The organism is Reichenbachiella sp. MALMAid0571 (genome assembly GCF_040151475.1).
Taxonomy (GTDB): domain Bacteria; phylum Bacteroidota; class Bacteroidia; order Cytophagales; family Cyclobacteriaceae; genus CAXBNB01.
The window spans coordinates 1-42,164 of the sequence record NZ_JBDKWG010000079.1 but is presented as its reverse complement, the minus strand read 5'-3'; the positions used below and the strand labels follow the sequence as shown (position 1 = coordinate 42,164).

Annotated in this window: 32 protein-coding genes and 1 tRNA gene; 14 read left to right on the top strand and 19 right to left on the bottom strand. The window is 37.8% G+C overall.

Annotation, left to right across the window (positions count from 1 at the left end; genetic code table 11):
- Nucleotides 1–9,084, bottom strand: a 9,084-nt coding sequence (locus AAOP42_RS02000; RefSeq protein ID WP_349526779.1) for a beta strand repeat-containing protein, incomplete at its 3' end; no start/stop codon positions are given.
- A gap of 433 nt (nucleotides 9,085–9,517) precedes the next feature.
- Between AAOP42_RS02000 and AAOP42_RS01995 the strand changes: the two genes are divergently transcribed.
- Entirely contained in the window at nucleotides 9,518–11,506 is a 1,989-nt protein-coding gene (locus tag AAOP42_RS01995) for a sensor histidine kinase (RefSeq protein ID WP_349526778.1), read from the top strand.
- 5 nt (nucleotides 11,507–11,511) lie between these two features.
- On the opposite strand, the gene AAOP42_RS01990 is transcribed toward AAOP42_RS01995, so the two are convergent.
- The 3 genes from AAOP42_RS01990 to AAOP42_RS01980 all read right to left on the bottom strand — a co-directional run bounded on the left by AAOP42_RS01990 (nucleotide 11,512) and on the right by AAOP42_RS01980 (nucleotide 14,291).
- Nucleotides 11,512–12,117, bottom strand: a complete 606-nt coding sequence (locus AAOP42_RS01990) for a response regulator (protein ID WP_349526777.1) — start codon at nucleotides 12,115–12,117, stop codon at nucleotides 11,512–11,514.
- A gap of 174 nt (nucleotides 12,118–12,291) precedes the next feature.
- On the bottom strand, nucleotides 12,292–13,284 hold the full coding sequence (locus AAOP42_RS01985) for an ABC transporter ATP-binding protein (RefSeq protein WP_349526776.1): 993 nt from the start codon (nucleotides 13,282–13,284) through the stop codon (nucleotides 12,292–12,294).
- Complete coding sequence (locus AAOP42_RS01980) at nucleotides 13,284–14,291, bottom strand: iron chelate uptake ABC transporter family permease subunit (RefSeq protein WP_349526775.1); 1,008 nt, start codon at nucleotides 14,289–14,291, stop codon at nucleotides 13,284–13,286. Before AAOP42_RS01980 ends, AAOP42_RS01985 begins: the two co-directional genes overlap by 1 nt.
- Nucleotides 14,292–14,583: 292 nt before the next feature.
- On the opposite strand from AAOP42_RS01980, the gene AAOP42_RS01975 reads away from it, so the two are divergent.
- Both AAOP42_RS01975 and AAOP42_RS01970 read left to right on the top strand, forming a co-directional pair.
- Nucleotides 14,584–14,787 (top strand): fructose-6-phosphate aldolase, encoded by a 204-nt coding sequence (locus AAOP42_RS01975; protein ID WP_349526774.1) that lies wholly within the window; start codon nucleotides 14,584–14,586, stop codon nucleotides 14,785–14,787.
- 2 nt (nucleotides 14,788–14,789) lie between these two features.
- Entirely contained in the window at nucleotides 14,790–15,500 is a 711-nt protein-coding gene (locus AAOP42_RS01970; protein WP_349526773.1) for a cell division ATP-binding protein FtsE, read from the top strand.
- Nucleotides 15,501–15,516: 16 nt separating this feature from the next.
- Here AAOP42_RS01970 and AAOP42_RS01965 read toward each other — a convergent pair whose 3' ends face one another.
- The 5 genes from AAOP42_RS01965 to AAOP42_RS01945 form a co-directional block, all read right to left on the bottom strand.
- Nucleotides 15,517–15,840, bottom strand: a complete 324-nt coding sequence (locus AAOP42_RS01965) for a type II toxin-antitoxin system PemK/MazF family toxin (protein WP_349526772.1) — start codon at nucleotides 15,838–15,840, stop codon at nucleotides 15,517–15,519.
- Nucleotides 15,831–16,076, bottom strand: coding sequence for an AbrB/MazE/SpoVT family DNA-binding domain-containing protein (locus tag AAOP42_RS01960; RefSeq protein ID WP_349526771.1), 246 nt, complete (start codon nucleotides 16,074–16,076; stop codon nucleotides 15,831–15,833). Before AAOP42_RS01960 ends, AAOP42_RS01965 begins: the two co-directional genes overlap by 10 nt.
- A gap of 103 nt (nucleotides 16,077–16,179) precedes the next feature.
- Entirely contained in the window at nucleotides 16,180–16,806 is a 627-nt protein-coding gene (rsmG, locus tag AAOP42_RS01955) for a 16S rRNA (guanine(527)-N(7))-methyltransferase RsmG (protein ID WP_349526770.1), read from the bottom strand.
- Nucleotides 16,807–16,934: 128 nt separating this feature from the next.
- Complete coding sequence (locus tag AAOP42_RS01950; RefSeq protein ID WP_349526769.1) at nucleotides 16,935–17,543, bottom strand: RNA polymerase sigma factor; 609 nt, start codon at nucleotides 17,541–17,543, stop codon at nucleotides 16,935–16,937.
- Nucleotides 17,534–18,643 carry a glycosyltransferase gene (locus AAOP42_RS01945; protein ID WP_349526768.1) on the bottom strand — a complete coding sequence of 370 codons (1,110 nt, stop codon included), beginning with the start codon at nucleotides 18,641–18,643 and terminating at the stop codon, nucleotides 17,534–17,536. Before AAOP42_RS01945 ends, AAOP42_RS01950 begins: the two co-directional genes overlap by 10 nt.
- Before the next feature lie 151 nt (nucleotides 18,644–18,794).
- Between AAOP42_RS01945 and tgt the strand changes: the two genes are divergently transcribed.
- From tgt to AAOP42_RS01920, 5 genes are all read left to right on the top strand, one after another.
- Nucleotides 18,795–19,925, top strand: a complete 1,131-nt coding sequence (gene tgt, locus AAOP42_RS01940; protein WP_349526780.1) for a tRNA guanosine(34) transglycosylase Tgt — start codon at nucleotides 18,795–18,797, stop codon at nucleotides 19,923–19,925.
- Between the two features lie 31 nt (nucleotides 19,926–19,956).
- Entirely contained in the window at nucleotides 19,957–21,033 is a 1,077-nt protein-coding gene (locus tag AAOP42_RS01935; RefSeq protein ID WP_349526767.1) for an LptF/LptG family permease, read from the top strand.
- 9 nt (nucleotides 21,034–21,042) lie between these two features.
- A complete protein-coding gene (locus AAOP42_RS01930; protein ID WP_349526766.1) occupies nucleotides 21,043–21,957 on the top strand; it encodes a DMT family transporter in 915 nt (304 codons plus the stop codon).
- Between the two features lie 253 nt (nucleotides 21,958–22,210).
- The gene (locus AAOP42_RS01925) at nucleotides 22,211–23,419 is read left to right on the top strand and encodes a purple acid phosphatase family protein (RefSeq protein ID WP_349526765.1); all 1,209 of its coding nucleotides are present in this window, start codon (nucleotides 22,211–22,213) and stop codon (nucleotides 23,417–23,419) included.
- 91 nt (nucleotides 23,420–23,510) lie between these two features.
- Nucleotides 23,511–24,152: a phosphatase PAP2 family protein gene (locus AAOP42_RS01920; protein WP_349526764.1), complete on the top strand. Its 642-nt coding sequence runs from the start codon at nucleotides 23,511–23,513 to the stop codon at nucleotides 24,150–24,152.
- 45 nt (nucleotides 24,153–24,197) lie between these two features.
- Here the strand turns inward: AAOP42_RS01920 and AAOP42_RS23740 are convergent, their stop codons facing one another.
- The 7 genes from AAOP42_RS23740 to AAOP42_RS01890 form a co-directional block, all read right to left on the bottom strand.
- On the bottom strand, nucleotides 24,198–24,359 hold the full coding sequence (locus AAOP42_RS23740; protein ID WP_502947638.1) for a PLD nuclease N-terminal domain-containing protein: 162 nt from the start codon (nucleotides 24,357–24,359) through the stop codon (nucleotides 24,198–24,200).
- Nucleotides 24,360–24,588: 229 nt separating this feature from the next.
- Nucleotides 24,589–25,497 carry an alkaline phosphatase family protein gene (locus AAOP42_RS01915; RefSeq protein ID WP_349526763.1) on the bottom strand — a complete coding sequence of 303 codons (909 nt, stop codon included), beginning with the start codon at nucleotides 25,495–25,497 and terminating at the stop codon, nucleotides 24,589–24,591.
- Nucleotides 25,498–25,574: 77 nt separating this feature from the next.
- Complete coding sequence (locus tag AAOP42_RS01910) at nucleotides 25,575–27,470, bottom strand: CocE/NonD family hydrolase (protein WP_349526762.1); 1,896 nt, start codon at nucleotides 27,468–27,470, stop codon at nucleotides 25,575–25,577.
- 13 nt (nucleotides 27,471–27,483) lie between these two features.
- Nucleotides 27,484–27,855 (bottom strand): fluoride efflux transporter FluC, encoded by a 372-nt coding sequence (locus tag AAOP42_RS01905; protein WP_349526761.1) that lies wholly within the window; start codon nucleotides 27,853–27,855, stop codon nucleotides 27,484–27,486.
- Nucleotides 27,852–28,295 carry a hypothetical protein gene (locus tag AAOP42_RS01900; RefSeq protein ID WP_349526760.1) on the bottom strand — a complete coding sequence of 148 codons (444 nt, stop codon included), beginning with the start codon at nucleotides 28,293–28,295 and terminating at the stop codon, nucleotides 27,852–27,854. The genes AAOP42_RS01905 and AAOP42_RS01900 overlap by 4 nt, the downstream gene beginning before the upstream one ends.
- Before the next feature lie 107 nt (nucleotides 28,296–28,402).
- On the bottom strand, nucleotides 28,403–30,331 hold the full coding sequence (locus AAOP42_RS01895) for a M61 family metallopeptidase (protein ID WP_349526759.1): 1,929 nt from the start codon (nucleotides 30,329–30,331) through the stop codon (nucleotides 28,403–28,405).
- A 77-nt stretch (nucleotides 30,332–30,408) separates the two neighbouring features.
- Entirely contained in the window at nucleotides 30,409–30,999 is a 591-nt protein-coding gene (locus AAOP42_RS01890; RefSeq protein ID WP_349526758.1) for an acyl carrier protein phosphodiesterase, read from the bottom strand.
- A 177-nt stretch (nucleotides 31,000–31,176) separates the two neighbouring features.
- On the opposite strand from AAOP42_RS01890, the gene AAOP42_RS01885 reads away from it, so the two are divergent.
- The gene (locus AAOP42_RS01885; protein WP_349526757.1) at nucleotides 31,177–31,572 is read left to right on the top strand and encodes a tellurite resistance TerB family protein; all 396 of its coding nucleotides are present in this window, start codon (nucleotides 31,177–31,179) and stop codon (nucleotides 31,570–31,572) included.
- On the opposite strand, the gene AAOP42_RS01880 is transcribed toward AAOP42_RS01885, so the two are convergent.
- Together AAOP42_RS01880 and AAOP42_RS01875 are read right to left on the bottom strand one after the other, a co-directional pair.
- Nucleotides 31,558–33,681 carry a ComEC/Rec2 family competence protein gene (locus AAOP42_RS01880; RefSeq protein WP_349526756.1) on the bottom strand — a complete coding sequence of 708 codons (2,124 nt, stop codon included), beginning with the start codon at nucleotides 33,679–33,681 and terminating at the stop codon, nucleotides 31,558–31,560. The two genes, AAOP42_RS01885 and AAOP42_RS01880, sit on opposite strands and share 15 nt — an antisense overlap.
- Nucleotides 33,682–33,914: 233 nt before the next feature.
- Entirely contained in the window at nucleotides 33,915–34,856 is a 942-nt protein-coding gene (locus AAOP42_RS01875; protein ID WP_349526755.1) for a PhoH family protein, read from the bottom strand.
- 172 nt (nucleotides 34,857–35,028) lie between these two features.
- Between AAOP42_RS01875 and AAOP42_RS01870 the strand changes: the two genes are divergently transcribed.
- The 3 genes from AAOP42_RS01870 to AAOP42_RS01860 all read left to right on the top strand — a co-directional run bounded on the left by AAOP42_RS01870 (nucleotide 35,029) and on the right by AAOP42_RS01860 (nucleotide 36,319).
- On the top strand, nucleotides 35,029–35,820 hold the full coding sequence (locus AAOP42_RS01870; protein ID WP_349526754.1) for an SAM hydrolase/SAM-dependent halogenase family protein: 792 nt from the start codon (nucleotides 35,029–35,031) through the stop codon (nucleotides 35,818–35,820).
- Entirely contained in the window at nucleotides 35,817–36,101 is a 285-nt protein-coding gene (locus AAOP42_RS01865) for a putative quinol monooxygenase (protein ID WP_349526753.1), read from the top strand. Before AAOP42_RS01870 ends, AAOP42_RS01865 begins: the two co-directional genes overlap by 4 nt.
- A gap of 136 nt (nucleotides 36,102–36,237) precedes the next feature.
- A tRNA-Leu gene (locus tag AAOP42_RS01860) sits at nucleotides 36,238–36,319 on the top strand.
- Between the two features lie 54 nt (nucleotides 36,320–36,373).
- Here the strand turns inward: AAOP42_RS01860 and AAOP42_RS01855 are convergent.
- Complete coding sequence (locus AAOP42_RS01855; protein ID WP_349526752.1) at nucleotides 36,374–37,408, bottom strand: serine hydrolase domain-containing protein; 1,035 nt, start codon at nucleotides 37,406–37,408, stop codon at nucleotides 36,374–36,376.
- Between the two features lie 682 nt (nucleotides 37,409–38,090).
- Between AAOP42_RS01855 and AAOP42_RS01850 the strand changes: the two genes are divergently transcribed.
- Both AAOP42_RS01850 and AAOP42_RS01845 read left to right on the top strand, forming a co-directional pair.
- Nucleotides 38,091–41,192 carry a PVC-type heme-binding CxxCH protein gene (locus AAOP42_RS01850; protein WP_349526751.1) on the top strand — a complete coding sequence of 1,034 codons (3,102 nt, stop codon included), beginning with the start codon at nucleotides 38,091–38,093 and terminating at the stop codon, nucleotides 41,190–41,192.
- Nucleotides 41,193–41,709: 517 nt separating this feature from the next.
- The gene (locus AAOP42_RS01845) at nucleotides 41,710–42,045 is read left to right on the top strand and encodes a helix-turn-helix domain-containing protein (protein WP_349526750.1); all 336 of its coding nucleotides are present in this window, start codon (nucleotides 41,710–41,712) and stop codon (nucleotides 42,043–42,045) included.
- The last annotated feature ends 119 nt before the right edge of the window (nucleotides 42,046–42,164 follow it).

The window sequence follows — 42,164 nt, the reverse complement described above, 5'->3', positions numbered from 1 at the left end:
ACTTGGCAATATATCTTCTACTGTAAAACCTGTGGCATCACTTGGGCCGTTGTTGGTCACTGTCAAGGTAAAGGTTACATTATCCCCTACGTTAGGTGTAGCATCACTTGCTGTCTTAACAATCGACAGATCAGTCTGTGTATTAACCGTTACGACATGAATAGCTGATGTAGCACCACATGTTTCCGAATCTGCGATAACATAAGTGATATTTGTAGAACCAGACGCTACTCCTGTCAATACACCAGAATTGTCTATGGTAGCTACAGAAGTATTGGAACTTACCCATGTAACGTCCAACGGAACAGTACCTCCACTTTCATTAGATGTTAACGTAATATTATTACCGACAAACACCTCATTTAGCCCAGTGATTGCTCCGGCAATTGGTAACGGATATACTTCTACTCTAGCACTTTCACTAGCAATAGGATCACAAGAATCGGGATCGTCATCACCAACTAATACCCGATAATATAAAATACCGCTAGAGCTTGTAGGAGCAGTATAGCTTGCCGTTGATGAACCACTCCCCCCAATAGCATTTACCCAAGCATCAGCAGATCCATCATCATCGGATTCCTGCCATTGGTAAGTCAAATTGCCAACGGCTCCACTTGCAATTACTGAAAGTATTGCCGTTTCATTCTCACACACCGTAACATCGGATGGTTGAGAATCAATTGTTTGATCTGTAACTATTGTCACAGTTGCTGTTGCAGCATTTCCAGTCCCAGTACATCCATTTGCATCTGTAATACTTGCTATTGTATAGGATGTGGTGACTATAGGTGAAACAGGAATATTTGCATTAGTAGTATAGTTCGTTATAGGATCAGTCACACCATTTAATACTACTGTATATGGGCTTGTTCCCCCTGTAATAGCAACAGTTAGATTGGTACTTTCTCCAAGACAAATACTTGTGGCTCCACTAACCGTAGCAGCGGTTGATCCCCTATTTACGGTGATAGTTGCCGTACCAGTATTCCCAGTTCCTGAACAACCATTTGCATCAGTAACATTTAAAATAGTATAAGCAGTAGTGTTGACAGGTGTAACAGAAATTTTGTTATCATCAGAATCTCCTCCATCATATAAGCTATAAGTAATTCCATTACTTAAAGTTACTGCATAAGGCCAGGATCCTCCGGAAATTACAACTGCTAAATCTATACTTTCTCCTTTACAAATTGCAGTCGTTCCACTAATCTCAGCTGAAGTAGATCCGGTGTTTACTTCAAAAGTAACAGGTGCACTGTCACTTACCATTATACTACATGGACTAGCTGTACCTGTTACTTCAATTTCTATTGTCCCATTGGCCAAACCAGAAACCAAGAAAGTTCCTGCTCCACTTGTAATATTTACATTGGTGGCAGTAAAAGAACCAACATCTGTAACAGTATAGTCAAAATCATAAGTCCCATTAGGTAACTCTGTCGCCCCGGATATGGACACTACAGCATCATCTCCCGAACAAATATCAGAAATAGAAATGGTTGGAGAAATGTCTTCATCGTCCAAAATAGTAACAGTAGCAACAGAAGGTGAACCTATTTCAATATCAGATGTTCCTAGCAAGGTCACAATCACCGTTTCATCAGAACATTCTGCGAAGGCATCATCCAGTACATCTAAAGGAATGGTAACAGAACTGGTACCTGTTGCTATAGTTGCTGATCCTGTTAAGGCAACAAAGTCGGTTCCAGAATTTGCTGTTCCACTTACTGAGTAGTTAATATTGAGATTGCTTGGAGCATTAAGTAACGAGCCACCACCATCATATAATGATATCGTATATTCTCCATCGTTGGCACCAGGTTCTGCTCCCTGATTGTCAGTCGCAACTATCCTTACTTCAGCATTACCTCCTGTAATAGTAATTGTCAATAATCCGGTATCTGTTCCATTGGCATCAGATACAACGTATTCGAATACTTCTGTCAAAGTTTGCCCAACTCCTAAACCTGAGACACTTCCATTTCCTTCATCCAAATCATATATATAGGTGCCGTTTGTTTCCCAGTTAATAGTTCCATATTGTCCAACAACATTATTTCCCGGATCATTTTCAACAGTTCCGGCAGGAGTATTTAACCTTCGCATAGAAGCAACATTTAAACCATCACCATCAACATCTGTATCGTTGCTAATCAAAGTACCACTACCATCCGTTTCATTTACCGTATCATCATCTGTGTTGTTTATCTGATTAATATCATCTGCTGCCACAGGATTGTCATTGCTACCAGTAATGGTAATGGTCAATAAACCCTGATCCGTACCTATTCCATCAGAAACTCTATATGTAAATACCTCCTGAACGGTTTCACCTTCAGCAAGGTGATTTACTAATGAGTTGGTCAAATAGTAAGTATAAGAACCATCTGAAGCCCAATCTAAACTACCATAAGTACCTGTAACATTAATTCCAGTGTTTGTTTCTCCATCAATATCCACAATGGTTAAAACATCTCCATCTGTATCAATGTCATTGGCATCTAGTTGTCCGGAACCTACGGATTGATTGACACTAGCCGTACCTTCAGTAATAGCATTAGTGTCATTGATTGCAACCGGATCAGCATTTGTAGCCGATACATTTATACGGCCTGTACCAATATTGCTATCGCTATCTCCATCGTTGACTACTACAGTAATTACCCGTTGAGTATTGTCAGGGTTTGTTGAGGAATTGTTGTAAACAATCTGTTCAATAGCAGCCTGATAACTTGAAAGAGCAGCAGATCCAATCAACACCAACTGTCCATCAGAATTGTTATAAGGATCGATTACAGATATGCCAGGAGGTAAAGTTCCTTCAATACTTAACCCTTCATCCGGCCCATCAGGTCTATTTGTCAGTATTACAGTAACCTTTTCAATATTTACGTCATTGGCATCCAAAATAATACAATCAAAATCCGAAATTCTGATATCAATTCCCCCTTCTGTAAATGAAGTAAGGTAATCTGCTCCGTTATCTGTAGAGTTGTTGTCATCCAAATCAAGTGTTGGGACACATGCGTTAAAAGCATTGTTTTGCGCATCAAAAGTATTTGACTCTGATTCTGAAACAGTAAAATTAATTATCCCGGATTCTACTGTAATCTCAATTGAATTTGCCAGTCCATTTGCACCATAAGGCCCTGCAATGATTCCACCTGTAAGCACAGTAAGGCCATGACCAGCTTCATACGCATCAGAACAACTGTCTCCATCGGAATTCAAATCCAAATGGTTGGGAATACCATCATCATCAGTATCATATTCGTCACACAGAGGGCTATTGCCAGTAATAGTACAGCTTCCTAATCCGGTAACTTGTGGATCCAAATAGTTTGGAGTTCCATCACTATCTTCATCACCACTTGGATCGAACCCACCTGGCAAACAAGCAAAACCTCCCTGAGTACAAAATTCATATGCATCAGGAATACCATCATTATCATCATCAAGGTCATCCACATCCGGTACTCCATCCCTGTCAAAATCATCATCAGTACTTACAGTTACGTTTGCTGTTGCTGTATTGCTATCCTCATCTCCATCATTGATAACAACTGTAATATTTCTATCCGCTACATCAGGATCAACTGCTATATTTTCATACAAAATATTCCTTATGATTTCTTCGTACTTAGCCAATGTACCTGAGCCAGTAATTGTAATTTGACCTGTGCTTGGATTGTACCCTGAATTTGTAAAACCAGTTAAATCAACCGAACCATCAACTGTTAACGATTCATTCGCTCCGTCGGGTCTGTTGGTCAAAACAATAGTCACACTTTCAATATTGGTATCGTCAACATCAATAATAGAATCGTCAATATCCGCTATGGCTACAGGATCTCCCCCTTCGACAAACCCGGTATAATAATTTGATGAGACCGCTCCCGAACTATTATTTGCATCCAAATCTATAACCGGAGGATCGTTGACCGGAATAATAGTGATTGTTACAGTCGCTATGTCGGTTTCTCCATTTCCATCACTTATTTCATAATCAAAAGTATCAGTGGTAGTTTCGGTTCCGTCGTGTAGATATGAGAACGTACCATTGTTGTTTAAAACAAATTCAGCTCCATTATTAGCAGGCGTGGAAAGACCTGTAACTTCCAAAACATCTCCATCTGCATCAATATCCACTCCTTGTACCAGTACACCATCATCACTTGGATCTGAACCAGTAGCCGTTCCATCAATATCGCTTACAACCAGTAAGCCACCTTCTAAAACCGTGTAAGAATCATCTACAGCTACAGGGGCATCATTAATTGGAATTATTTTGAAGGTAATAGTATCTACCAATGCTGCAAATTCTGTATCCGGATGCTCTGAATCATCTTTTACCTGAAATATAAAGTATGTATATGGATTGCCATTTTCATCCTGATCCGGTACGAATGAAAAGCTGGTTCTGCTTCCATATTGTGTTCCATTGTTCACATTTGTTTGTGTCACAGGATTGCCGTTATACTTCAAAGTACCATCTGCTGGTCTTTCTTTAATAACAATCGCATCAAACTCGTCTCCATCTGCATCCGAAAATGAAAAATCAACATCAGAAAAATCAAATGTTTCGTCTTCATTGATCACTATGGTCTTACTTGCACTATTGGGAGTCGTTTTTGGGGTCTCATAGTTACTGAAAAAACATGTATTATACAGGTCAAATTCCACCAACCTTTCTCCATCATCATCTCCTGCCGGACTAATAGTACCCCCTCTTACTTCAAATACTGAAGTGTTTTCAAAAGTACCATATACGGTATGAAGAGGTTCATTCGGATCACCTGGTGTTACATCATTGTCATTCGAAGATTCAAATGTTGTAAAAGGGTCGGTAAAATCCCGGGTGATGTTGTTTTCTTCTTCTAAGGTAACACCCGGGCTATCCAAATAGCCAACAAAATCCCTGCATGTAGTATAGCCATCCACATCTGCGCCAATAATGGCTATATTAGAAACATTTATGGGAGTTGAGGTTCCCGCAGTAACCAGAGTTATTTTCCAGTCAACATACATAATTGTACCAGATCCACTCCAATCAATTAATGGACGGAATGACTCTACATTTCCTGAATTGTCGTCCACATCCACAAGCGTACAATTTACAATAGCAGTAAGTTCTACTAAAGCGTCTAAAGAATTAACTCCTCTGTCAATATCATGAAAACGATATACTGCTCCTACAGCACCAGCAGAGCCAGATTCCAAATTGATGGTTGTAGCTTCATCGAAAGTATATTGCGGATAAGAAGTACATCCTATTGACAAATAAGATGTTGCCAGATTACTATCAGATGTTCCGTCATTTACAGTTATTTCAATTACCCGTTCAGTAAGATCAGGAGTATTTGACACATTGGTGTAACGGATAATTTTCAAGACATTTTGATAATCATCTAATTCACCCGATCCACTCAGTACAATTTTACCATCAGAATCAGAATATGGATCTGTTACTGTAATTCCCGGTGGTAATGTACCATCTACAGCCAAACCTTCATTAATTCCATCAGGCCTATTGGTCAATACTATGGTAACACTTTCGAGATGAGTATCATCCTCATCGGTAATAATTACATCTGAATCTACTACTATATCACCAACTGAACCATCTAAGAAACTTGATTTGTAATCGGCACCAGTAAGACTCGATCCATCGTCTGCATCTATGTCAATGCCAGGAGCATCATTTGCAGATACTGTAATAGAAACTAACGCTTCATTGGAGGTATCCTGATCATTGTCTTTTACGGTATATTTGACCTGAGCAGATCCAATGAAAGAAATATCAGGCGTAAAAGTTAAATCTCCATCTTCATTTACAGAATATGTACCCTCTCCGGCAATAACCAGAGGATTGTATTTATCACCTGTATTTAAAAAATTACCAGGATCAATCAAAATAATAGTAGTTGGATCAATAGTTCCATCTTCGTCGGTATCATTATCTGTTATTTTTGAAAGGGTTATAGCTGTCGCCTCATTTGTACTACCCAAATCATCATTGGCTACAGGTAAATCATTAATTTCATTTACAATTACTGGTACTATCACTTCTCCTACAGACAAAAACCCTTCATTATCTTTAGCCAGAATGGAAAATGCAGACAATGTACCACTTGAATTTGTCGGTGGAGTCCAGAAAGCCTTTAGACCTAACTCCGAGCTAACTACGTCATTTGTACCTGTGGCATAAGCTGTGGCAGTTGCTTCGGTTGCACCTATTCTCAGAGTACCGGTAGTAACACTTTTTACGACAAAGGCCACAACCTCTCCATCAGCATCATCTTCATCAGCATTGGCACTTATTTCTAAAAAATCTATTTCCACTTCTGTTTCCTCTGTAGTAGTCTCTGCCGGCCCTGTAGTACTCAGGGTTGGAGGAAATTTGACCTTTATGGTTGCAACAGTACTATTACTATCATCATTACCATCATTTACAGTAATTGTTATTTGTCTGTCACTATTGTTTGGATTGATTGATGCATTGTTGTAAACCACTTGTTGCATTGCAGTCTGGTAATCTTCAATGGTTGCCAATCCGGAAATCACAATGGTTTTATCAGTACTGTTATAAGGATAGGTTACAGTAATTCCATTAGGAAGTGTTCCATTTATTCCCAATGTTTCATTGGAGCCATTAAATATAGCACTTGATATCACAAAAGTGGCACTTCGCATGGTCAGGTCATGTTGATCCGATATCGTTACATCTGTATCAACAACTGATATTCCTCCTTTTCCTACTTGAAAATAAGCTGTAAAATCATTTCCTGCTTCTGATAAATCCAAATCAAGGCTTGGAACAGAGGTAGAGTTTATTCTACTCGTTGCAGTAGTACCATCATTATCACCATCATTAATTACAAAAGTAATTATACGACTACTGTTGTCAGACGCAACAGAATTGTTATAGGCCACACTTTCAATAGCAGTTTCAAAATTAGAGAGTGAAGATGGTCCGGTTAAAACCAACACACCAGTTGATGACACATAAGGAGTTTCAGTAATACCAGAAGGCAGTCCCCCTACTAAACTAAGACTTTCATTGCCATTCCCATCAGGACGATTGGTTAGTGTAATGGTGACTGTCTCGATATTTGTATCATCCAGATCTGTAATAGATACATCAGTATCTGAAATAGCAATATCGTTTGTACTTAAATCAATAGTAACCGCATAATCTTGCCCCAAAGCATTAGAATCATCCGTATCCAGGTCTAAAGTGGGAATCATTCGAATGTCAATTGTAGCGGTAGCAACATTACTATCACTATTTCCATCATTAACTACCACAGTTATTGTCCTATCTGAGACATCATTGATAGAAGAATTAAAATATGCAATTTGTTGAATGGCAGTTTCATAATCCGCTATTGTTCCTACTCCTGATATTTCCAATACACCATCAGAATCGTCATATTCATTCGAAATAGAAAGTGAACCAGGCAATGAACCCAAAACGCTTAACCCTTCATTTACTCCATCAGGTCGGTTTGTCAATATTATAGTGGCACTTTGTAGGTTAAGGTCGTTAGAATCAGTAATTGTAATATCTGAATCAGCAATTGATACATTGGCATCAGTATTTAGAAAAATGGGATTATAACCAGTACCTCCTGCTGAAAGATCCAAATCAAGTGTTGGGGGAGGATTGGTGTATGAGGTAGCTATGGTAAATACATCACCATCCTGAAAATCTATTCCAGAAAAGGAAACAACTCCCGAATTGAATGAAGATGCAGCAATAGTAGTAACAGATTCAGTAGAAAAATCATCATTACCATCATTGTCACCATCTATTAATAATAAAAAATCAGAAGCCGTAGTACCTGTAATCGTAATGCCACTCAAGTCAATTTCTATATCTACATTTCCAACGGTACCATTTTCCTGGATTCTCCATTCCCTATCTATCCGGGTATCTACATTTGCTGATAATTCAGATGAAATTTCTTCTATTGTTCCATTATTGTCGTTATCATTTCCCCAAAAAATAAAAGACGAATTAGCCGTGAAATTATTAGGGCTGGCAAATGTGCCTCCATTGTCAGTAAGAGCCATAGTAACTATTGCATCCGTATTAACGCTTTGTGACTTAGTCTGATTAAATACTGAATTAGCACTACCTCCGGAATCATCGCGCCCAATGCCCGCTATATCGTTATTGAATCCTGAAGATGCTTCTGATCTGTCAAAAAATATGGTTGTACCATCACTTGCCAAATAATTGATGGAAAGCGTTATGCCATACTTTGCACCCAAATAAGACTGGACTTTTTGAAGATTTGTTCCCGTAAGCGCATCAAAATAAATGATGACTTCAGCAATCTCACCATCAAGCGGGCCAGCGGCATTTCTCCTTCTGCCCAGCTCATATCTGGCAAAAGTTTGTCCTTCTCTTGTTGAGCCTGTGTTGTTTGACCCTATAGAAGAGCCATTAATAAGAGCAGATACCAGAGGATCTGTTGCATTCGAAGAAGTCAGCCCAAGTAATTGGGGCAATCCTGTATTTGAGTTGTTTCCAAAACCTAAATTGTCATCATCCCGGTAATAATACCATTCAGTACCAAATTGATCATCATTTAAAAAATCGAAACTTGCTGTTCCAGATGTCCCATTGTTAAAGATACCATCGTTTTCTCCATCTAAAATAGGCAAATCAGCCACAATGAAAAGTGAAAATTGTGATACAGAACTTGATGCTGGTGTATATGTCAGGTAGTCATCCACATCGTCAAATGACACAACCGCATTGTAGTTTATCCGTTGGTTTCCTGTAGTAATGTATAATGGACGGTTACCTGGTGTTCCTTGAGTAAGGTTTCTGGCACCACCACTTCTATCAGCCCAAGTTTGAATCGCTCCGGAACTTAGGCCTGCTTCAGAAGAACCTTCTACTATTCCATCAGCATCCAGATCACCTGCATTCAGCCATAATTGTAAGCTGGAAGACACACCACCGGGTGATTGAGCCTTACTCTCTGTAATTAAAACCGTTCCAAGTAAAAAGAAAATCCATATAAACCGGATATACGAAATGTATTCAAAAACTTTACAGATTCTCATAGCTATATTCAAGTTCGTATTTAATAAGCAGCATTTAAAGGTGCAAAATAAACTATTCCCACAAAATTTGATAATTTCTCCTGCGAATATGCAATATTTGGCGGTGAGTGGAGTTACAAGAAACAACAGTCAAAACTCAAGTAACAACCACTCAACACGCCAAATAACCAGCTATCATCAAAAACCTTTTTCTACATTTTATATTATAGACAAAAAGAGTCAGTATTTAACACATTGTCAATAGACCCTAAGGTCTATATTTAAAACTCACAAGACATATTTTATTACACTTAATTCTTATTAAAAATTCATAGCAAGCATTATATTTTTCAGAAATGAAAAAGGGTTTTATAGACCAAATGCTTATTTTGAAATACTGTTATAGGTATGTTTGTGTTTATTGACGTTTATATTGCGATTAAATACTACACCAATGAATTGCTTTGTCAACCGTATTTCCATGTTCTTTTTATTTTTATGTGGAAACCTATATGCTCAATCTCACACTCAAAAGAAAGATTCCTTAGAAATCACAATCACTCAAATAGAGGATCATTTACTCTCATTGCGGTTTGATTCTGCACTATTGGTTGTGAAATCTGTAAATACAAGTAGTAACTACACAAATGTATTATCCAGACTGTGCCAGCCTGGTATGGCTAGCTATGCTGACTACCTTGCTTTCATAGAAGCAATAAAAGAAAGGGAGGCCAACAACTTTCGCCAACTTGACAAGTTCATCCAACATAATGTAAAAATGCCAGATAAGACTGGTGAAATCAATATGGACTTTGTTTATATCAAGTGGTTACAAATAAGAAATCTTGCCAATGAACTACTTGTTTTAAGAGAGGCAAGCATACAAAATGACTCTCTCACAAAATACATATCTCAATTCGACAAAAACGCCCCTGACACAAAAAGAGCAGAAATATTGGCAAGTACCCATGAGATAATAATGGCTGAAATACAAGGCAATATTAAAGTTGGCAAAGCCATTTGCCTTAAAAACGAAAAAACAGCCAGAGCAATGAATGATACCAGTATGATTATATTGTCTCTTTACCATCTAAGTGATTTCTTGCAGCGAGAAGGGAAACTTGACGAATACATAGCAGTAAGTGAAGAGTCTTACGAATTGGACAAGCTACAGGCAGTAAAAAGTCCATATTATACTGGTACTTTGTCTCACCTTATTAATGCACTGGTTTATAAAGGAGGATATGATGAACAAGTTATAGAACTTTTAGATGAGATGTATAATGCTCCCGGCGCAACTACATTGAGTTATAATCTTTACGCCCAGTTTTTAAGTACCCTTCCACCAGACTCTCCATACAAGGAAATCATCTATAAAAAATTTGAAGTGAATGATCTGCCTGGGTTTTGTGATAAAATAATGCTTCTGTCTGAAAATGTGTTAAACCTAAACGACTACTATCATGTACTAAGACAAAGTGCCAAAGCCTTAGCAAATGAAGGTTTATACAAAGATGCTTTGAACTATCAAAGCAGAGCAGTAGCCGTCAATAAAAAGGTCTATTCACAAGAATTATCAGAAAATCTTGCTAATTATGAAACCAAACTTGCAGTAAAAGAAAAAGAGTTGGATGTAAAGCATGAACAGGAAAGATCAAGGTTATATCTGATAATAATGAGTCTGACCGGATTCTTACTGACGGTAGCCTTATTCGCATTTATCCGATCACAAAAACAGACAAAAAATCTTAAAATCAAGAATGACTTTATCGCCCAACAACGAGATGCAATTGTCAAACGAGAGGCCGAAAAAGAATTGTTACTCCGGGAGGTCAACCACAGGGTAAAAAACAACTTTCAAATTATATTGAGCTTACTGGAAATTCAAGCCACTGATATTCAAGACCCCAAAGCATTGGCTTTGACACATGAAGGTAAAAGCAGGGTAAAATCCATGTCTCTAATCCATGACAGTTTGTATCAAAACGACGACTTAAACATCCCTTTTGATGAATACGTGAAAAAATTGATTGCAGAAATATCCAACATGTTTACAATCGAAGAGCAACCACAAATATCCATTGCCCCTTCTACGCACTCGTTTGATATTGATACAGCTATACCATTGGGCTTAATCATCAATGAACTGGTAACCAACGCTTTTAAATATGGCTTTGATGAGACGAAAAAGTTACTTAGCATATCTGTCAATCAAGGAAATGAATCAGGAAGTTACGAGTTAAAAGTAACAGATAACGGTAGAGGAATTGCTACAGACTTTGATTTGGCTACCTCTAAAAGTACCGGACTTAAACTGGTGCAAAGATTGGCAAAACAACTCCAGGGTAAAATAGAATACAGCTACGAATCAGGATGTTCTTTTCTGGTCTCATTCAAGGATACAGAAACCCGAAATAGAGAAAACGACATGGCTCTGACCTGATTGTTTTACACATCATTGCGCAACACCCAGTTGAGCAGGGAATGTGTGGTATTAGGAAGTTTAAGCTTTTTACATATATTATGCCTATGGTTTTTTACCGTACTTAAACTAATATTCAATTCAACAGCTATTTCCTTAGATGTAAGGTTTTCTTTTATTTTCTGAAGCACTAGCTTTTCAGTCGGTGTAATTTCAGAGATATACTCCTGCGATATACTAATTGTTTTCTTTTGTGACAGACGTTCATAATTATTGAAAGCCACCTCTATTGCGGTAAACACATCTTCTTTTCCGAAAGGCTTCACCAAATAAGCATAAGGCTGAGTTTGCTTAGCCAAATCAAGGGTTTGCTGATCGGAATATGAGGATAAAAAGATATGTGGCGTATCAGATTTGCTTCTGATATATTCAGCCACATCTATACCTGTTTTTTTACCACCCAGGTAGATGTCAAGAATAACCAGATCCATTTCCTCTTTGTCAAACCTTTCTATTGCTTCTTTATAAGAAAGAGCTGGTTCTAAAGATTCATACCCAAGCTGATCCAATGTTCTGCAAAGTCCATCGGCTATGAGCACCTCGTCTTCTACCACAAATATCCTTTTCTTCATTAGCTTAAATTAACCCTCCCTTTCAAGATAAAGATATTGTGAAAATAATGCAAACCTGATAATTTGTCGTTCAATTGCATCTAAATTTATAATCCACTCAACGTTCGATTCTTCTTTAGTTATTGAACTATGAATAAAACCCAGAATAAAGTCACGCTTTTTTTACAAAAAAATCTATGGCTTTTGTAATTCTTTGATAAGTGCTTCTAAAGTAAAACCACTTACAGAATGATTACTTACAGTAAACCGCCATGACAATTGCCCTGAAATGGCTTTAACTTCAACAAGTTTTTCGGAAGACTCATCTAATTCGTAACCAATCCTTTTGAGTGCATGTTTTGTCCATTCAAAAGCTGCCCCCCCTCCTATCAAATTTATTTTTCTGATTGATTGATTATGAAATTGTACATTTCCTGTCAGTAAATCAATTTCAAACTCCTGTTCATGAAACGATCTGTTAATCTGTCCCCCTAAAGCCAGGTCTTCCGGGGTTCCGGTTTCCATCGGCTGGTTAAAATTCATCAACCACAACTTATCAGCAAACTGCATAGACAATGACAATTCATGGGTAGATATAATGACACATCTGTTTTTTTTTATTTCCGAAAGCAACTTCATGATTTCGGCTCGATTGATCAAGTCCAAATGTGCTGTCGGCTCATCCAGTAAAACAATTCTGGTGTCTTGTGCCAATACTCTGGCAATCATGGCTTTTTGCCTTTGACCATCACTTAAATCACTCATTTTTTTATCGGCAATATAATCCACCTTGCAAAGTGCTATAGACTCTTCCACTTTGGCTCTATCTGTTGCACCCAGCTTTCCCAACCAATTGGTATAAGGATATCTGCCTAGTGAAACCAATTCCCTGACAGTCATATTTTGAATACCGATTTTATCTGTGGTTACTATCCCCAAAACACGTGAAAGCTCCTGATGGCTCAGGTTATTGATTTCATTGCCTTCTATTAGAACATTACCAGCCAATGGCTCTTGCAGGTTGCTCAATGTCCTCAGTAATGTCGATTTCCCCACTCCATTTTGTCCCAATAAACACACCATTTCATTCGAATGGGCTTCCAGGTTTATGTTTTCTCCTATGACCTTTTTCCCGTATCCAATACATAAGTTTTTAGTCGATAACATGGCTGTATCTGTTTGTGTCATCAAAAATTGGATTGAAGGTTTTTACGTTTCACGATCAGCCAAATCACCAATGGACCACCAAAAAGTGAAGTAACTGCATTGAGTGGCAAGGTTTGGGTAAACCCTGGCAACCTGGATACAATATCACAAACCAGTAAAATGATTGCACCTGAAAAAGCAGTCACAGGCAGTATCTTGTTGTGATCTGAGGTATCCACTACCATCCGTGCAATATGTGGCACTGCCAATCCAATAAATGCAATCGGACCACAAAACGCTGTGATCGTACCAGCCAACAATGCTGTGAGGAAAATAATGCCATATCTGGCAGATTGGATATTCAATCCTGAATTTTTAGCATAAACCTCCCCCAGTTGTAATATATTAAGAGGCTTAATCATAAATACAGACAGTAGTATTGCCACCACCATTATTGGGCTGAGAATCAGAAGCTCTTCCTTTGTGACCCCTCCCAAATCACCAAAAGTCCAGATCAGATAAGACTGAATGCTCTCAGGAGTACTGAAATATTGCAATATACTCACGAGAGAGGAAGTGGCACTGCTAAACATCAGACCAATAATAAGCAGTGACGTATTGTTGTTTACCTTCTTTGAAAAAAACAACACAACCGAAAATACCAAAAAAGCACCTACAACAGAACCAGCGGTAACACCCCAATTTCCCGTACTGAATGTAAAAAGACCAAACCCTCCCAAAACAACAACGGCTACACCCAGACTTGCACCAGAACTAATACCCAACACAAATGGGCCGGCCAGAGGATTTCTAAAATAAGTTTGCATAAACAACCCACTCAGGCTCAGTCCCATTCCTGCCAATATAGCAGCTACAGCTCTTGGCAACCTGAAGTTCAAAATAATATTTTGCCAGGAAGAATGCTCTATCTCATTGCCCACCAAAATATCCCAGACATCTCCAAGTGGTATCTTCACAGACCCGATTGACAGGTTCAGTAAGAAAACCAAAAGTAGAAGTATGGATAATAATGGAATGTGTTTTTTCAAATGGCAGTGCAATGTAAATATTCACGAAAATAATTAAACGATCATAGATATTAATCTACAATTGTCTTAATTTTGCAGAGGCAAACCGATACGACCAGCTCCTATCGAATCCCCCAGGGTTGGAAGGCAGCAAGGGTAGATGGTTGTAGCGGTGCGATATTTGGTTTGCCATTTTATTTTCTCCCCTTTCATACATCCGCTTTTTATTTTCTTCTTAGATTTGTTTTCTTCCAAAAGAAAGCTTGTAATTTTACTTTAGTATCAAAAAGAATGCTTTGCTCTACCAATTAAAATGTACATTATCAAAGTAAAAGGAAAGGCCAAAATACCAGACTATATCCAGCTTAGGGATGACAATTTTGTCCTGGTTGCTTATTTTCGGGCGGATAGGCCTTTGAAGAAATTGGAGAAGTACGGCCTTGAAGGCAAAGAAAGTGAATTGTCGGAGGTCATTGAAAGTCTATCCTACGGAAAACTTGAACCACTAAATATTTGACTATGGAATTCAGTTCGGAACCAGTTGTTTGTGTAAAAAATGCCGATATCTATCAGGAAAATCAGGTGGTATTAAACAACATTGCCTTCAATATAGACAAAGGTGAGTTTGCTTACCTGATTGGACGTACCGGGAGTGGAAAATCATCCCTGCTAAAAACCATATATGCCGATTTACCCCTCCGGTCTGGTGAAGTAGAGGTAGCAGGCATCAACATCATGGGCATCAAACGAAAGCAAGTTCCGCACTTACGACGTAAAATAGGGATCGTTTTTCAGGATTTTCAATTGTTCAATGACCGATCGGTAACCGAAAACCTGATATTCGTGATGCAGGCTACCGGCTGGAAAGAATCTTCTAAAATGAAAGCCAGACTAGCCGAAGTACTCATGCGTGTAGGGCTGGGAGCTGTTTCTTCAAAGATGCCTCACCAGCTTTCAGGAGGTGAGCAACAACGAGTGGTTATCGCCAGAGCCTTGATCAATGAACCAAGCATCCTTATAGCCGATGAGCCTACCGGCAATCTTGATCCAAAGGTATCAGATGATATTTTCAAACTATTTCTGGAAATAAACAGAAGCGGTACGGCGGTACTAATGGCCACCCATAACCATACTTTTCTTACTAATTATCCCGCCCGTGTGCTCAAATGCGAAGCAGGAAAAATACTGGATTCAGAAAAAGAGGAATTTGAATTGACCGGGTATTATTGATGGATTGAAAACAACTTTAGTCAACAAAAGTCTGTTTTATTACTTTTTTAACTGACTCTGACTCTGACAATTTTAAAACTCCCAGCTTTCGAATTATCCTTTGTTTATCTATAGTCCTGATTTGATCCAGTACAATCCAACCATCTAACTTATTGTGACGAACCAATACTCGTGTTGGATATTTTTTTGACTTAGTAGTCATAGGAGCTATAGTAATGGTTCTTATGTTAAAATTCAGTTCATTCGGAGAAATAATTACGCATGGCCTGGTTTTCTTGATTTCACTCCCTACAGTAGGATCCAAATTAACCAAAACTATGTTATATTGGTTTAACTCCATTCGTCAAAATTCTCTTCTGAAAACACATCATTGATTAACAAATAGTCATCACCTACTTCTGACATCCTTTTAAAAGCATTATCCCAACCTTTTCTAGGTTGGGCAACAGGCTTTAGGATGATTCTGTTTTTTTCTAAAATTACCTCAACCTTGTCTGTAATATTATACTGCTCAAGAATTTGTTTATTCAACCTGAGTCCCTTTGAATTGCCTATTTGAATAATTGAAGCTTCCATTGATACTAATTAATGTAATAACAAAGTTATTACAAAATAAACAAAGAAGATACAAATTGGCTTTAGAATTTATACATTACTATTTTGAGTAGTCTCCAAAAAACTACTGCACAGGCACATACACCACCTTCTTCGTTTCAAAAAATTCTTCTTCAAAATAATCTGGAAGGTTGAATAACTTATACCTGAGTTTTGATTCTGACAGTTCTTCTTTCAGGTCTCCACCTTTGAGATAGAATATCCCATTTTTCACGTCATGAATCAATTCTTTATTGAATTTCCCCTTTACCCATCCATAAAACGGCTTCAGTCTGGTGACTGCCCGGCTGACCACAAAGTCATACTTATCAGTAAGGCCTTCAGCTCTGGCTATTGTACCTTTTACATTTTTAAGGCCTAATTCCTCTGCTACCTGATTGACTACTTTTATTTTCTTTCCAATAGAATCTACCAAATGAAAACTCACATCGGGAAACAAAGTAGCCAAAGGAATTCCCGGAAAACCACCACCAGTACCCACATCCAAAACACTTGCACCTGGCTGAAATACAATCACTTTAGCAATGGCCAGAGAATGTAGAATATGGCGGGTATAAATCTCATCAATATCCTTCCTGCTCACCAGGTTTATTTTGGCATTCCATTCCGTATAAAGTGCTCCCATCCGTTCAAATTGAGAGATTTGATTGTCTGTAAGGTCAGGAAAATACTTTACGATTTGTGCTACCATGAGATTTTGAAATGTGGCGTTTAACCAATTGAGGTTAAAACATATTTACACGACCTTTTACTAAGTCATATACTGATCATATATCCATTAGATGGAGTATTATCACTGAGTCCTTTTGTCAGTCTTTATTAAATGTGCTGCTTTTTATCCTTCACCAAATCATACATCAATTCCCTTGCCCGGTGAAGTTGTGCCTTAACTGTTCCAAGTGGAGCATCCAATGTCTTGGCTATTTCATCATAAGACAATTCATCAAAATACCTCAAGCGAACCAATCGCTGGTATTTTGGTGGTAGTTTGGTCACAAACATTTGCACCAATTCTATCTTCTGATCTTTGATGGTTTCTTCCTGTGGATTCAGGTTATGGTCTTCCACATCTATATTTACAGGCTCTCCGCCATCATCTTTGAATGACGTATTAAGGCTAAACGTATCCAGCTTCTTCTTTCTGATAAAATCAATGGCATTGTTGGTGGCAATCCTGAAAAGCCAGGTACTGAACGTATAGTCTTTCTTGAATTTATGTAGGTTTTTAAAAGCCTTGGCGAAAGCTTCCATAGTCAGGTCTTCCGCATCATCTATATTTCTTACCATTTTCAGAATCATGTGATACACAGGTCTCTTGTACCTGTCCATTAATTCTGCAAATGATTGTTCGTCACCATCATTTACCGCATGGTCGATCAATTTAAAGTCCTTGAGTGCTTTTTCCGAGAATTGTTTTTTTAACTCCATGTAACCTTTTTTGTGCTGAGTGTGGCAAAACCCATTATCAATAAATAAACGCTATAAACGAAATCTATTATGGGTAACGACCAAATTACAATACGTTCTCCAAATTTTTTAGATATACTATTTACAATTAAACCATTTAAAATTAGCCTTATTGCTAACACTCCAAATACAAATTCGGGAAAATAGTTTGCTACCGCTAAAATAATAAATGCAAACCAAAACAAAAGGTGACTTAAAGAATACAACCCAAGTAACAATTTATCTTTAGTATTATAATATTTACTTACGGAAATATGTCTTAACTTTTGCTTAAAATAATCCGGGATTGTTTTCTTACTGTAAGACCAAACCAGAGCATCCTTTCCAAGACAAACCTCAGTGTTTGCCCCATTTGCGTACTGATTGACAAACAAATCATCATCGCCTCCCAATATTTTCTGAAATTGATTAAACCCGTTATTCTCAAAAAAAACGGATTTGTTGTAAGCCATATTTCTGCCCACTCCCATATATGGATTACCAGCTATGGCAAAAGAATTGTACAACATGCCAGTCATCTGAGTTTCATACCGGCTAAAAGTATTGACAAACCCCGGTTCACTTTTGAACTGTGAATACCCCAAAGCAAAATGAGTTTTATCTTCAAAACTATCGGCCATTGATTTTACCCACTGATCAGAAGCAGGAATACAATCAGCATCTGTAAACAGTAATCGTTCATACTTCGCCACTTTCACGCCGAGAGTAATCGCATATTTTTTAGAATTGATATGATCAGGTGTACGGTCAATGTCCACCATCTTCAATAGTGGATTGACTTTACTTTCCTCTAGTAAAAAATCATACGTTCCATCATTAGACTTGTCATTCACCACAATAATTTCATAGTCACTATACTCCTGCTGATACAGGTTGGGCAAGAGCTTTTTAAGATTTTCCAAGTCATTATATGCACAAATAATGATCGAAATAGCTGAAGCATTCTGAGCATTGACACCCCTATCCAACTTATGGCTCAATATGCTTACGGCAAAGAATAGCCAATAAATTGTCTGGACAGATGCTGCTATCAGAAAAAGGATGAAAATTATTTCAATCATTCTATAAAACAGGGTTAGTTTTAAAAGCGTGCAAAGATATAATTCTGCATCAATTGACCATACATAGACTTACGAATAAATAAAATAAAGCCAATTGTTCATAGCATTGATTGTGCAATTGGTTCCGATTCGACATATTTTTGCGGCGAATATGGAATTTGAATTAACAAAAACTGATGCCCAATCCAAAGCAAGAGCGGGTAAAATAACCACAGCACATGGAGAAATAGAAACTCCGATTTTTATGCCTGTAGGTACTGCAGGTACAGTAAAAGCGGTGCAACAAAGAGAACTCAAAGAAGATATAAAAGCTCAGATTATTTTGGGAAATACTTATCACTTGTATCTCAGACCAGGTTTAGACATCATCAAAGAAGCAGGAGGGCTTCATAAATTCAATGGGTGGGACAAACCAATACTGACGGACAGTGGTGGCTATCAGGTCTATTCCCTTTCTGAAAAACGAAAAATCAAAGAAGAAGGTGTTACATTTCAGTCGCACATAGATGGTTCCCGACATGTATTTAGCCCTGAAGTGGTAATGGATATCCAACGCACTATTGGAGCTGACATTATGATGGCTTTTGACGAATGTACTCCTTTTCCATGTGAAAGAAAATATGCCGAAGATTCTATGCACATGACACACCGTTGGCTGAAAAGATGCTGCGATCGATTTGATAGTACAGAGCCGCTTTATGGCTATGACCAGACTTTTTTTCCAATAGTTCAAGGGAGCACTTACAAGGATTTGCGCACGCAATCCGCTGAAGCAATTGCTTCATTTGGACGAGAAGGCAATGCCATTGGTGGATTGTCCGTAGGTGAACCTGCCGAAATGATGTATAAAATGACCGATCTGGTTTGCAACATATTGCCAAAAGACAAACCCCGATACCTCATGGGGGTTGGTACACCAGCAAACATCATTGAATGTATAGCCTTGGGGGTTGATATGTTTGATTGTGTCATGCCTACAAGAAATGCACGTAATGGTATGTTATTTACTTCAGAAGGCATTATCAATATCAAAAACGAAAAATGGAAAGATGACTTCTCTCCTATAGATGTTAATCTTGGGAGCTATGTAGATGTAAGCTATCATAAAGCATACCTTAGGCATTTGATTATTAGTAAGGAAATATTAGGTGCGCAAATAGCCAGTTTGCACAACCTTACGTTCTACCTTTGGCTGGTAAAAGAAGCAAGAAAAAATATTATAAATGGGACTTTCTCTACCTGGAAGAATGCCATTTTACCGAAGTTGGAGAGAAAATTGTAACATTCTTGAAATAGAATATTAAGAGAGAAAATTGAAATTAATTGACAAGTACATATTGAAAAAATTCCTTACCACATTTGCCTTTGTGGTCTTGGTCTTAGTCACTATCATAGTTGTTATTGATTTTACAGAAAAAAATTACAAATTCATAGATTATGAAGTACCCGGGAGAGAAATTTTAAAATACTATCTGACTTTTATCCCTTTTATTGCAGGGCTCATCACTCCTATTACTGTTTTTATTGCAGCAGTATTGGTTACAGCAAATCTGGCTGTACGTACTGAAATCATAGCCATTCTTTCAAATGGCATTAGTTTCAGGCGTATGATGTTTCCCTATTTTCTTGGGGCTTCTATGATAGCTATTGTCAGTTTTTACCTCAATGGATGGTGGCTTCCCGACCTAAATAAAATCCGGCTGGGGTTTGAAGTAGAATATCTTGAAAAACCTTTCTATTTCAATGAGAGAGATGTTCACATGCAACTCAACGAGACTGACTTTCTTTATTTCCAGCGATATAACAACCGCTCTGATATTGCATTTAAAGTAACACTGGAGAGAATAAAAGAACAGGAATTGGTTCAAAAATTGACTGCCGAAAAAATGAAATGGGATACCCTCACAAGAAAGTGGGAATTGCAAAACTGGAATAGAAGAACAATAAAAGATTTCGGAGAAGAATACGAAACCGGAGAAAAGCTGGATACTTTGTTAAATATAAAACCTGAAGACTTTGCTTACAAATACAGATTGAATGAGGCACTTACCATTGATGAACTCAATGAATACATTGCAATATTGAAGAGCCGCAGTTCGGATGAAGTAGAGGTGTATGAGATAGAAAAGTACATCAGATACATGCTGCCCTATGCTGTCATCATTCTTACACTGATAGGCATCAGTGTGTCTGCCGAAAAATCAAGAGGCGGAACCGGATTCAAAGTAGCTCTCGGCTTCCTGATCGCTTTCATCTACCTGATAATGTTCGTACTTGCAAAGGCCATAGCGGAAGCCGGATCAATCTCTAACAACATTCTGGCTATCTGGATGCCAAACATTATTGGACTTATTGCCGGATTGATTCTGTATCGATTTGTTCCCCGATAATTTTTAGAGATGACAGATTCCCATCCTTCTTTATTCAGGCCTTATCTTCACCTGCATTTCCTGGTATTTGTATGGAGTTTTACTGCCATTCTCGGAAAATTGATTTCAATTCCGTCATTAGAAATCGTGTTTTACCGTACCCTTTTCACCTGTATTTCACTCTTTGTAATTATCAAACTAAAGGGCCTTTCATTATCCATTGATAAAAAAAACTTTGCAACAATTTTTGGAACAGGGAGCATAATTGCTCTTCATTGGGTACTCTTTTTTTTATCTGCCAGAGTCTCTAATATATCCATTTGTCTTGCCGGAATGGCCACTTCCTCTCTTTGGACAAGCCTCATCGATCCTATTATGTCCAGGAGAAAAATTAAAATTTATGAAATAGTTTTAGGTATTGTAGCCATCATCGGTATTTCTGTAGTATTCGATGCTGTTATTGACCAATACATTGGCTTCCTGATAGCTGTATTATCTGGCTTTTTGGCATCCGTATTTATGATAATCAATAGTCGATTGGTTAAAAAAAGAGACCATTTTGTGATCAGCTTTTATCAAATGCTGGGTGCTTTTCTATTTGTACTATTGTTCCTGCCAATCTATGGCTTTATCATTACTGATAACTCAATACAATTGTCACTAAACCTATCAGATACCATCTGTTTGTTGATTTTATCTCTGGCTTGTACGGTTTACGCATATTCCAGTTCTATCAAACTGATGCACAAATTATCAGCTTTTGCTATGACACTTACTATCAATCTGGAGCCCGTATATGGTATCCTGCTGGCGGTAATAATATTCAAAGACGATGAAAGAATGGGAACGAGCTTTTATTGGGGTACCGCCATAATTCTCTGCTCTGTCTTGCTGTATCCTGTGCTATCTTCTTACGATAGAAGAAGATCGTTGAAAGCATTCTAAAGAAACCAATCAAATGACAGGAATTTGATAAAATTAAAATATTTCCTATCTTGTAAGCTTGAATATAAAATTCAGACTGACCTAATTTCTGAAAACCATCCCATAAGGGATGGTTTTGTTTTTCATACTCTACACAACATATAATTCGTAAAATGTTTAATTCAGATTTTGCCGATTTATACTTCTCAGGTTAGGAGGTTAGGTCTTAAAAAAGTTTTGTACTTGCTACCTACAATCAATTTAAGAAAGTGAAATGAACGAAAGCAATAATAGTAGAAGGAAATTTATAAAGAATGCGACTAAAGTAAGTGCGTTAGCTACATTTGGTGTAGCACCTATATCAGGAGTTCTGGCCAAAGAAGAGGATAGTACAACAGAGCACAGTTTTCTTACACCACCTTATTTACAGTCGCTAACACCCACTTCAGTCGATATCATGTTTGTTACCAATAAACAAGCCTACAGTTGGGTGCAATTTGGTGAGCAGAATTTGGGAAATAAGGCTCATACAATTTCAGATGGATTTGTCAAGGCTTACAATCGGGTGAATTGCATCAAACTAGCTAACCTGGAACCTAATACAGAATATAAATATAGGGTAGTTTCAAAAGAAATAACAATCTTTAAACCCTACGATCTGCAATATGGATCCACTATTGAATCTGAAGTATTTTCATTTAAAACCCGACCAGCAGAAGAACAAGAAGTCAAATGTGTCATTTTTAATGACATACATGACAGGCCATACTCATTTGGGGAATTGCTAAAAGTCAATGGAGATAAGCCTTTTGATTTTGTATTACTCAATGGTGACATGTTCGACTATGAGGAAGATGAAGCTCAGGTAATCAATAATCTTTTAACACCCTGTGCCGACTTATTTGCAAAGAGCAAACCATTTCTAATGTTGAGAGGAAATCATGAAACAAGGGGAAAGTTTAGAGCTGAATTAAAAAATTATTTTTCTTACCCAACGGATCAATATTATTTTGCTTTCAATTGGGGGCCAGTACATTTCACTTTTCTGGATACCGGAGAAGACAAGCCGGATGACGCTGAAGTATATGCCGGTATAGTCGATTTTGATTCCTTTAGAGAAAAACAAGCTGCATGGCTTGAAAAGGAAATGCAGAAACCAGAATACACCAGTGCGAAGTATAAAGTTGTATTCATGCACATTCCACCTTTTTATTCCGGAGATTGGCATGGCACCATGCACTGTAGAAAAGTATTCAGCCCATTATTTGATCAATACAAAGTGGATCTGGTTATATCAGGCCACACACATAAATACGGTGTTCATTTATCTGGCGAAGAACACTCATATCCTATAATAATAGGAGGTGGCCCCAAAACAGGCACCAGAACAATTACAAATCTCCAGGCCAACCAAGATAAACTTGAAATACAAATGATCGATGATAGTGGCAATAAAGTGGGAGAATATATTTTAAAGTCTTAATATTTAGATAAAGTGAAGGATCAACAATTCAACTAACTTTACGTCAATTGGGAAATTTACACCTCATAAAACCAAACAACCTAAGTAAAATATGAAGTATTTCTTCAAGGAATTGTCGCCTTTTATACTGACAACCCTTCTCTTTTTTTTCACCTGTTCGATTTTCATATTATCTTTCGAAAAAATAGAGCTTCATTTATTCCTCAATCAATTTCACTCTCCCTTTTTCGACTGGTTTTTTAAAACATACACCCATATTGGTGATGGCATATTTCCAGCGGTAGCCATTCCACTAGTTCTTATTTTTTATCGGAAAAATATACTCACTAATTTTTTAACCGGAGCAGTAACTTTCCTACTCGTACCAGCCAGTGTACAGTTTTTTAAGCGAATTGTATTTGCTAAATCACCACGGCCAGTAAGGGTAATAGGAGAAGATGTACTCTATTTGATTCCTGATGTAGAAATGGCGCACATTCATTCATTCCCTTCGGGTCATTCAGCTACTACATTTGCTCTTTTTATATTACTGGCCTACATTTTCCGAAACAATAAAGGACTACAGATTACTTTTGGTGTGTGTGCCATCATAGGAGCCTACTCCCGGGTTTACCTTTCTCAGCATTTTGTTCAGGATATATTTGCCGGAAGTTTTTTAGGAGTTACTTGTTTTTTCATTGCTTGTGCGTTGCTTTCATATCCTCTTTCCAAACTGGATAGTAAGCACAAATAAAATCAATTCTCTCTATGATTTATAAAGAGAATTGGAAATTGATTTCTACTTATCTCTGGCTACAAAATAGTAAAGAACAGAACCTACCAGAGGAAAAAGTATCACTACGGCAAACCAGAGCACTTTATTACTTGTCTCCATACGACTTTTAAATATATCGATCAGCGCCCATATTACAAATGCTGCTGCGATAAGAACCAAAATCATTGACATAATATTGAAAGTTTAGATTGACTTCCCTCCTGCTTAAAAAAACGTACAAACGAGCTTATCAAAGGAAGGAAGATCATCGACAAGACCCGTATTTTTTATTTCACAGAGTCAAGTTAGTCAAAAAGAAATTTTAGAAAAATGATTGTATCAACTTCATTTCATGATATAGTTCACTATTCCTCTAAAAACGGAAATTCTATAGAATTTCAATGGTCTGTTTTTTTTATTTTTCGAAAATAGATTCGGGCACATTCCCGATCCAGGACTTTGGTGTATCCTTACAACCAAACATAGATGAAATAACCATTGCAGTATTGGCATTGCTATTGGGTTCTTCTAATTTTCCTTTACGAATGCCCGGTCCGGTAATACCCCAGGGCACTTCCATTTCCCTTACACTTACCCCACCATGGCCATTCCCTATACCTCCATGATCAGTAATCAGTAAAAAATTAGTATCAACATACAAACCTTCTGTCTTCAACTTATCAATGAATTCACCAATCTTAACATCAACCTCCTCTATTGCGGTAATATACTCGGGAGACATCCACTTGTGGTTGTGCCCTGCATGATCAATATGTACAGAATACAAAAATACCAGCGTAGGGTTCGCCTGATTCTCTACAATAAAATCAAATGCTTTTCCATAATTTATAGAATATTCATCATTTTCTTCAAAATTGTGCTCATCCAAATATTCCTTGTTGATAGAATTGATCAAACTACTCCAATTGTAGTAATATGCTGTTTTCATTTCTGTAACCTGCTCTTTTAGTATTTTGAAAATAGATGGATAATACCCTGCTCCATCTTTTTCTACAGGCGGTAATTTATGATCATCAATTTTCCAACCATTATCTACAACTCCATGCTGCTCAGGCCCTCCAGAGGTTAAATGACTGGTCCAATTCGGTAAAGTCACAGACGGCATCACAGTACGGGTATTCAGGGACAACACTCCATCGGCCAGTAATTTATCCAAATTAGGATGTCTGGCAGTTTTAAAGCCTTCAACACTAAAACCATCTAAGCCTATTATCACTACTCTTTTTGTTTTTGCACCTTCTTTGCAACCGGTAAAGCCCAAGAATATTACAGCTATGAAATATAAAAAATGTGTCTTTTTCATTGTCTTTCAGAATTAGATTGAAGGTTTATTTTCTCGTTTAAAATATATCTTATTATTCTCTATCACAGATTATCCTACTACTCCAGCACCCCTATTCTCAGGAAAGAAGGATCACTACCCGATCTGCTTATTTTGTGTTTCGCTTTTATAAAATCAGAAGGCTCTGCCATGTAAATATTGTCAACATATTTCTGTGGATTGATATCGACCAATGGGAACCAGCTACTGTGAATCTGAACCATCAAACGATGGCCTTTTTTGAAAGTATGGAAAACATCCTGCAGAGGCACTTTTACCTGAGTCAATGCGTTGGGTGTAAATGGCTCAGGGTTTTCATAGTCATTTCTAAACCTACCCCGCAATACTTCACTACGCACCATTTGCTGGTAGCCGCCCATGTCTTTATCCGGTTGATGTGGAAATGGAGGGTGATCTTTAGGATATACATCTATGAGCTTAACCACCCAATCTGCATCACCCTGATCGGTTGTCACCATTAGATTGGCTGTTACAGGCCCGGCAATGGTCAGGTCTGCTTCCAAAGGCTCTGTCTGGTAATAGACAACATCTTTTCTATCCTGTAAAAACCGCTGATCATCGGACATGTAACGCTTTGGCATACCAATTTTGTACTCAGTAAATGGAACAGGATTTTCAGGATCACTGATAAATATCTCCATTCCATGTTCATTGCTTTTTGGTGGAGTATAAGAAAGGGCTTGCTTTTTGTTGAAATACAGATTTTTAAATTTCAAATTTTCCGGAGGCCAGGTATCAAACGTTTTCCATTGATTTGTTCCCGTTTCAAAAACAGTGGCTTCAGGTAAATCGGCATTACCTTCACCTTTCAAGTGATAGGCAAAAAATGGATAAATAATTTCGTTGGCGTAGTAGTTCGAGGTTTTATCTCCAAAATACACATCTCCCATAGACTCTCCCGTAGTTCTTTTCCAGCCACCGTGTCCCCATGGCCCCATCACTAGTGCATTGAATATTTTCGGATTTTTTTCTTCAATAGACTGATAGACTTTAAGTGGTCCATACAAGTCTTCAGCGTCAAACCATCCTCCAATAGTCAGTACGGCGCAGTTGATGTTTTTCAGGTGTGGAAGAATGTTCTGCTCCTGCCAGAATTGATCATAATTGGGATGCTCCAGTATCTCATTCCAAAATTTGATGCTATCTCCAAAATACATTTCATTGGCTTTTTTTAGGGGGGTTATGTTTTTAAAAAACTCATAGCCATCTTTTGTTCCATGAATAAATTTTGGAACGGATTCTTTGGTAGTACCGTGTCTTGGCTGACCAAAAGTGCTGAAAAAATTGAAGGTATGTGGTAGAAAAAATGCCCCATGATGATGAAAATCATCAAAAAACCAGTCTGCAATAGGTGCTTGTGGAGATGCTGCTACCAGGGCAGGGTGTGAATCAATTATACCAGCTGCTGTATAAAATCCGGGATAAGAAATACCCCATTGGCCTACTTTCCCATTGTTGTTTTTGATGTTTTCCAACAACCATTCGATGGTATCAAAAGTATCGGTACTTTCATTAATTGTTTTTCCATCTTCATTCACATGGCTGTGTGGAGTCATATTGATGAATTCGCCCTCAGACATATATTTCCCCCTAACATCTTGATATACATAAATATACAGGTCACGAGTCAATCTCATATTTGGCCCAAGGTCTTTTTTATAATCAGACGGCTCAGTACCATAGGGTTTCACTCCGTAAGGAGTCCTGTTCATCAGAATTGGATACTTTTCATCCTTCTTTTTCGGAACATAAATAGATGTGAATAATTTAGTCCCGTCACGCATCGGAATATATACTTCTGACTTCTCATAATTTTCTACTATAAACCGGGCATCACCTTCGGCGGTAAAAGGAACATATTGTTCTTTTTCAAACTCACATGAAAACAATATTCCTAAAAAAACAACCAAGAGTGTTTGTAAATACTTTTGCATTTTTTCAATTCGTTTATATTATTGATTTACCGAGCAACATTCCGGCGTACGTTGCTACCAGACCAAGCACAATACTGAGACCAATATAAAGCAGTGCCTGACTGCTATGGTTTCCTATGATAAAGTTGGTGTTTTCAAGAGCGAAAGCAGAAAAAGTGGTAAATCCCCCACAAAATCCACTGGTAAGGAACACCATCCATTCACGTTGCATTCTGCCTGACTGCACTATACAAATACCAATGATAAAGCAACCCACTATATTGGCTACAAATGTACCTGCAACTCCCATTCCCGGTAAAATACGCAGGAACAACTGTTGGATAAGAAACCTGGCAGAACTGCCAAGAAACCCTCCTAACCCTACTATAAAAGCAAGTCGAATCATGTTTTTTGGAGCTTTTTGAATTTCTTAATCATATAGCTTCTTGCTTTGTCATATTCAGTATGTTCCTGTTTACTTATGCTGTATTGCTTTCCCGATTTGGTCTTCCAAATCAACTCTTCATATACGCCTCCAAAAGTTTTAATTTTATCAATTTTCCAAAAAGCTAAATCTTTTCCTGAAAACCTCTCCTTTCTGAATCTGAAAGGGTAATTTAAGCAGAATTTTTCTTTTGAAATCTCCATAAATTTCACCCCCATTAAAGACTTGATTGTGATGACAAGTGCAATCGGCCCGGTAGTTACAATCAAGATCATGGTCGTCATACCAGGCTCTGGTGCATTAAGGTATTGAATCAATGAGTATATGAACACGCTGTAGGCAATGATAAGAAATACGCCCACAGAAAATAAAGTGCTGATTTTAGGTTTGGAGTTTATCATTTAATGGCAAATTTATCATTTCAACCGACAAATCGAAGGTACTGCCATAAAATAAAAAAAGGAAGTATGGTCTATACTTCCCTTACCAGTCAGGCTCTTTTTGAACCCTATTTTTTCACCCTTAGCCAACTCTCCCTGACCTTCAATTGATCTTCGGACGGGTTTTCATTAAACATCAACACATGCTCGTCTTCAAAAGGTATGGTTTGAACTGGTGCTTTTAATTCGACCTCTCTCTTTTCTTCATTTTCATTTTGACGAATCACGGTATAAGATAATTCGTCCAGTTCTCTAAGAATAGATTTTTCCTCGAAAAAGAATTGAGCCATTCCATTCAATTCAGGAATATCCTTTCCATTAATTCGGACTAAAATATCACCTGTTTCAAAGCCAATTTTCTGGCCAAAACTATCCAGTTTGTCTGCATCAATAATTTTAATTTTTTGCTCAACTGTATCAATGGTCAATGCTTCCAAAGTAAATCCCAAAGAATACTCTTCTCCCTCTACGTATTCCAGATAATCAATACCCACAATGTCAAAAACCTCCCGATAAGGTAAAACTCCTCCCTGAACAATATATCTGTTTATAAAATCATCTATTTCCGGATAAGTCAATTGTGATATTACGCCAAAAAGTTCATCATCTTTAAAAGGAGTGGTTTTACCATATTTAACTGATAAGTCTCTCATCAATTCCTGAACGCCATATTCCCCATCCGATAACTGCCTCAACTTAATATCAAGGCACATACCTATCAATGCCCCTTTTTCATACACATTGTTGTATTCATCTTTATACTGATCCAGCGTATATTTACTAAGGTCGGTAAACGATAAAGTATCATTGTACTTATCAGCCGCATTGATAATTTTTTCCCTTAATACATTCAGGTAATCTTCATCGGATATGATATTGTATTTGACCTGTACATTGTCCGAAAAATATTCTGTAATACCTTCATACATCCACAAATGGCTTGACATCTTTGGCTCATTAAAGTCAAAATATTCTATTTCCTCTGAGTGAACATTGAGAGGAGTAACAATGTGAAAAAACTCATGAGCTGCCACATCTTTTAAAATCTGGGCCAAATATTGCTCAGGTACTTCAGGAAAGTAATAATAAGATGAATAAGAATGTTCTAATGCACCATTTACCGGCAATGCCTTAGAATAATCTTCGAAATAATAGATAAAAGCATACTTTTCAACAGGAAGCTCTCCGCCCAAATACTCTTTTTGAGCCATCAGGATCTGCTCCACGTTCTCAGCGATAAATTTTGAAGTAATCATTCCTTTGGGTGCATATGCAGAAATGAGTACTTCAGTATTTCCAACTTTTATAATAGTGGTATCAGGGACATTGTACATTATTGGCGAGTCTATCAATCGATGATAATCGGATATATGATAGGTATCAACCATCACATCATCCCCTGCAATAATCAGATTATCACTATTTGAGTTCAAGTTGTTTGGCTTAAAACTTCTGGTTTTGATAAGTCCGGTGGAGCCATAAAAGTCATTCGGTCTGACTATATTGACTTCAAACTCATTTTTGTGCATTCCTTCGAAATATCCGAAGTAACCGGGCGTATTAATCACTATATTTTTCCCTGCCTCAATGTTGGTTCCAGCCATAGGAAAAATCATATTCTCCTCCAACTCCGTATCATAGGTATCATCTACCCAATAAGAAAGTCTGGCTAACTTTTTGGCCTTACTTATCTTCCAACTATTGTCGTCAAGGCGTTCCACCTTCAGGGGTTTATTCTTCTTATCAAAAGCCTTAAAATCTGACACAAAACGACCATAATCTGCAACACGATATGTTCCGGGAATAATCTTAGGTATATAGAAAGTAATATCGTTTTGACTTAATCCTTCAGTTTCCAACTGAACCTGAACCCTGTCATCTACTACATTTGCAATATCGAGTGTGTAAACAAACATTGGATTGTTGTCCAGAGCATTAATTGATGTGCTCTTAAACCATAATAATACTGCAATAAGCAGAGGCAGAAATCTTTGCATTGAGTTTTAAGTTTTGACCAGGCAATATTACATTTAAAATCTCAAGAAGATTTTCATTTTTACATGAAGGGTTAAATTTATTTCAATTCATTGATCTCAAAATCGGTAATATGCTTTTCCAACAGTGGGAAAAACGAAGCAAATTCTGCCTGGTAAAGTTCATAGTCTTTATTTAAATCCCTGATGGCCGATTCCATTCCGGAATCAAATTTTGCTCGTCTTGACATCCCCTTTAGTGCCATATCTATACCATCCAGAAACTGGTAATTGTAAAGCCAGTCTGTCTGCTTCATATATTTCAATGTTTTACCTGCTCCTATCGGAAAATCGGCAGAATGCATGGAAAGCATGGCATATTGTCTTTTAGTAAATTCTTTTAAAGGTTCTTCGGAATACCAGTTCCAGTTTTTTGACAGAAAATGGTCGTAATAAATATCCACTATTACTGCTCCATAATGTCGATACTTCTCCCACAGCCGGGCTTTGCTTTCCTTTACAATCCCATGCGAATCGGTAAACCGGTCTATTTCTCTATGCATCAATATGCCTTTTTTTATCTCCTGATCATAGGCTTCTATTTGGTTTCCTTTCACGAAATCAGCAATAAAATTTCCGATAGCAATTTTTTCAGAATCTTTTGATAAGTAAAGGTGAGCCAGGAAATTCATGCTTTTGGGTTTACAGCTACCAATATAAATTGGTAATGTTCAAATAAATTATTGCCTTAAATAATGAAACTTTATAAAAACTGAAGATATTTAATTTTTATCAATTGCGGATCAATTTTTGATCCTTATGATTTTCTATATTTGTTTACTATTGAAAAATCAGTAAAACCAAGCTATATGCCAAACATTCATTTAAACATACTCATCCAACTGGCCAAAATAGATGGAGTGGTCGTTCAGGAAGAAATTGATCTGATCAATGAAATCGGAAAAGCAAAAGGGCTGACTCAAGAGCAAATCTCAGCTTGTTACGATGAACATCACCCTATAGAAGACCTCAATACACTGAGTGATGATGAAAAATTTGAATATATCTACTCTATAGTGCAATTGATGAAGATAGATGGAAGACTCTATGATGAAGAAATTAAATTTTGCGGAAAACTTGCTGCAAAGCTTGGCTATGACGAAGAAGTGTTGTTTGAACTAATGTTGAAAATATACAGTGACCCTCATATCTGTGCTGACAAACTGGAAATTAAAAAGCAAATCCAACCTCTATTGATTAAGTGAAGTAAGAGCAATTGTTAATGCTCCTTCATTTCTCAAGATCCGACACTTCAAATGATATTTTTCTGCAAAACGCTCAAAAAATCTACAGGTGCGATAATCATTTGAACTATCCACAATTATTTTATCAAACTGAAAATTTTCCATTATAAAATCTGTATCAACAGTAGCATTGTTGCTGATTACCAGATAATCAGTTTCAACTTTATTATTAAAATCAATGTGCTCCATAGGTTCTTGGACAAAAACAAACTTTTCCCCTTTCCAGAAATAATACGCTAATCCATCATATTTACTGGGCTTTAGCGAGTTTGACAAAGAATCAACCTCAATTTTTCTCAAATGGCTATTCAACCGGTTTGGCTCTACCTGATACCTCACCAATTCCATATTGTTTATTGTTTTAATATTAATAAGTTCAGAATTCAAACCTTCTATCCTATCCAAAACAGACTCCCCTCCTATTTCATAAAACGTCAATTTTCTCGTTTCACTTTGTATCAAAAGAGACCATGTGCCAATAGCTGATATAATCAAAGCCAGCAGTGTTAACACATATAAAAACCGGAATTTCCGAAAGTACATCAGGGCAAAAGAAAATACAATCATTAAATAAATGGATATGGTCTGCGACGGACTCAGGTAAAGCCAGTCAATCAGACTGAAATCAAGTTTTTCAATAAATGAGACCACTGTATTTAAGGAAAATATTAACTTCTGCAGAGCCATTCCAATAAAAGAAGCCAGAGGAGTAAATCCCAAAGCGATCAACGCAATACCTATTGACATTATAAGAAAAGCAGCTGGTATCACTACCAGGTTTGATATCAAAAAATAGACAGGGAATTGGTGGAAATAATAAAGAGTAAGCGGAAATGTTGCCAACTGAGCAGCAATAGAAAGACAGGTGATTGCCCACGTTTTTTCTAACAACCAATTGTCAAAGGTGATGGCGTTATGAATCAAGGGATAGATGTAAACGATACCCAGTACAGCGATATAGGACAATTGAAAACCTACTGAAAATAGAAAGTTGGGATTGTAAAATAAAAGTACAAAAGCTGACAAAGCCAGTGAATTGTAAATACTGGGACGACTGTAAAATGTTTGTCCAACGATAATAATGGAAAACATGGTAACGGCTCTCAGAATGGAAGGAGAAAGTCCTGTAACACAAGCAAAAATCCAAAGAAAAACAATTGATATGCCCGAAGAAATAATTTTACCTGTTTTACCTTTTGATATTGGTCTTAGAAGAAATGAAACGATAATAATGATGATACCAACATGCAAACCCGAAACTGCCAATACGTGCATAGCTCCTGACGCAGAATAAGACCTTTTGGTCTCCTGATCCAATCCGTCTCTTATGCCTAAGATCAACGCTTTTGCAATGGCTGTCTCCTGCTCTCCATCTACGTATTTTTCAATCAAACCTCCAAAATGATTTCTCAGATTGATACACCACGCCATAATAGAATATGGAGATCCATGAGCAATGATGCCAACATCTGAAACATCTACAAACTGCTGATAATAGATATTTCGACCCGCCATATATTCCATATAGTTAAATTCATGCGGATTTTTAGGAGGAGGTAGTCTGAATGGAGACTGATGCAACGCAATCCTGTCTCCGTATTTCAACGGTTTAGCCAGTTGGCTTTCTCTTCTAATATACAAATGAACCTTACCTTGCTTATCCTCAAAAGCATTGCTTATTAATACTTTAACTATATCAACTTCATAGATGAAATATTTCTCCTTTACGACACAGGCAGAATTGACTTCAGCCACATAACCATCAATTTCTTTGCCGATGTGAATGATGTGGTTCGGATTGTTGATTTCACGGTAATTATCAAACCTTATGACGGCTACCAACATTACAATAATTAAACCCAGATTACCTGCAATGATTAGTCTGTTAGGGATTTTTGAAACCCAAATCAGCAAAAAAGTAAATACAACACTTCCAAGAATAAGAAGTTGGTGGGTAATGACCGACTCCCTTATAAATTCAAATTTAGCAACTAATATTCCAAGAATAAAAGCAGCTATAATTCTTAGAAATGGATATGGAGTCCATATAAACATTATATACTCAGCCAAAGTGAACTAAGTAATATAATAAATAACGAAGTAAATAGTAAATATTATTCCAATGAGATTGGCAAATTGGGCATACACATTTAAAAATTCTTATTATCCCATGGCTCCTGACTGCCGTCAGGCAAGTTGTTCAGGAGCCTCTTAAGATTCACTGTGACTTAAAAAGATACCGCAACTGGTGCGGTAAATAGGTTTCGTTTTTAAATGTGTTTGCCCTAGATGAGCAAAAGCAATTACTTGTTTTCGAATTTCTCGTAAGCCGAAATGATATGCCTCACCAATTTATGACGAATGACATCCTTTCCGCTCAGCCTGATAAACCCTATTCCCTCCACATCCTTCAACACCTCCAAAGTCTCCAATAAACCTGATTTTTGTCTGTTAGGCAAATCGATTTGTGTGGTATCTCCTGTAATAATCATTTTGGATTTCGGGCCCATTCTGGTCAAAAACATTTTGACCTGCATGGGTGTGGTATTTTGTGCTTCATCAAGTAAGATAAAGGCCTCCTTTAGGGTACGCCCTCTCATATAAGCCAACGGAGCTATCTCTATCACTCCCTTTTCCTTGTAATATTTAAGTTTTTCAGAAGGAATCATATCGTCCAAAGCATCGTAAATTGGACGAAGGTAAGGATCTATTTTTTCCTTAAGGTCTCCAGGTAAAAAACCAAGATTTTCCCCAGCTTCTACTGCCGGGCGGGTAATTATGATTTTCTTTACTTCCCGCTCTTTCAAAGCTTTTACGGCCAGGGCTACTGAAATATAAGTTTTCCCTGTTCCGGCCGGGCCAATTGCAAAAACCAAATCATTTTTTATCGACGATTCTACGAGCTTTTTTTGATTCGTTCCTTTCGGACAAATTTTAAACCCTCGGGTACCATACAGCAACACTTCATCATGACCCTCCAACACGTCATCTTTATCCATTTTGATATAAGAAGCTATGTTTTCTTCGGTCAATTTGCCATACTTATTATAGTGATTGATCAGTGAAGTAAGGATCTCATTGATCATGATAATCTCGGGTGAAGACCCTTGTATCCTTATTTCATTTCCTCTTGATATTATTTTACTCTTAGGAAAAGCAGAAGCTATTTCATTGATGTTTTTATTTTCCACACCCAAAAATTCTGTCAATGGGATGTTTTCGAGTGTTATGATTTTTTCTACCAAATGTATTTTCTATTTAGTGATCCTAATATCTTTTGTCCTGTAAAAATTTATATTTTTGCAACAATACACAGGAGACTACAAATATCACAAAGGGATTCATTTATTTTATTCCTCTATATGCAAAATGGCTACAATGATCACACAAAATAAACAATAATTTCCAATTGGCTCTATGGCGATCGTAACTTTTATTTCGGATTTTGGAAACACTGATCACTACGTCGGGGCAGTGAAAGCGGCCATTATTGGAGTCAACCCAAACATCAATATTGTTGATATTTCACATGAAATAAAAGTTTGTGATATTGGTCATGCCGCCTATGTTTTGGGTGAGGTGTTTAGAGATTTTCCTAAGGGCACCATCCACCTTGTGGCCGTTTCTGAATCCGGTATTTCCAATGCCAAAATGATCGCAATGATGCTGGAAGACCATTACTTTGTGGGCTATGACAATGGCATTATGAGCCTGATCAGCAGTCAGATTTCTAAAACTATTGTGGATATCAACAGCATCAATCCTAAAAAATCCAGCTTTCCTGCCAAGGAAATATTTGCACCTGCTGCTGCTGGCCTGGCAAGCGGAAAAAGGATTTATGACATGGGGGTTTCCGTGGATGAAATCGTAAGGAGAACCCCATCAATAGCAAAAACTACCAAGAAACAAATCGCCGGAAATATCATTAGAGTAGATCACTATGGCAACCTGATCACCAACATCAAAAAAACAGATTTTGAAAATATAATGAAGATCAATGGCGATGTTGAATTCGAAATTAGCTTTAGAAAAGAAAAACTGAAGAAACTGAACAAAGCTGCCAATGAAGTGTCGGCAGGTGAGTGCTTTGTCTATTTTAATACACAGGGCAAACTGGAAGTAGGCATCAACCAGGGCAATGGTTCCAGATTGCTGGGATTGAAAGTGGATGATCAGGTATTTATAGACTTTATGATTGAGCAGCCATGATCATCAGAATAGTAAGAATGACTTTTGAGGAAAATAAAGAAGAGGACTTTCTTACCATTTTCAATGAGAGTAAAGATAAGATTCGGAACTTTGATGGATGTACTCACCTCGAACTTTTAAAAGACGCTCATGCTGCCTGTGTTTACACCACCTACAGCCACTGGCAAAATGAGCAAAAGCTGGACGAATACCGGAAATCAAAACTGTTTAAAGCAGTTTGGGCAAAAACCAAACCCCTATTCTCAGCCAAACCAATAGCACATTCTTATGTGCGCCAATAAATAATTTCCGATATTTCAAAATCTAATTTGATTAGTTCAAATCTTTAAATAAGTTTGCATCCCTTTTACGAAAGGTTACCAGAATGGTGTTGGATTGCTATCATATATTGATGGGAAAACACACCAAATTCCAAATGCCCAGGTGGCGGAACTGGTAGACGCGCTAGACTCAAACTCTAGTGGCTTTGGCCGTGCCGGTTCGATTCCGGCCCTGGGTACTAAAATCCCTGACAACATATTGTTTGTCAGGGATTTTGTCTTTTTAAAAAGATTCAATTACTATTCAGAATCTTTACAATACGATCATACATGATTTCCGATAAATTCCAGTTATAGCCTTCAAAGTTGACAGTGTTTGTGAATTGAATGACTACCACATCAATATCTTTGTGATATTTGGCAATCGTTTGATAACCAGGAATCAAGCCCGTATGTTCATACTTGTAAATTGAGGTATAGATTTCCTGCTCTTTTTTATCCTTAAATACAGAGCCATCATTTAGAGCTCTTATAAATTTACCCAAGTCCTCCGCTGTAGCCAACATTACACCATTATCATCTGTCTTTAAATCGTTTTCATAGCCAACGTAATAGCCACTCATGACATCATCTAAATTGACATCACGAATAGAACCATAAGTATTTTTGAGATTCAACGGGTCTAAAATTTCTTTTTTAATGTATTGAGATTTGCTTCCATCTGTTACTTTTTCTATAAGCTTGGAAAGCAATAAGTAATTTGTATTACTATATTCAAAGCCTGTACCGGGTTCAAAGTTCGCCGGCAAATCAAGTACCAATTCCAACCGTTCTTTGTCATTTTGTTTTGGATGAACCCAATAATTATAAGTGTCGGTATAATTGGGAATACCACTCCGATGCTGAACCATCATTCTTACGGTAATTTTATCGGCATTTTCAATTCTCCCTGTAAGTTCAGGAAAATAATCAGCAAGTGTTTTATCCAAAGACACACGTCCGTCATTTACCAATTTGGCAACAGCAACTGCAGTGTATAGTTTGCTAACACTTGCGATTTTGAACAATGAATGAGGGTCGGCAGGTATTTTGTCTTCTCTGTTTTTATAACCCGCAGTATAAAATACAGGGTTTTCACCTTTTTCATCTACATAAACAATAATCCCGTCAAACCCATAATCAGTCACTTTATTTACTTGTTCCTGAACTGTTTTAGGCAGTGGTGTTATCCATGCTTTTACTATAGGCCAGGGAACAAAGTATAAAGAAATTATTGTTCCAAGAAACAATAAAATTCTAATTGTCAGTTTTGATTGTTTTTTTGTCATCCCATTTTAGCCGCAACGATCAGCTATCGGTTTGTATGCCCTCCAACTGTGAATAGCACTAAACTAGTGAAATCCGCCGAAGCTCACAACGGTTTAGAAAACCAATGAGTTCTGAAAATCAAAAACTCCTGCGAACTGAAGTAAATAAAAAGCACTTTGGCGCATAAATGATGGCCGGGCTATTCGTGACAACTAATAGTTAGTGCTGACGGCAACCAGGAGATGTATGACCTGTCAACTGACCAATATGAGAAAAATGATTTGCTACTCGGCACTTTGAATAGTGTACAGCAAGCCACAAAACAGCATTAGAAAACGAATTGTTAGAAATAAGGAAATAACCAGCAGGACAAACGCATTTAAAAATTCTATTACCCCCAGACTCCTGACTGCCGTCAGGCAAGTTGTTCTGGGGTCTGTTAGGGTTAGCTGTGACTCTAAAAGATACCGCAACGAGTGCGGTAAGGTGGTTAGTTTTTAAATGCGTTTGCCCTGAAATGACCAGTAGCGGTGAGCATCATTGACTTAAAAACTGATAGATATATAAAACATACAGTTCATTCAGCTATGAAGATCGCCTAGCTTTTTCATCAAATATTAATGAGCCTCAGGTTTTCAATGATTTTGAGTTATTTTTAGGTTTACAATACAAATCTATTTTAAATCCAAAGTACAAATATTGATGCCTCTAAATTTGACACCAAAAGGTACAAACACTTTTGACTTTTTTGATACCCTTTTCCTTTTAGCTATTATAACCTTAGTGGGCTGCTCAGATCAAAATCCCGCATCCAGAAATGTGCCCTTAGACGAAATAGCTGGCAATGAGGAAGTGAAAACTTACATGGAAGCTTTTGAGGGCAGAGGCGTTCAATCTGATGATTCAAAATCAACTCCCGCTGAGATTGCCATTCAAAATTTCAAAATGGCAGATGACCTTGCACTGGATCTGATTTTAGCAGAACCTCAAATCCACCAGCCAGTCGAACTCAATTTTGACCACAGAGGAAGACTTTGGGTGGTGCAATACAACCAGTATCCCTATCCCAAAGGAGTGAAAGTGGTGGATATCGACAATCATGTAAGGGCCGTATTTGATAAAGTACCCCAACCACCACCAAACGGAGTAAGGGGTGCAGATAAAATCACAATTTTCGAAGACACCAATGGAGATGGTACTTACGACAAATCTACAGATGCGATCACAGGGCTGAACATAGCAACCAGTGTTTGTCTGGGGAGAAAAAAAATATGGGTGTTGACCCCACCATATTTGGTAGCATATCCCGATCCCGATGGAGATGGTATTCCAAACGGGGATCCGGAAGTACATTTGGAAGGCTTTGGCCTGGAAGACACCCATGCAGTAGCCAATAGCCTTCGCTGGGGGCCTGACGGGTGGCTTTACGGGGCTCAGGGTAGTACTACCCATGCTACCATTAATTCAAAAGCATCCAAGAACGTTCACTTCAAAGGGCAGGCTATTTGGAGATACCATCCTGAGTCCCGGGTTTTCGAAATCTTTGCTGAAGGGGGTGGAAATACCTTTCATGTTGAAATTGATGCAAAGGGAAGGGTGTATTCAGGGGACAATGGAAATGCCAGAGGGTTTTATTACAAACAAGGAGGGTACTATCAAAAAAACTGGGGAAAACATGGGGCGCTTACCAACCCCTATGCTTTGGGCTATATCCACGGGATGGATTTGGTCGGTGATCAGGTCAGGTTTACCCATGCCTGGATTAAATACGATGGAGGAAGCCTACCCAAGGCCTATAATGACAAAATAATAGCCATCAATCCTTTATTGAATTTTGTAAGAACCACCAAACTCGAAGCGCAAGGTTCTTCTTTCTCAAATATAGATGAAGAGATCATATTAAAGACAGAAGACAATTGGTTTAGACCTGTTGACATCAAGGCTGGCCCTGATGGTGCGGTTTACCTCGCAGATTGGTATGACAGTCGCCTTTCTCATATCGATCCAAGGGATACATGGAATAAAAGTACCGGAAGAATCTATCGACTGAGGAATAAGACAACCACCAAGGTTGAGCCTTTTGACTTGAGTATTTTTACCAGCGAAGAGTTGGTAGCACTGCTCACCAATAACAACAAATGGTTTCGTCAACAGGCATTGAGGCTGATCGGAGACCGAAGAGACAAGTCGATACTTCCTCTACTGAAGGACATGTTGGAAAATGATGAGCCTCAATCCGCTTTAGAGGCACTTTGGGCAGTTAACCTCACCAATGGGTTGGATCAGGAAACTGCGCATACCGCTTTGAATCACAATGATCCGTATGTCAGGCTTTGGGCTGTACGGTTATTAGCAGATCGAAATGGGAATAAATTGGAACCTTCAGTAGCAAATAAGCTGGCTACTTTGACTTCTTCAGAAAAGCAACTTGAAGTTTTAGGACAATTGGCTTCTACCGCCAAACGTCTGACTGGTTCTGATGCCATTCCCATTATTTCTGGTCTTCTACAAAATCAAGTTACTGCCTATGACCGGGACAACCGATTGTTTATCTGGTGGACAGTTGAGTCAAAGGCAATTAGTGACAGAGCAGAATTGCTGGCTCTATTTGAAGACAAAAGTCTATGGGAACAGCCTCTGGTAAAAGAATTCGTTCTGTATCGTCTGATCCAAAGATATGCACTTGAAGGAGGCTATGAGAATTACAGTTCTTGTGCCAAATTGTTTGAACTTTCTCCTTCAAATGAAGCCAAGCAAATTCTGATGAATGGATTGCAGGAAGGCCTAAGGGGGCGTGACATTTCTGAAATTCCTGAGAATTTGGCCAAAATCATCGAGCAATATCAAGCTGAATTTGGAGAAGGACGACTCGCCCTTAGCATGAGACAAAATTCAGCCAGAGCAGTAGCCGAGGCACTGGAAATAATTGCAGATAAAAATGCACCGAAATTAGAACGGCTCTCCTACATCCGCATTCTTGGAGAGATCAACCAACCTACGGCTGTCCCGGTATTGTTAGCAATAGCAGAAGATCAGGGGTATTCAGCCGGAATAAGACTGGCAAGTATTCAATCGCTCAAGCATTACGAAGACAATACAATCGGTACAACCATAGCCAATGCGTATCAGCATAAAATCAGGGCTGATCTGGACCTCAGAAATGAATGCTTCAGGCTATTTGCAAGCAGGGCCACATGGGCTCGTGCATTGCTGTCCAAAATAGTAGATGAAAGAGAAATCAAAAAAGAAGAAGTACCGCTGGATATCGTAAGGCAAATCAAGATGTTGGACAACCCTGATCTTGTGAGCCAGGTAGATGCCTTCTGGCCGGAAGTGAAAATTGCCTCTTCCAGCGAAAAGCAACAAGAGATAGAAAGGGTGCGCAGTGCCCTCCAATCAAAAAATGGTGACATCAAAACTGGTCAATTGATTTATCAGAGAAGTTGTGGCAGTTGCCATCGTTTGTTTGGAGAAGGTGGAGATATTGGACCAGAATTGACCGGATACGATAGAGACAATGTGAATTACCTTACACTCAATATTGTGAATCCAAATGCCGATATACGTGAGGGATATGTGAATTATCGGATCCTCAAAACAGACGGTCAGGTAATAATCGGCACGATAAAAGACAGAAGTGGCGGGAATGTGACCATTAAACCTTTGGGTGGAACCGAAACGATATTGTCATCCACTGAGATCAAATTGATGGAAGCTCAAAAAATGTCAATTATGCCAGAAAGGATTCTGGAGTCATTGTCCGATCAGGAGATCAGGGATTTGTTTGCTTATTTGGGTAAGTAGCTCTTCAAAAAAAGTAGAAAGGTTTGAACTTAGAAACCTAAAATAACGATCGATTAAATTGCAGGAAGATTTTTCTTGCAGATAATCCGAAGAGGGTTAAGTAATGGACTTCAAAGATCAAGGGAATAAAAAAAGGCCTAAATTTACTCCAATCCAGTACCATGAGGTTGTATAGTTTCAAAGCACCAACCAATTACTTTTGACTGGATTTTAATATTTTCTTGTGATTAATAAGGTCGTAAATATATTGATACAACTCTGATTCTCCAAGTTTATTAATTGGCTTACCTAAAGTACGTTCGGTACTTTTCAAACAGCTACAATAAGCATCTATGGTTTTTTATATCAATGGTGCATACAAGTTCTCCACCAGTGATCCTCATCGGTGGCTGCATCTGACAACTGGCGAGTAAAACCCGTCCCTTTCCAAAATATTTCATACTTTTACAAGGAACGGGCTTTACCTGCGTGCGCCATTAGCAGAAAATTAAAAATCATAAGTGAAGTGGTTAAAATAATGAATAAAGTTCAAATTTTAAGAGAAGAAAAAAATCTAACCCAATCCGAACTTGCTGAAAAATCAGGACTTTCTTTAAGAACCATTCAACGAATTGAAGCAGGAAATATACCTAAAGGCTTTACACTTAAATCTCTTGCAAAAGCCTTAGAAACCGAACCTGAAATACTTTTCCAAAACGAAAATCAAAACTCTGAAATAAGTCGCGCCAAAATCATCAATATATCATCTCTATCTTTTTTGCTTTTGCCTTTCGGAAATATCATTATCCCTGCAATTTTAACCTATCGTACAAAGAACAAACAAACGAAAGCTCTAGGAGTCTGTCGGACTTAATAAACCACCCAATTATTTATATCTTGGGGCATGATATCATTTATTGGAGCGGATAGAGAACAAGTTTCTTTTATGCCACATGACCTTAACGATTGGCTACCTGAAGATCACTTGGCAAG

What these genes read in the sequence shown, in the direction of transcription:
- AAOP42_RS01995 (WP_349526778.1), top strand. Translation starts at nt 9,518, where the DNA reads ATGAATTGCTTTGTCAACCGTATTTCCATGTTCTTTTTATTTTTATGT.
- AAOP42_RS01990 (WP_349526777.1), bottom strand. Translation starts at nt 12,117, where the DNA reads ATGAAGAAAAGGATATTTGTGGTAGAAGACGAGGTGCTCATAGCCGAT.
- AAOP42_RS01985 (WP_349526776.1), bottom strand. Translation starts at nt 13,284, where the DNA reads ATGACACAAACAGATACAGCCATGTTATCGACTAAAAACTTATGTATT.
- AAOP42_RS01975 (WP_349526774.1), top strand. Translation starts at nt 14,584, where the DNA reads ATGTACATTATCAAAGTAAAAGGAAAGGCCAAAATACCAGACTATATC.
- AAOP42_RS01970 (WP_349526773.1), top strand. Translation starts at nt 14,790, where the DNA reads ATGGAATTCAGTTCGGAACCAGTTGTTTGTGTAAAAAATGCCGATATC.
- AAOP42_RS01965 (WP_349526772.1), bottom strand. Translation starts at nt 15,840, where the DNA reads ATGGAGTTAAACCAATATAACATAGTTTTGGTTAATTTGGATCCTACT.
- AAOP42_RS01960 (WP_349526771.1), bottom strand. Translation starts at nt 16,076, where the DNA reads ATGGAAGCTTCAATTATTCAAATAGGCAATTCAAAGGGACTCAGGTTG.
- rsmG (WP_349526770.1), bottom strand. Translation starts at nt 16,806, where the DNA reads ATGGTAGCACAAATCGTAAAGTATTTTCCTGACCTTACAGACAATCAA.
- AAOP42_RS01950 (WP_349526769.1), bottom strand. Translation starts at nt 17,543, where the DNA reads ATGGAGTTAAAAAAACAATTCTCGGAAAAAGCACTCAAGGACTTTAAA.
- AAOP42_RS01945 (WP_349526768.1), bottom strand. Translation starts at nt 18,643, where the DNA reads ATGATTGAAATAATTTTCATCCTTTTTCTGATAGCAGCATCTGTCCAG.
- tgt (WP_349526780.1), top strand. Translation starts at nt 18,795, where the DNA reads ATGGAATTTGAATTAACAAAAACTGATGCCCAATCCAAAGCAAGAGCG.
- AAOP42_RS01930 (WP_349526766.1), top strand. Translation starts at nt 21,043, where the DNA reads ATGACAGATTCCCATCCTTCTTTATTCAGGCCTTATCTTCACCTGCAT.
- AAOP42_RS01925 (WP_349526765.1), top strand. Translation starts at nt 22,211, where the DNA reads ATGAACGAAAGCAATAATAGTAGAAGGAAATTTATAAAGAATGCGACT.
- AAOP42_RS01920 (WP_349526764.1), top strand. Translation starts at nt 23,511, where the DNA reads ATGAAGTATTTCTTCAAGGAATTGTCGCCTTTTATACTGACAACCCTT.
- AAOP42_RS23740 (WP_502947638.1), bottom strand. Translation starts at nt 24,359, where the DNA reads ATGATTTTGGTTCTTATCGCAGCAGCATTTGTAATATGGGCGCTGATC.
- AAOP42_RS01915 (WP_349526763.1), bottom strand. Translation starts at nt 25,497, where the DNA reads ATGAAAAAGACACATTTTTTATATTTCATAGCTGTAATATTCTTGGGC.
- AAOP42_RS01910 (WP_349526762.1), bottom strand. Translation starts at nt 27,470, where the DNA reads ATGCAAAAGTATTTACAAACACTCTTGGTTGTTTTTTTAGGAATATTG.
- AAOP42_RS01905 (WP_349526761.1), bottom strand. Translation starts at nt 27,855, where the DNA reads ATGATTCGACTTGCTTTTATAGTAGGGTTAGGAGGGTTTCTTGGCAGT.
- AAOP42_RS01900 (WP_349526760.1), bottom strand. Translation starts at nt 28,295, where the DNA reads ATGATAAACTCCAAACCTAAAATCAGCACTTTATTTTCTGTGGGCGTA.
- AAOP42_RS01895 (WP_349526759.1), bottom strand. Translation starts at nt 30,331, where the DNA reads ATGCAAAGATTTCTGCCTCTGCTTATTGCAGTATTATTATGGTTTAAG.
- AAOP42_RS01890 (WP_349526758.1), bottom strand. Translation starts at nt 30,999, where the DNA reads ATGAATTTCCTGGCTCACCTTTACTTATCAAAAGATTCTGAAAAAATT.
- AAOP42_RS01885 (WP_349526757.1), top strand. Translation starts at nt 31,177, where the DNA reads ATGCCAAACATTCATTTAAACATACTCATCCAACTGGCCAAAATAGAT.
- AAOP42_RS01870 (WP_349526754.1), top strand. Translation starts at nt 35,029, where the DNA reads ATGGCGATCGTAACTTTTATTTCGGATTTTGGAAACACTGATCACTAC.
- AAOP42_RS01865 (WP_349526753.1), top strand. Translation starts at nt 35,817, where the DNA reads ATGATCATCAGAATAGTAAGAATGACTTTTGAGGAAAATAAAGAAGAG.
- AAOP42_RS01855 (WP_349526752.1), bottom strand. Translation starts at nt 37,408, where the DNA reads ATGACAAAAAAACAATCAAAACTGACAATTAGAATTTTATTGTTTCTT.
- AAOP42_RS01850 (WP_349526751.1), top strand. Translation starts at nt 38,091, where the DNA reads ATGCCTCTAAATTTGACACCAAAAGGTACAAACACTTTTGACTTTTTT.
- AAOP42_RS01845 (WP_349526750.1), top strand. Translation starts at nt 41,710, where the DNA reads ATGAATAAAGTTCAAATTTTAAGAGAAGAAAAAAATCTAACCCAATCC.